The organism is Sphingomonas colocasiae, assembly GCF_019880585.1.
In the GTDB taxonomy this organism is placed as follows: Bacteria; Pseudomonadota; Alphaproteobacteria; order Sphingomonadales; family Sphingomonadaceae; genus Sphingobium_A; species Sphingobium_A colocasiae.
Window position 1 is genome coordinate 1 of record NZ_JAINVV010000010.1, and the last position, 54,722, is coordinate 54,722.

Annotated in this window: 58 protein-coding genes and 1 riboswitch (1 of these 59 running past the window's edge); of the genes, 22 read left to right on the forward strand and 36 right to left on the reverse strand. The window is 65.6% G+C overall.

The window, feature by feature from the left end:
- Positions 1–176: 176 nt before the first annotated feature.
- Positions 177–350: a DUF1328 family protein gene (locus tag K7G82_RS20960; RefSeq protein ID WP_222991904.1), complete on the reverse strand. Its 174-nt coding sequence runs from the start codon at positions 348–350 to the stop codon at positions 177–179.
- A gap of 173 nt (positions 351–523) precedes the next feature.
- On the opposite strand from K7G82_RS20960, the gene K7G82_RS20965 reads away from it, so the two are divergent.
- The gene (locus K7G82_RS20965) at positions 524–1,345 is read left to right on the forward strand and encodes a metallophosphoesterase (protein ID WP_222991905.1); all 822 of its coding nucleotides are present in this window, start codon (positions 524–526) and stop codon (positions 1,343–1,345) included.
- Positions 1,346–1,352: 7 nt separating this feature from the next.
- Here the strand turns inward: K7G82_RS20965 and K7G82_RS20970 are convergent, their stop codons facing one another.
- Entirely contained in the window at positions 1,353–1,919 is a 567-nt protein-coding gene (locus tag K7G82_RS20970) for a TMEM165/GDT1 family protein (protein ID WP_222991906.1), read from the reverse strand.
- 94 nt (positions 1,920–2,013) lie between these two features.
- A riboswitch (yybP-ykoY riboswitch) is annotated at positions 2,014–2,132 on the reverse strand.
- A 68-nt stretch (positions 2,133–2,200) separates the two neighbouring features.
- Complete coding sequence (locus K7G82_RS20975; protein WP_222991907.1) at positions 2,201–2,698, reverse strand: Dps family protein; 498 nt, start codon at positions 2,696–2,698, stop codon at positions 2,201–2,203.
- Between the two features lie 188 nt (positions 2,699–2,886).
- Here K7G82_RS20975 and K7G82_RS20980 point away from each other — a divergent pair, with 188 nt between their 5' ends.
- Positions 2,887–4,146 (forward strand): cysteine desulfurase-like protein, encoded by a 1,260-nt coding sequence (locus K7G82_RS20980; RefSeq protein ID WP_222991908.1) that lies wholly within the window; start codon positions 2,887–2,889, stop codon positions 4,144–4,146.
- On the opposite strand, the gene K7G82_RS20985 is transcribed toward K7G82_RS20980, so the two are convergent.
- The 4 genes from K7G82_RS20985 to K7G82_RS21000 form a co-directional block, all read right to left on the reverse strand.
- The gene (locus K7G82_RS20985; protein ID WP_222991909.1) at positions 4,124–4,693 is read right to left on the reverse strand and encodes a TMEM165/GDT1 family protein; all 570 of its coding nucleotides are present in this window, start codon (positions 4,691–4,693) and stop codon (positions 4,124–4,126) included. The two genes, K7G82_RS20980 and K7G82_RS20985, sit on opposite strands and share 23 nt — an antisense overlap.
- Positions 4,694–4,710: 17 nt before the next feature.
- On the reverse strand, positions 4,711–5,034 hold the full coding sequence (locus K7G82_RS20990; protein WP_222991910.1) for a hypothetical protein: 324 nt from the start codon (positions 5,032–5,034) through the stop codon (positions 4,711–4,713).
- A gap of 77 nt (positions 5,035–5,111) precedes the next feature.
- Positions 5,112–6,521 carry a M20/M25/M40 family metallo-hydrolase gene (locus K7G82_RS20995; protein WP_222991911.1) on the reverse strand — a complete coding sequence of 470 codons (1,410 nt, stop codon included), beginning with the start codon at positions 6,519–6,521 and terminating at the stop codon, positions 5,112–5,114.
- 60 nt (positions 6,522–6,581) lie between these two features.
- Positions 6,582–8,972, reverse strand: a complete 2,391-nt coding sequence (locus tag K7G82_RS21000; protein ID WP_425517301.1) for a ligase-associated DNA damage response DEXH box helicase — start codon at positions 8,970–8,972, stop codon at positions 6,582–6,584.
- A gap of 87 nt (positions 8,973–9,059) precedes the next feature.
- Between K7G82_RS21000 and K7G82_RS21005 the strand changes: the two genes are divergently transcribed.
- Positions 9,060–10,058: a ligase-associated DNA damage response exonuclease gene (locus tag K7G82_RS21005; RefSeq protein WP_222991913.1), complete on the forward strand. Its 999-nt coding sequence runs from the start codon at positions 9,060–9,062 to the stop codon at positions 10,056–10,058.
- A gap of 6 nt (positions 10,059–10,064) precedes the next feature.
- Here K7G82_RS21005 and K7G82_RS21010 read toward each other — a convergent pair whose 3' ends face one another.
- Positions 10,065–12,428 (reverse strand): TonB-dependent receptor, encoded by a 2,364-nt coding sequence (locus K7G82_RS21010; protein ID WP_222991914.1) that lies wholly within the window; start codon positions 12,426–12,428, stop codon positions 10,065–10,067.
- Between the two features lie 205 nt (positions 12,429–12,633).
- On the opposite strand from K7G82_RS21010, the gene K7G82_RS21015 reads away from it, so the two are divergent.
- Complete coding sequence (locus K7G82_RS21015; RefSeq protein ID WP_222991915.1) at positions 12,634–13,536, forward strand: MurR/RpiR family transcriptional regulator; 903 nt, start codon at positions 12,634–12,636, stop codon at positions 13,534–13,536.
- A 37-nt stretch (positions 13,537–13,573) separates the two neighbouring features.
- On the opposite strand, the gene K7G82_RS21020 is transcribed toward K7G82_RS21015, so the two are convergent.
- The gene (locus K7G82_RS21020; RefSeq protein ID WP_222991916.1) at positions 13,574–15,016 is read right to left on the reverse strand and encodes an amino acid permease; all 1,443 of its coding nucleotides are present in this window, start codon (positions 15,014–15,016) and stop codon (positions 13,574–13,576) included.
- A 214-nt stretch (positions 15,017–15,230) separates the two neighbouring features.
- On the opposite strand from K7G82_RS21020, the gene dgcN (K7G82_RS21025) reads away from it, so the two are divergent.
- Genes dgcN (K7G82_RS21025) through K7G82_RS21040 form a run of 4 tightly spaced genes read left to right on the forward strand, consistent with a single transcriptional unit; the run spans position 15,231 to position 20,315 of the window.
- Entirely contained in the window at positions 15,231–16,241 is a 1,011-nt protein-coding gene (dgcN, locus tag K7G82_RS21025; RefSeq protein WP_222991917.1) for an N-acetyltransferase DgcN, read from the forward strand.
- 8 nt (positions 16,242–16,249) lie between these two features.
- Positions 16,250–17,254: a dipeptide epimerase gene (locus tag K7G82_RS21030; protein ID WP_222991918.1), complete on the forward strand. Its 1,005-nt coding sequence runs from the start codon at positions 16,250–16,252 to the stop codon at positions 17,252–17,254.
- A 34-nt stretch (positions 17,255–17,288) separates the two neighbouring features.
- A complete protein-coding gene (locus K7G82_RS21035) occupies positions 17,289–18,698 on the forward strand; it encodes a serine hydrolase domain-containing protein (RefSeq protein WP_222991919.1) in 1,410 nt (469 codons plus the stop codon).
- Between the two features lie 27 nt (positions 18,699–18,725).
- Positions 18,726–20,315 (forward strand): N-acyl-D-amino-acid deacylase family protein, encoded by a 1,590-nt coding sequence (locus K7G82_RS21040; RefSeq protein ID WP_222991920.1) that lies wholly within the window; start codon positions 18,726–18,728, stop codon positions 20,313–20,315.
- A 246-nt stretch (positions 20,316–20,561) separates the two neighbouring features.
- Here the strand turns inward: K7G82_RS21040 and K7G82_RS21045 are convergent, their stop codons facing one another.
- The 5 genes from K7G82_RS21045 to K7G82_RS21065 form a co-directional block, all read right to left on the reverse strand.
- Positions 20,562–21,239, reverse strand: a complete 678-nt coding sequence (locus K7G82_RS21045; protein ID WP_222991921.1) for a prolyl hydroxylase family protein — start codon at positions 21,237–21,239, stop codon at positions 20,562–20,564.
- Positions 21,236–23,734, reverse strand: a complete 2,499-nt coding sequence (gene gyrB, locus K7G82_RS21050; protein WP_222991922.1) for a DNA topoisomerase (ATP-hydrolyzing) subunit B — start codon at positions 23,732–23,734, stop codon at positions 21,236–21,238. The genes K7G82_RS21045 and gyrB overlap by 4 nt, the downstream gene beginning before the upstream one ends.
- Positions 23,735–23,798: 64 nt before the next feature.
- Positions 23,799–24,878 carry a DNA replication/repair protein RecF gene (recF, locus tag K7G82_RS21055; protein ID WP_222991923.1) on the reverse strand — a complete coding sequence of 360 codons (1,080 nt, stop codon included), beginning with the start codon at positions 24,876–24,878 and terminating at the stop codon, positions 23,799–23,801.
- 37 nt (positions 24,879–24,915) lie between these two features.
- Entirely contained in the window at positions 24,916–26,028 is a 1,113-nt protein-coding gene (dnaN, locus tag K7G82_RS21060) for a DNA polymerase III subunit beta (RefSeq protein WP_222991924.1), read from the reverse strand.
- A gap of 135 nt (positions 26,029–26,163) precedes the next feature.
- The gene (locus tag K7G82_RS21065) at positions 26,164–26,733 is read right to left on the reverse strand and encodes an outer membrane protein (RefSeq protein ID WP_222991925.1); all 570 of its coding nucleotides are present in this window, start codon (positions 26,731–26,733) and stop codon (positions 26,164–26,166) included.
- A 134-nt stretch (positions 26,734–26,867) separates the two neighbouring features.
- Between K7G82_RS21065 and K7G82_RS21070 the strand changes: the two genes are divergently transcribed.
- From K7G82_RS21070 to K7G82_RS21100, 7 genes are all read left to right on the forward strand, one after another.
- Complete coding sequence (locus K7G82_RS21070) at positions 26,868–27,509, forward strand: histidine phosphatase family protein (RefSeq protein WP_222991926.1); 642 nt, start codon at positions 26,868–26,870, stop codon at positions 27,507–27,509.
- On the forward strand, positions 27,509–27,994 hold the full coding sequence (locus K7G82_RS21075) for a hypothetical protein (RefSeq protein ID WP_222992030.1): 486 nt from the start codon (positions 27,509–27,511) through the stop codon (positions 27,992–27,994). Before K7G82_RS21070 ends, K7G82_RS21075 begins: the two co-directional genes overlap by 1 nt.
- Before the next feature lie 123 nt (positions 27,995–28,117).
- Positions 28,118–29,326, forward strand: coding sequence for a dual-specificity RNA methyltransferase RlmN (gene rlmN / locus K7G82_RS21080; RefSeq protein ID WP_222991927.1), 1,209 nt, complete (start codon positions 28,118–28,120; stop codon positions 29,324–29,326).
- A complete protein-coding gene (locus K7G82_RS21085; protein WP_246623765.1) occupies positions 29,319–30,080 on the forward strand; it encodes a sulfite exporter TauE/SafE family protein in 762 nt (253 codons plus the stop codon). Before rlmN ends, K7G82_RS21085 begins: the two co-directional genes overlap by 8 nt.
- Before the next feature lie 126 nt (positions 30,081–30,206).
- On the forward strand, positions 30,207–31,037 hold the full coding sequence (locus K7G82_RS21090; protein WP_222991929.1) for a cytochrome b/b6 domain-containing protein: 831 nt from the start codon (positions 30,207–30,209) through the stop codon (positions 31,035–31,037).
- A complete protein-coding gene (locus tag K7G82_RS21095) occupies positions 31,034–31,798 on the forward strand; it encodes a molybdopterin-binding protein (protein ID WP_222991930.1) in 765 nt (254 codons plus the stop codon). Before K7G82_RS21090 ends, K7G82_RS21095 begins: the two co-directional genes overlap by 4 nt.
- Before the next feature lie 91 nt (positions 31,799–31,889).
- Positions 31,890–33,122, forward strand: a complete 1,233-nt coding sequence (locus K7G82_RS21100; RefSeq protein ID WP_222991931.1) for an SAM-dependent methyltransferase — start codon at positions 31,890–31,892, stop codon at positions 33,120–33,122.
- Between the two features lie 57 nt (positions 33,123–33,179).
- Here the strand turns inward: K7G82_RS21100 and bdcA are convergent, their stop codons facing one another.
- Entirely contained in the window at positions 33,180–33,893 is a 714-nt protein-coding gene (gene bdcA, locus K7G82_RS21105; protein WP_222991932.1) for an SDR family oxidoreductase, read from the reverse strand.
- A 164-nt stretch (positions 33,894–34,057) separates the two neighbouring features.
- On the opposite strand from bdcA, the gene K7G82_RS21110 reads away from it, so the two are divergent.
- Positions 34,058–34,585, forward strand: coding sequence for a TetR/AcrR family transcriptional regulator (locus K7G82_RS21110; protein WP_222991933.1), 528 nt, complete (start codon positions 34,058–34,060; stop codon positions 34,583–34,585).
- On the opposite strand, the gene K7G82_RS21115 is transcribed toward K7G82_RS21110, so the two are convergent.
- Positions 34,573–34,998 (reverse strand): DUF1801 domain-containing protein, encoded by a 426-nt coding sequence (locus tag K7G82_RS21115; RefSeq protein WP_222992031.1) that lies wholly within the window; start codon positions 34,996–34,998, stop codon positions 34,573–34,575. The genes K7G82_RS21110 and K7G82_RS21115 overlap by 13 nt on opposite strands.
- A gap of 86 nt (positions 34,999–35,084) precedes the next feature.
- Between K7G82_RS21115 and K7G82_RS21120 the strand changes: the two genes are divergently transcribed.
- Complete coding sequence (locus tag K7G82_RS21120; protein ID WP_222991934.1) at positions 35,085–36,302, forward strand: argininosuccinate synthase; 1,218 nt, start codon at positions 35,085–35,087, stop codon at positions 36,300–36,302.
- Here K7G82_RS21120 and K7G82_RS21125 read toward each other — a convergent pair.
- The 4 genes from K7G82_RS21125 to K7G82_RS21140 form a co-directional block, all read right to left on the reverse strand.
- Positions 36,268–37,230 carry a phosphatase PAP2 family protein gene (locus K7G82_RS21125; protein ID WP_222991935.1) on the reverse strand — a complete coding sequence of 321 codons (963 nt, stop codon included), beginning with the start codon at positions 37,228–37,230 and terminating at the stop codon, positions 36,268–36,270. The genes K7G82_RS21120 and K7G82_RS21125 overlap by 35 nt on opposite strands.
- A gap of 131 nt (positions 37,231–37,361) precedes the next feature.
- Positions 37,362–37,763, reverse strand: a complete 402-nt coding sequence (locus tag K7G82_RS21130) for a GtrA family protein (protein WP_222991936.1) — start codon at positions 37,761–37,763, stop codon at positions 37,362–37,364.
- On the reverse strand, positions 37,760–38,977 hold the full coding sequence (locus tag K7G82_RS21135) for a glycosyltransferase family 87 protein (RefSeq protein ID WP_222991937.1): 1,218 nt from the start codon (positions 38,975–38,977) through the stop codon (positions 37,760–37,762). The genes K7G82_RS21130 and K7G82_RS21135 overlap by 4 nt, the downstream gene beginning before the upstream one ends.
- Positions 38,978–38,980: 3 nt before the next feature.
- On the reverse strand, positions 38,981–39,679 hold the full coding sequence (locus K7G82_RS21140) for a class I SAM-dependent methyltransferase (RefSeq protein WP_222991938.1): 699 nt from the start codon (positions 39,677–39,679) through the stop codon (positions 38,981–38,983).
- 193 nt (positions 39,680–39,872) lie between these two features.
- Between K7G82_RS21140 and K7G82_RS21145 the strand changes: the two genes are divergently transcribed.
- On the forward strand, positions 39,873–41,663 hold the full coding sequence (locus K7G82_RS21145; protein WP_222991939.1) for an AcrB/AcrD/AcrF family protein: 1,791 nt from the start codon (positions 39,873–39,875) through the stop codon (positions 41,661–41,663).
- A gap of 43 nt (positions 41,664–41,706) precedes the next feature.
- Here K7G82_RS21145 and K7G82_RS21150 read toward each other — a convergent pair whose 3' ends face one another.
- The 11 genes from K7G82_RS21150 to yfiR form a co-directional block, all read right to left on the reverse strand.
- Positions 41,707–42,324, reverse strand: a complete 618-nt coding sequence (locus K7G82_RS21150) for a MarC family protein (RefSeq protein ID WP_222991940.1) — start codon at positions 42,322–42,324, stop codon at positions 41,707–41,709.
- Positions 42,321–43,064: a hypothetical protein gene (locus K7G82_RS21155; protein ID WP_222991941.1), complete on the reverse strand. Its 744-nt coding sequence runs from the start codon at positions 43,062–43,064 to the stop codon at positions 42,321–42,323. Before K7G82_RS21155 ends, K7G82_RS21150 begins: the two co-directional genes overlap by 4 nt.
- Positions 43,061–43,936: a bifunctional methylenetetrahydrofolate dehydrogenase/methenyltetrahydrofolate cyclohydrolase FolD gene (gene folD, locus K7G82_RS21160; RefSeq protein WP_222991942.1), complete on the reverse strand. Its 876-nt coding sequence runs from the start codon at positions 43,934–43,936 to the stop codon at positions 43,061–43,063. Before folD ends, K7G82_RS21155 begins: the two co-directional genes overlap by 4 nt.
- Before the next feature lie 10 nt (positions 43,937–43,946).
- Complete coding sequence (locus K7G82_RS21165; RefSeq protein WP_246623767.1) at positions 43,947–44,234, reverse strand: DUF167 domain-containing protein; 288 nt, start codon at positions 44,232–44,234, stop codon at positions 43,947–43,949.
- A complete protein-coding gene (locus K7G82_RS21170; protein WP_222991943.1) occupies positions 44,235–44,525 on the reverse strand; it encodes a YggT family protein in 291 nt (96 codons plus the stop codon).
- Positions 44,526–44,621: 96 nt separating this feature from the next.
- Positions 44,622–45,524, reverse strand: a complete 903-nt coding sequence (gene argB / locus K7G82_RS21175) for an acetylglutamate kinase (protein ID WP_222991944.1) — start codon at positions 45,522–45,524, stop codon at positions 44,622–44,624.
- A complete protein-coding gene (locus tag K7G82_RS21180; protein WP_222991945.1) occupies positions 45,521–46,156 on the reverse strand; it encodes a queuosine precursor transporter in 636 nt (211 codons plus the stop codon). Before K7G82_RS21180 ends, argB begins: the two co-directional genes overlap by 4 nt.
- A 184-nt stretch (positions 46,157–46,340) precedes the next feature.
- The gene (locus tag K7G82_RS21185; RefSeq protein WP_222991946.1) at positions 46,341–47,210 is read right to left on the reverse strand and encodes a 3-hydroxyacyl-CoA dehydrogenase NAD-binding domain-containing protein; all 870 of its coding nucleotides are present in this window, start codon (positions 47,208–47,210) and stop codon (positions 46,341–46,343) included.
- A 157-nt stretch (positions 47,211–47,367) separates the two neighbouring features.
- Positions 47,368–47,871, reverse strand: coding sequence for an outer membrane lipoprotein YfiB (gene yfiB / locus K7G82_RS21190; RefSeq protein WP_222991947.1), 504 nt, complete (start codon positions 47,869–47,871; stop codon positions 47,368–47,370).
- 22 nt (positions 47,872–47,893) lie between these two features.
- Positions 47,894–49,156, reverse strand: coding sequence for a diguanylate cyclase DgcN/YfiN (dgcN, locus tag K7G82_RS21195; protein WP_222991948.1), 1,263 nt, complete (start codon positions 49,154–49,156; stop codon positions 47,894–47,896).
- Positions 49,153–49,722: a regulatory sequestration protein YfiR gene (gene yfiR, locus K7G82_RS21200; RefSeq protein ID WP_222991949.1), complete on the reverse strand. Its 570-nt coding sequence runs from the start codon at positions 49,720–49,722 to the stop codon at positions 49,153–49,155. Before yfiR ends, dgcN (K7G82_RS21195) begins: the two co-directional genes overlap by 4 nt.
- Before the next feature lie 141 nt (positions 49,723–49,863).
- On the opposite strand from yfiR, the gene K7G82_RS21205 reads away from it, so the two are divergent.
- Entirely contained in the window at positions 49,864–50,088 is a 225-nt protein-coding gene (locus tag K7G82_RS21205; protein WP_222991950.1) for a hypothetical protein, read from the forward strand.
- A gap of 7 nt (positions 50,089–50,095) precedes the next feature.
- Here the strand turns inward: K7G82_RS21205 and K7G82_RS21210 are convergent, their stop codons facing one another.
- The 3 genes from K7G82_RS21210 to K7G82_RS21220 are packed head-to-tail and all read right to left on the reverse strand — an operon-like array spanning position 50,096 to position 52,245.
- Entirely contained in the window at positions 50,096–51,079 is a 984-nt protein-coding gene (locus K7G82_RS21210) for a cation diffusion facilitator family transporter (RefSeq protein WP_222991951.1), read from the reverse strand.
- A gap of 48 nt (positions 51,080–51,127) precedes the next feature.
- Positions 51,128–51,703 carry a DUF2585 domain-containing protein gene (locus tag K7G82_RS21215; RefSeq protein WP_222991952.1) on the reverse strand — a complete coding sequence of 192 codons (576 nt, stop codon included), beginning with the start codon at positions 51,701–51,703 and terminating at the stop codon, positions 51,128–51,130.
- Complete coding sequence (locus K7G82_RS21220; protein WP_222991953.1) at positions 51,700–52,245, reverse strand: DUF1697 domain-containing protein; 546 nt, start codon at positions 52,243–52,245, stop codon at positions 51,700–51,702. Before K7G82_RS21220 ends, K7G82_RS21215 begins: the two co-directional genes overlap by 4 nt.
- 63 nt (positions 52,246–52,308) lie before the next feature.
- On the opposite strand from K7G82_RS21220, the gene gmk reads away from it, so the two are divergent.
- The 3 genes from gmk to K7G82_RS21235 all read left to right on the forward strand — a co-directional run bounded on the left by gmk (position 52,309) and on the right by K7G82_RS21235 (position 53,952).
- On the forward strand, positions 52,309–52,959 hold the full coding sequence (gmk, locus tag K7G82_RS21225) for a guanylate kinase (RefSeq protein ID WP_222991954.1): 651 nt from the start codon (positions 52,309–52,311) through the stop codon (positions 52,957–52,959).
- Positions 52,960–53,167: 208 nt separating this feature from the next.
- Positions 53,168–53,731 carry a hypothetical protein gene (locus K7G82_RS21230; RefSeq protein ID WP_222991955.1) on the forward strand — a complete coding sequence of 188 codons (564 nt, stop codon included), beginning with the start codon at positions 53,168–53,170 and terminating at the stop codon, positions 53,729–53,731.
- Complete coding sequence (locus K7G82_RS21235) at positions 53,731–53,952, forward strand: hypothetical protein (protein ID WP_222991956.1); 222 nt, start codon at positions 53,731–53,733, stop codon at positions 53,950–53,952. The genes K7G82_RS21230 and K7G82_RS21235 overlap by 1 nt, the downstream gene beginning before the upstream one ends.
- Position 53,953: 1 nt before the next feature.
- Here K7G82_RS21235 and K7G82_RS21240 read toward each other — a convergent pair whose 3' ends face one another.
- Both K7G82_RS21240 and K7G82_RS21245 read right to left on the reverse strand, forming a co-directional pair.
- Positions 53,954–54,697 carry an extensin-like domain-containing protein gene (locus K7G82_RS21240; RefSeq protein ID WP_222991957.1) on the reverse strand — a complete coding sequence of 248 codons (744 nt, stop codon included), beginning with the start codon at positions 54,695–54,697 and terminating at the stop codon, positions 53,954–53,956.
- Positions 54,697–54,722 carry the end of an NUDIX hydrolase gene (locus tag K7G82_RS21245; RefSeq protein ID WP_222991958.1) on the reverse strand. Its footprint extends 727 nt past the window's final position, so 26 of the gene's 753 nt are visible here — the last part of the coding sequence; its start codon lies off the right edge, out of view; it ends in the stop codon at positions 54,697–54,699. The genes K7G82_RS21240 and K7G82_RS21245 overlap by 1 nt, the downstream gene beginning before the upstream one ends.

Here is a 54,722-nt window from a genome sequence, read left to right on the forward strand (position 1 = left end):
GCGGGGGGTTCGGTTCCCCAACATTTAGTGCGGGTGGGGGTGGCGTTGTCCCCCGCCTCGACTCCGAATGTTCGTTTGTTTGCCATGATTTCCAAGCCGGCAGGTGAGTCCACCTGCCTCGAAATCACTGTGGGCGCGAATGCGCGCTGACGCCATCGCGCCGCGCGCATTCGCATTCAGGTGACTTTCTTCACGGCCGTCAGGCCAAGGACCAGGAAGATCAGGAAGACGGCGATGGCGACGAAGAACAGGATCTTGGCGATGCCGACGAACGCGCCGCCGATCCCGCCAAAGCCGAGCGCGCCGAGAACCAGACCGGCGACGAGGAAGATAAGGGCAGCCTTGAGCATTTTCCGTCTCCTTTCGGTGCAGACATGATCAACAAATTGCCTCGCCCGACGGTTCCGTTAGAGTGATTTCGAGACAGGTGGACTCTCCTGCCGGCTTGGAAATCATGGCAAACAAACGAACATTCGGAGTCGATCCGGTTCAATCCGAACCGGATCTCTAGGAAGCGGCGTTGATGAAACTCCGTCTCGCCCTGATCCTGCTCGTCCTGATCGGAATCGGGCTGATCGCGTCCGGCTATTGGCAGGCGACGCGTGATCCGATCATACGCTCCACCTATGTGTCGCTGCCCGAATGGCCGGCGGGCCAGACGCCGATCCGGGCGGTGCTGATGTCCGATCTCCATGTCGCCGGGCCGGATATGCCGCCCGAGCGGCTCGCGCGGATCATTGGGCAGGTGAACGCGCTTTCCCCCGATATCGTGCTGATCGCGGGCGATCTGGTGAGCGACAAACCCTTCGCCACGCGGCACTATGCCGTCGAGGCTGCGGTGGCGCCGTTTCGCGGGTTGCGTGCGCCGCTGGGCGTGATCGCGGTGCTCGGGAATCACGATCATGCCCGCGACACCGCCGCCTTCCGCCGCGCGATACCCGCGACCGGCGTCACCCTGCTCACCAACCAGGCCGTCCGGCGCGGGCCGTTGACGATCGGCGGGATCGACGACGAGATCACGCGCAACGCCGATGTCGCGAAGACCATCCGCGCGATGGATGCATCGCCCGGGCCGCGACTCGTCCTCAGCCACAGTCCGGACGTGGTTCCGCTGCTGCCCGCGCACATCCCGCTGGTGCTGGCGGGGCACACCCATTGCGGCCAGATCCGCCTGCCGCTGATCGGCCGCATCTCCACGGCATCACGCTATGGCGAACGCTATGCCTGCGGCCGGATCGAGGAAGCGGGACGTACGATCATGGTGACGGCGGGCCTCGGCACCAGCGTCGTGCCGCTGCGCTACGGCGTACCTCCCGATCTCTGGATCGTCACGCTTGGTCCATGAAGGTGAGTCAGCCGAACAGATCGAGCAGCGCCCAGATGCCGAGGATCGCGAAGATCGTGGCGGCGGCGATGCGGATCGCGGCCATCGGCAGGACGCGGGTGATGCGATCGCCCAGGAAGACGGCGGGGACGTTCGCGATCATCATGCCCAATGTCGTGCCCATCGCGACCAGCGCCACCGCCTGATATTGTGCGCCGAGCGCGACGGTCGCGATCTGCGTCTTGTCGCCCATCTCGGCGAAGAAAAAGGCAATGGTGGTGGTCAGGAACGCGCCATAGCCGGATTTGGGCTCGGCTTCTTCCTCATCGATCGAATCGGGCACCAGCGTCCATGCCGCCATCGCGATGAATCCGAGTGCCACCGCCATGCGGAACCAATAGCCGTCGAGCAGGCCGGCGATGGCGGCACCGGCCCATGCCGCCAGCGCATGATTGACGATGGTGGCGGCAAGGATACCGGCGACGATCGGCCATGGCCGGCGGAACCGGCAGGCGAGCACGATGGCGAGCAGCATGGTCTTGTCGCCGATCTCGGCGAAGGCGACCAGCAGCGTCGAGGAAAGCAGGACTTCCATGGGAAACGAGACTCCGGCCGGACGGAAGGCACTACCAACGACGCATGACCACCCCGCCCGGCATGTGCGGAGGTCAGGCGTCATCGGTCTTGCCGATCCCAGCCCGGGCTGGGATTCGCCGCGCCATGGCCTCTCGGCCAAGTATGTTGACGCGGCATCCGTGCCTTTGCCCGATGGGCTGGCGCGGCCGGCTACTCCCCGGATGACCGGGAGGCTCTATAATGAGACGGGCGGACCGTCAACGGCCCGCCCCATCCGGTGCTTCAATCGGAAGTGCGGAATCAGGTCCGGCTGGCTTCGAACAGGAACCAGGCGCGCTGTTCCGCCTGATCGGTCCAGTCGTCGAGAATGCCCGAGGTCGCATTGTCCTTGGCCTCGTCGACGATGTCCTTGGCCTCGCGCAGGCTGGCGACCAGGGCCAGATTGTCCTCGCGCAGTTCGGCCAGCATGTTCGCCGCGGAGACGAATTCGTCGTCATTGTCCTTGATCGACTGGCGACGGGCGATGTCGCCGATCGAGCGCAGCGTGGTGTTGCCGGTCTTGCGCACGCGTTCGGCGATCTCGTCGGTGGTGGCCAGGATCTGCGTCGCCTGCTCGTCGAGCATCAGGTGATAGTCGCGGAAATGCGGGCCCGAGACGTGCCAGTGGAAATTCTTGGTCTTGATGTACAGCGCATAGCTGTCGGCGAGGATGCCGTTCAGCGCATCCGCGACGGTCTTCGCGGCGTTGCTGCCGATATCGGTGGGGGTCTTCAGTTTCGCTTTGCCGCCCTTGGCCATGATGTCCTCCTTGGGTGTTCGATTTCGAGTCGGAAGCATAACGAAAGAGCGGGGAAAAAGTCGCAGCTCTTTTGGTGTAAGGGCCCGGAAAAATTCGCTTTCGGTGATCGATTATATCGATCGACGGGGAATCTTTATGGCAGGTGATCGCTGATGTAGAGGCCGGTCGATCATATCCGGAGAACCTCATGACCGCCTTTCCCATCGACGATGTGCGAGCCCAGTTTCCCGCGCTTGCGGCAAAGGGGGCCGAAGGCGCGCCCATCTATCTCGATGGCCCGGGCGGAACCCAGATCTGCGCGCCCGCGCTCGCGGCGATGGTGCGGCATCTGGAAGCGGGCACGGCCAATAGCGGCGGCGCGTTCCGCACCTCGGTCGAAACCGATGCGATGAGCGAGGCGGCGCATGCCGCGATGGCGGACCTGCTCGGCGGCTCGCCCGACGAGATCGCGTTCGGGCCCAATATGACGACGCTGACCTTCGCGGTCTCGCGGGCCGTGTCGCGCGACTGGCGGGAAGGCGATGAGCTGGTCGTCACCCGGCTCGATCACGACGCCAATGTCACGCCCTGGCTGATGGTGGCGCAGGATCGCGGCATGACGGTGCGCTGGATCGATCTCGATCCGGAAACGGGCCTGCTGCGGATCGATGCGCTGCCGGAGATATTGGGGCCGCGCACGCGGCTGGTCGCGGTCGGCGGCGCGAGCAACGCGATCGGCACGCTTAACGATGTCGAGGCGATCGTGCGGATCGTCCGCGCGCATTGCGATGCGCTGGTGTTCGTCGATGCTGTTCAGTCGGTGCCGCATGTCGTGACCGACGTTCGTGCGCTCGGCTGCGATCTGCTCGTCTGCTCGCCCTATAAATTCTTCGGTCCGCACCAGGGCGTGCTGTGGGGCAGGGATGAACTGCTCGAACGGATCCAGGCCTATAAGGTGCGCCCGGCATCGATCCATCCGTCGGCGCGGCGCTTCGAAACTGGCACGCCCTCGTTCGAGGGGCAGGCCGCGGTGCTGGGGACGATCGACTATCTCGAAACGCTGGGCGCGCGTTTCGCACCCGACGACGCCACGCGGCGCGAGCGGCTGCGCGCCGCGATGCTCGGCTGCCATGCCTATGAGGATGCGCTCGGCGAGCGGCTGTTGGCCGGGCTCGGCACGATCGACGGGCTGAAGCTGTGGGGGCCACCGACCGTCAGGGGGCGCGTGCCGACCTTCGGCGTCACCATCGCCGGCCATGATCCGCATGCCCTGTCCGAAGCCCTGGCCGCGCATGACATCTTCGCATGGGCGGGCAATTTCTATGCGGTGGAAGCGATCGCCCGGCTCGGCCTCGCCGAAAGCGGCGGGCTGCTTCGCCTTGGGCTATGCCATTACAACACGGTGGACGAGGTCGATCGTGTCGTCGACGTGTTGACCCGGATCGTCAGGTCAGCCTCAGCGCGCTGACCGCGGCGATCGCGCCCAGCAGCAGGAACAGCGCGGCGCCGACGCGGCGGAGCACGCCCAGCGGCAGCGCGTCGAGCGCGGCGCGGCCACCCGCCACCGCGAGCGCGCTCATCGCGAACACGCCAGCCGCCGCCCCCGCCGCCGTCAGGATCGGCATGCCCGTGCGCGTCGCGATCGCGAAGGTCAGGAACTGCGTCTTGTCGCCCAGTTCGGCGATGCCGAAGGCGGCGAAGCTGGTCAGGAAGGCGCCGATGCGCCACCCGTCAAGGCCCGGCGCGGGCCTGGCCTTGAGCACCATGGTGATGCCCGCCGAAACCAGCGCGAACGCCAGCATCAATGTTGCCGCCTCGCGGGTGAGCATGGTGCCGATCGCGGCGCCGGCCGCGCTGGCGATCGCGGCGTTGACGAGTCCCGCCAGCGCGATCCCCAAGAGCACGGCACTGCCCTGATCGCGGAACCGGATCGCGAGCGCGAGCGCGAGCCACTGGGTCTTGTCGCCCAGCTCGGCCAGCGCGGCCGCGAGCAAGGCGGACAGCAGGGCTTCCATCGATCAGCCGGTCGGCTTCAGCCGGCCATGCGAACGTTGATCGCGGCGAGGTAGATCGCGCCGGCTTCGGCATCGAGCCGTTCGCAGCCGACGGCGTCGCGCATGGTATCGAGCCAGGGCAGCACCATCGCGCCACGCCCGGCATCGGCCAGCGCCGCTTCCAGCCCGCGCGCGAGCTGTGCCAGCGGATCGAGGCCGTGGTCGAGCGCGGTGCGGCGGATATCGTCCACCCCGTTGCAGAGTTGATCGAGCGTCAGATGCGGAAGCTCGTTCGCGATCCGGTCGATCCGGTCGCACAATCCCCCGCGCACCTGCATCATGGCTTCGACGGCGATGCCCATTTCGGCCCCCTGTTTCCGCTTCGGAGATCAGGATGCGCCGACATGGTTAAATATTGGTTGCAGTCGTTTCTCGCGGGCTATTTGCCGTCTGCATAGGCCATCACCAGATCGTGGAGATAGTCGCGGCCGACCATCACCGATTTTACTTCCATCCGCTCGTTCAGGCCGTGTGCGCCATTGCCGTCCGGGTCGCCCCAGGGGCCGGGCACACCATAGACGGGAATGCCGATCGCGCCCAGGAAGATGCCGTCGGTTCCGCCCGTCGACATCACGGGCACGACGGGCACGCCGGGGAAATATTTGGCGGCGAGCTTCGTCGCCGGCCCCATGATCTTCGGATCGAGCGGCGGCGGCACGGCGGCTGGCCGGATCGGCGGGACCACGGTGACCGTCATCCCGGGATTGCCGATCACGGAAATGAGCGCGGCCCGCGTTTCCTCGATCGAACGGCTTGGGAAGATGCGGCAGTTGATGTTCGCGCCGGCGCGTTGCGGCAGCGCGTTGTTGGCATGGCCGCCATCGACCAATGTCGCGACACAGGTGGTGCGCAGCATCGAATGATAGATACGGTCCTTCGATACGATGGCGTCGGCCGCCTTGTCATCGGGATTGGCGGCGATCGCGATCAGCGCAGCACCTTCCTCGCCACCCTTCGCCTTGCCGACCGCCTGGAAATAGGCGCGGGTGGTGTCGGTCAATTGCGCGGGAAATTCATAGGTGCGGATCTTCGCCAGCGCGTCCGCCAGATCGTAGATCGCATTGTCGCGCACCGGGATCGAGCTGTGCCCGCCGGGATTGGTCGCCTCGATGCGGAAATTCTGCACCGCCTTTTCGCCGACCTGCATCGATTGGCTGACCAGTTTGCCCTTGCCATCGGTATCGCCGCCGCCGCCTTCGTTCAGCGCGAACTCGGCGGCGATCAGCTCGGGCCGGTTCTGCGCCAGCCACTGCGCGCCGTTGAAGGCATAGGTCGTCTCCTCGCCGCAGGTGAGCGCGACCTTGATGGTGCGTTTCGGTTTGTATCCGCTTTCCTTGAAGCGGATCAGGCTGTCGGTCCACATCGCGGCCATCGCCTTGTCGTCGGCGGTACCGCGCGCGTAATAATAGCCATTCTCCTCGACCATCACGAAGGGATCGCGCGTCCAGTCCTCGCGCTTGGCCTCCACCACGTCGATATGCGCGAGCAGCAGCATTGGCTTCAGCCTGGGGTCGCTGCCCTTCAGCACCGCGACCAGCCCGCCTTCCTTGGGGTGTTCGGGCGTCGCGAACAGCGTGATGTCCTGATCGGTGTAACCCGCTGCCTTGAGCCGCGCCGACATCTTCTCCGCTGCGAGCGTGCAGCTTCCGACGGAGAGCGTCGTGTTGGTTTCGACCAGCTCCTTGTAGAGATCGCGGAATTTCACCTGATCGGGGCGAAGCGTGCCCTGGGCGGCGAGCGGCTGGGTGGAAAGGGCAAGACCAAGGCAGGACAGGACAAAAGCGCGCATCGCGGACCCCCGTGAACGGAAGGCGCGACTAGATCGCAGATCTGCAGGGAGCGCAATCGTTCAATCGGGGCGCATCGCCTGCGCCGCCAGCGCTTCTGCCTCGACCAGCAATTCGTCGTCGACAGTGCCCTGCGGCACATGTTCGCGCCCGATCATGACGAGCACGGGCACGGCCAGCGGCGTCACGCGCGGCAGGTCGACATGGACCATCGCGTCTTGGGCGCCGTCCAGCAGATCGGCCAGCCGTCCGACATCGGTGACGCGCGCGCGCGCATCTTCCCAGGCGGCGCGCAGCAGCAGATGATCGGGCTCGTAGCGGCGCAGCACGTCGTAGATCAGGTCGGTGGAAAAGGTGACCTGCTTGCCCGTCTTCTTCTTGCCGGGGTGCTGGCGCTCGACAAGGCCGCCGATCACCGCGACCTCGCGAAAGGCGCGTTTCAACAGGTGCGATCCCTGCACCCATTCGACGAACTCGTCCTCCAATATGTCGGGGGAGAAGAGCGGCGCCGGATCGGTGACGGGCTCGAGTCCGAAGGTGGCGAAGGCATAGTCGTTGGCGACGAAACCGATCGGCTTGAGCCCCAAAGTCTCCATGCGTTTGGTGACGAGCATGCCCAGCGACTGGTGGGCGTTCCAGCCCGCGAAGCTGTAGGCGACCATGTAATGCCGGCCTTCGTGCGGGAAGGTCTCGATCAGCAACTGATCGGGGCCGGGCAGGATCGATCGATAATCCTGCACCTCCAGCCATTCACGGACATCGTTGGGAAAGCGGCTCCATGCGGTGCGATCGTGCAGGAAGCCGCGCACGCGCCGCGCCAGATTGGTTGAAAGCGCCATGCGCGCGCCCATATAGCTCGGCACCCGCGCCGATCTGGTGGTCGCGCGGACGATCAGGTCGGTCGTGTCCATCCGCTCGACCTGCAGGCTGAGGCCGGCGAAGAAGAAGGTGTCGCCGGGCGAGAGGGTGGAGGCGAAATATTCCTCGACCGAACCGAGCTTGCGGCCGTTCCTGAACCGCACATCGAGCGTTTCGGCATCGACGATGATGCCGGCGTTCAGCCGGTGCTGCTTGACGAAATCGGGATGCGAGACGCGCCACAGCCCGTCATGGCCGTGCGTCAGCCGCTTGAAGCGATCATAGGCGCGCAGCGCATAGCCGCCATCCGCGATGAAGCCGAGCACGCGCGCGAAGGTCGCTTCGTCGAGCGCCGAATAGGGAAGCGCGGATCGCACCTCGTCGAGCATTGCGGCCTCGTCGAACGGCGCGGCGCAGGCGCAGGCCATGACATGCTGGGCCAGCACGTCGAGCGCGCCGGGGCGGAAGACATCCGGATCGAGCTCTCCGGCATCGACCGCGTCGAGCGCCGCGCGCGCCTCCAGATATTCGAAACGGTTGCCGGGCACGAGCACCGCTTCGGACGGTTCGTCGAGCCGGTGGTTGGCGCGGCCGATCCGCTGGAGCAGCCGCGAGGAGCCCTTGGGCGCCCCCATCTGGACGACGCAATCGACATCGCCCCAATCGACGCCGAGGTCCAGGCTCGCGGTCGCGACCAGCGCGCGCAACTTGCCGTCGGCCATCGCCGCTTCCACCTTGCGCCGTGCCTCGCGCGCCAGGCTGCCGTGATGGATGCCGATCGGCAGCTTCAGCTCATTGGCCTTCCACAGATCCTGGAAGATCAGTTCTGCCAGGCTGCGCGTGTTGCAGAAGACGAGCGTGGTGTTGTGCGTTTCGATCTCGGCCATCACCTGCGGGGACGCATAGCGCCCCGAATGGCCGGACCAGGGCACGCGGTCCTCGGGCAGCAGGATCGAGATATCGGGTTCGGCGCCGGGTTCGCCGATCACCTTTTGGACCATGTCGATATCGCCATGCGGCGCCAGCCAGGCGCGATAGCCGTCGGGATCCGCGACCGTCGCGGACAGGGCGACGCGGCGGAAACCCGGCGCCAGCCTTTGCAGCCGCGAGAGCGAGAGCGAGAGCAGGTCGCCGCGCTTGGTGGTGGCGAAGGCGTGAACCTCGTCGATCACCACCGTTTTCAGGCCTTCGAACATCAGCATGCTGTCCGGATAGGACAGCAACAGGCTCAGCGATTCAGGCGTGGTGAGCAGGATTTGCGGCGGACGGGCGCGCTGTCGCGCTTTGCGGTCGGACGGCGTGTCGCCCGTCCGCGTCTCGACGCGGATGTCGAGCCCCATCTCCGCGATCGGCGTCAGCAGATTGCGCTGCACGTCCACCGCCAGCGCCTTGAGCGGCGAGATATAGAGCGTATGCAGCCCGTCCATGGGTGCATCGATCAGATCGGCCAATGTTGGCAGGAAGCCCGAGAGCGTCTTGCCCGCGCCGGTCGGCGCGACGAGCAACGCGTGGCGGCCGGCCTGGGCTGCCGCCAGCATGTCGCGCTGATGGCGGCGCGGCGCCCAGCCCCTTTCGTCGAACCATCGTTCGAGGATGGCGGGCAACCGCTTCAATCCGCTTTCCGCCCGGCGGGGATGATGGAGGGACGGGAAGTTTCGGCCATTATGCCCTATATAGGGCCTATGGCCAGACTCGGTAACTGGATCGCGCCGCACCCGCACGGCATTCATATCCCCGCCGCGGACATCTGGGTCGATCCGTCACGTCCGGTCGCGCGTGCGTTGATCACCCATGGCCATGCCGATCATGCACGCGGCGGGCACGGCCAGGTCTGGGCGACGCCGGAGACGCTGGCGATCATGGAATGCCGCTATGGCCCCCAGCATGGCATTCCCGTGCAATATGGCGAAACGCTGGTCCTGGGCGATGTCGAGGTCGGTTTCGTGCCGGCGGGTCATGTGCTGGGATCGGCGCAGATCGTGCTCGATCATGCCGGCGAGCGCATCGTCGTCTCGGGCGACTACAAGCGTCGCCCGGATCCGACCTGCGCCGGCTTCGAACCCGTCGCATGCGACGTCTTCATCACCGAGGCGACATTCGGCCTGCCGGTGTTCCGCCATCCCGAGACGCGTGACGAGATCGACAAGCTGCTCACCGCCCTGCGCGCCAATCCCGATCGATCGGTGCTGGTCGGCGCCTATGCCCTGGGCAAGGCGCAACGCGTCATCGCGGAGCTGCGCGCGATGGGCCATGGCGATCCGATCTATATCCATGGCGCGCTCCAGCGGCTGTGCGACCTTTATGTCGAACATGGCGTGGAGCTGGGCGATCTGCGCCCTGCGAGCGATGCGAGCAAGGAGGAGATGAAGGGCGCGATCATCCTGGCGCCGCCCTCCGCGCTCAACGATCGCTGGTCGCGGCGCCTGCCCGATCCGATCACCGCGATGGCGTCGGGCTGGATGCGCGTGCGCCAGCGCGGGGTGCAGCGCAATGTGGAGCTGCCGATCATCCTGTCCGACCATGCCGATTGGGACGAACTGACCCGCACCCTGACCGAGATTGCGCCTCGGGAAGTCTGGGTGACGCATGGGCGGGAGGATGCGCTGGTCCATTGGTGCGAAACCCGCCAGATCAAGGCGCGGGCGCTCGATCTGGCGGGTTATGAAGACGAGGATGACTGAGGGGGATCAGAAGCGCTTGGTCAGCCCGATGCCGATCGTGCGCGGACGATTGGCGTAATAGGTGACATCCGACGTCGCGAAATTGCTGTTGGCGAAGGTGAAGCTTCGCGACGTCTTGAAACGCGCATCGAACAGATTGTCCGCGAAGATGCGAGCGCTCCAGCTATCCCCTTCCAGGCGCAGCGAAAGGCTGGACAGCCAATAGCCGGCGATCGGCAGATATTGCCGATTGACAGTGGTGGAGGGAATCAGCGAGCCGGCCGTCGTGCCGCGCACCGGCTGGAAGCGGCCGAAATCGGCATAGCTGCCGCTGGTATAGCTGGTCAGCCAGTTCATTCCGGCCTTCAGGCCACCGCTGAGTTCGGTGCTGTAATCCGCCATCAATGACAATGCGTGGCGCGGCACCAGCGGCATCCGCTCGCCCTTGAAGCCGATGCGTTCGATCGACTCGGTCAATTTGGCGTCGGTATAGCTATAGCCCAGGTTGAACGAGAGGCCGCGCGTCAGGATGTCGCGCGCATTGAGTTCGATTTCGATACCCTGCGAGACCGCCTTGCCGGCATTGCCCTGATAGGAAAAGCCGATCGGGGTGCGGACGGTGGTCTGGATGTCCGACCAGTCGATCCGGAACAGCGCCGAACTCACATAGATCCGGTTCTGCGCGAAGGAGAATTTGCCGCCGAGCTCGTAGCTGATCAGGTCGTCCGAATTGAACTGATATCCTTCGGGCGGAACGCCGGTATTGGGGGTCAGGCGGTTGAAGCCGCCCGGCCGGAATCCCTGAGCGATCGTCGCGTAGATAAGGCCGGCGCCGAGCTTGTATGAGGTGTTGAAGCGCCAGACGGTGCCCTTCTCATGGTTGCTGCCGTAGGAGAATTCGTCCGCATAGGGCACGGTGCGCGCCAGTCCGTTCGCGTCGCGCGCATTGCGGCCGAACCATTGGTCGATCGCGTAGAATTCACCATCGCCGCGTACGTCGAAATAGCGTCCGCCGACTGAAGCCTGCCAGGCGTCGGTGAATTGGTATTTGAGTTCCCCGAACACCGCATATTGCCGCGAACGATCGGTATAGGCGTAGTTATATTCCTTGTTGTCGTTGATCTTGGCTCCAATGATGTTCTGTTCGAAAGCGGCCTGCCCCGGGAAGGGGATAGGCACGAATTCCTGGTCGTTCTCGCCGGTGCGTTCCTTGTTGTAATAGCCGCCGATGATCCAGTTGAACGGGCCGTCCGATGCGGAGACCAGCCGGACCTCCTGGGTGAAGGCGTGCGATCGCGCGCGGCGCACCGAATATTCGGTGAATTCCGGAATATCGTCGGGATCGAGGAAGCTGCCGAAGATCGAATCGCGGATGCCGAAAGTGCCGTCATTCGAGGAATCGTGCTTCTCGTCGATATAGGAGGAGCTCGACGTCAGCTTCGCCCAGCCGAAATCATAGGCGAGCGTGAGGTTGGCGAGTTGCGCCCGATAGCGGGTGATGCCCGGGTGGATATAGTCGACGGTCAGCCGGGGCTGGCTTTCGCGCTGCAGGACGGATTCGCCGTACCGCGCGGTCTGGCGATAATAAGTGAGGCTGACTTCCAGATCGTCGACCGGTTTCATCAGCACAGCGATGCGGCCGGACGTCGTCCGGTCGTCATTGACGTTCTTGGCCCCCGTCCGGACATTGTCGATGAAGCCGTCATTGTCGAAGCGGCCCAGATTGGCGCGGATCGCGATCCAGTCGTTGACGGGCACGTTGATCATGCCGGTCAGGTTGTAATTGGCGCCACCGTGGCGCGTCGTCGAAAGTTCGCCGCCCACGCTGCCTTCGAACTTCGTGGTATCGGGCTTTTTCGAAATGTAGCGCAGCGTACCGCCGATCGCGCCGCCGCCGAACAACGTGCCCTGGGGGCCGCGCAGCACCTCGACGCGCTCGATGTCGAGCAGTTTCAGGTCCAGCGGGGTGCCGCGATAGGGCATGTCGACCTGCACTTCGTCGACATAGACTGTCGTCGTCGGCGCCAGACCCGCCTCGCTGCCCGTTCTGAGGCCGCGCAGCACCAGCTTGGCGCCGCCCGAGGGGCCATAGTCGTTCATCGAGAGCCCGGGCACGGTGCGCGCGAAATCGGTGAGGTCTGTCGCGCCGGTCTTCTCCAGCGTGTCCGCCGAGATTGCCTGGATGTTGAACGGCACGTCGCGCACCGTTTCGGCTCTGCGGGTCGCCGTCACGACGATCTCGTCGGCCGCCTGGGGCGCCTCGTTCGCCGCGCCGTTCTGTCCGGGATTCGCGCCGGTCTGCGCGAAGCCCGGGCTCGCCGCCACGACGATCGATGCCGCCGACGCCAGCGCCGCCGCGATCGTCCGTTGAATGTTCCGCCCGTTTCTCATGCTCTCTCCCCTTTTTCGATGCCGGGGCCTGCCCCGGTCTGTTCGAATCCTGTCAGCGCGTGTTATTAGGGTATAAATATACCATTATGTCAATATGTGATAGTTATGTAACATCGGTTTCGCGGGCGCCGGGGGGGCGGGCTTCCTCCCCGGCCGATCAGGCTCTAGGACTTGCGAAGATAAGGAATCCGGGGAGAGACGATCCGTGGCAGATGAAACCGATACGTCCCACGATCTGCTGCAGCGGCTTGAGGACAGTCTTGACGGCTTCACGCCCGCCGAACGGACGATCGCCAATTTCATCCTCACCAATCGCGGCGGCATCGCGTTCGAAACCGCCAATTCGATCGCCGACAAGCTGGAGGTGAGCGCGATCACCGTCGGCCGGTTCTCACGCAAGATGGGCTATCGCCATTTCAAGGATCTGAAGGCGGGGCTGCGCACCACCATGTCGGGCGTGCCCTGGCTGGTCGGCGATCAGGTGACCGAGTTCGTCGGCGCGCGCGGCGAGAGCAACCGCACCAAACGCAGCCTAGAACTTGAGCTGGCCGGTATCATCGAAGTCTATGGCTTGGCTGAAACCGAGACCTGGAAGGACGTGGTGGCGCTTCTGGCGCACAGCCGGCACGTGCATGTCGCGGGCTTCCAGACCGAGCGCGGGGTCGCGATCACGCTGGCGCATCTGCTGCAATATGCGCGTGACGGGGTCAGCATCGTCGACATGACGGCGGGCAATTACCACGAGATCTTCGCGGGCGATCCCGAGGGGCGCTGCCTCGTCCTTGTCGATATGCGACGCTATTCGGAACAGGCTTATGACCTGGCGGCCAGGGCCAATCACGGCGGCATTCCCGTCGTGATGCTCACCGACAAATTCTGCGACTGGATCCGCAAGTTCACCAGCCACATCATCGCGGTGTCGACCGAGGTCGAGCTGTTCTGGAGTTCTCAGGTCTCGCTCGGTTGCGTCGTCAATCTGCTCGTCAACGACGTGATCGGCGAACTGGGCGCCCCGGTGGAAGAGCGGCTGGAGCGCCTGTCCGAACTCTACCAATCCTATACCGGCCATGTCGGCAGCCCGGCGGCGCGCAGGGCCGGCAAATCATGACGTGGATTGGCCGTTCCCTGCTTCGCGCCGGTTTGCTTCAGGCGGGTTTGCCTTTTCGCGCCAGGCCATAGAGCCAATAGACGCCGCCGCCGATCGCCAGCCAGATGACGAGCCGGACCCAGGTGTCCAACGGCAGGCTCCACATCAGATACAGGCAGGCCGCGATGCTGAGCAGCGGCGTCCAGGGGTAGAGCGGAACCTGGAACGGGCGCGACACATCGGGTTCGCGTCGCCGCAGGACGATCACGCTTGCCGCGACCATCACGAACGCGAACAATGTACCCATCGAGATGAGTTCGCTGAGCAGGCTCAGCGGCAGCACGCCCGCCGCGATCGATGCGATCACGCCGGTCACCAGCGTTCCGGCGACGGGAATGTGCGATCGGCCGCGCACGCGCGTGAAGGCCGCCGGCAACAGGCCGTCACGCCCCATCGCATAGAAGATGCGGACCTGACCGAGGATGCTGACGAGCAGCACCGAAACCAGCCCGGCGATCGCGACGAAGCCCACGATCACCTTGGTCCAGGCGAGCCCCGGCCCGGCGGCGTTGAGCGCGACATAGACGGGATCGGGAACGTCGAGCAGGCGATAGCTGACCAGCCCCGTGATCACGAGCCCGACAAGCGCGTAGAGCAAGGTCGTCACGCCGACCGAGGCGAGCAGGGCGCGGGGAACGGTGCGCTGCGGATCGCGGACGTCCTGCGCCAGCGTGGAAACCGCGTCGAAGCCGACATAGGCGAAGAACAGCACGCCCGCGCCCTGCATGACGCCCGACCAGCCGAACTGGCCGAACACGCCCTCATTGGGCGGAACGAAGGGCGACCAGTTGGCCTGGTCCACGAACGCGAAACCGGTCAGCACGACGAGCAGCATCGCGCCGATCTTGGCGACGACGATCAGCGTGTTGATCCGCGCCGAGAATTCGGTGCCGCGCAGCAGCATCGCGGTGCAGAAGATCGTCAGCAGCACCGCGGGCAGGTCGACGATCGACCCCGTCGCCACCAGATTGCGGTCCGCCGAGATGGTGAACGGCGCCTGCGCGAACATGGCCGGAATGCCCAGCCCGATATCGTGCAGCACCGACTGGGTATAAGCCGACCAGCCGATCGCGACGAGCGCGCCGGCAAAGAGATATTCGAGCACCAGGCACCAGCCCACCGACCAGGCGGCCGCCTCCCCCATCGATGCATAGGTGTAGGAATAGGCGCTGCCCGCCACCGGCATCATCGCGGCGAGCTCGGCATAGCATAACCCGGCCAGCAGGCAGACGCCGCTGGCGATCAGAAAGGACAGCGCGACCGCCGGCCCCGAATGCTGCGCGGCGACGGTGCCAGTCAGGATGAAGATGCCGGCGCCGACGGTGCTGCCGACGCCGAAGCAGATCAGCGCGAACAGCCCGATATCGGATGACAGTTTCGTGTCTTTCCTGTCCGCGCTCGCCTGGAGCGCGGCGACGGTCTTGCGTGCGAACGGGGTCATGCGCGCGCCGTTCCGCAATCGCGGGTCCGTGATCGACGGGGCAGGGGTGGGTTGGGCAGGCTTTTCAAGCGTCGTCTCCAGCGCGTCGTCATCGGTCGGCCGATGATGTTAAATTTATGTCAGTTGACTTCTAGAGTGATATTTATAACTATCAAGCCGTTCGCTGCCATGCGGACGACATGTGCCCATTCGCAGCAGGAAAGACCGCGCCGAGATGATCATCCCCGGAAAATATCTGTTGTTCCTGGGCGATGTCGCCGATCGGCTCGATGCGAAGACGGCGTGCGGACTGCTCGACTGGGCGCCGGAGCGGTGCGCCGGCCAGTGGCGGCTGCCCTCCTGCGGCGTCGATCTGGGCCTGGAGGACATGGATTTCGAACAGGCCCTGGCCGCTGGCGCGCGGACGCTGGTGATCGGCGTCACGCCCTTTGGCGGCGCCATCGCCGATAGCTGGATCGCGCCGATCACGGCCGCGCTCGATGCCGGGCTCAATGTCGCGAGCGGCATGCACCGGCGGCTCGGCACCGTTCCCGAAATCGCCGCGGCGGCGGAGCGGTCGGGCGCATCCTTGTTCGACGTCCGCGTGCCGGGCCGGTCCTTTCCGGTCGGCACCGGCCGAAAGCGCACCGGCCGGCGGATGCTGATGGTCGGCACCGATTGCGCGGTGGGCAAGAAATACACGGCGCTCGCTATCGCGCGCGCGCTGACGGAAAGCGGCGGGAAGGCGACCTTCCGCGCCACCGGGCAAACCGGCATATTGATCGCGGGCGAGGGCGTGCCGATCGATGCGATCGTGTCCGATTTCGTCGCGGGCGCGGCGGAGAGCCTGTCGCCCGACAATGATGCCGATCACTGGGACGTGATCGAAGGGCAGGGTTCGCTGTTCCATCCCGCCTATGCGGGCGTCGCGCTTGGCCTGCTCCACGGTTCACAGCCCGACGCGATCATTCTCTGCCACGCGGCGGGCCGCACGCATGTGGACGGATATCCGGATTTCCCGCTGCCCGAATTGGCCGAATGCATCGAAGCCAATCTGGAACTGGCGCGCCGCACCAACCCGGCGGTCCGCTGCGCGGGCATCAGCGTCAATACGTCGGCGCTGCCGGTGGAAGAGCGGGCCGCCTATTTGCAGGCCATCGGCGATCGCTTCGGACTTCCCTGTTTCGATCCCGTGGCGACCGGGGCCGACGCGCTCGTCGCGCATGTCGCCGCCACCTTCGACTAGGCGCTTCCATGGATATCGCGGTTCGCGTCGAAACCTGGCCCCTGATCCATCCGTTCCGCATCACGGGATGGACCTATGACGCGCTCGACCTCGTCGTCGTGACCGTTCGCGATGGGGAGCATGAAGGCCGTGGCGAAGCCGCCGGGGTCGATTATCTGGGCGAAACGCCGGCGGGCATCGCCGACACGATCGCGTCGGTGCGCGACGCTTTTCGCGGCGGCATGGATCGTGCGCGCCTGCAATCGCTGCTGCCGATCGGCGGCGCGCGCAACGCGCTGGATTGCGCGCTCTGGGATCTGGAGGCCGCGCGCTCGGGGCAACCTGCCTGGCGGACTGCGGGCATCGCCACGCCCAGGCCCTGCCTCACAACCTGGACGATCGGGGCGGAAGCGCCCGATGTGGTGGCCGAGCGGGCGGCATCCTATGCGCATGCGCGCGCGCTGAAGCTCAAGCTGACGGGTGACGGCCTGGATGCCGATCGCGTCCGTGCGGCGCGCGCGGCGCGGGGCGATGTCTGGCTGGGCGTCGATGGCAATCAGGGCTTTTCGCTCGACGCGCTCGAGCGGCTGATGCCCGTGCTGGTCGAGGCCGAAGTCGCGCTGATCGAGCAGCCTCTGCCCATCGATCGCGATGTCGATCTCGACGACTTCCATTCGCCGATCCCGATCGCCGCCGACGAAAGCGTCCAGGGGCTTGGCGACATCGCGACGCTCTCGCCCGGATTTTCGGCGATCAACATCAAGCTCGACAAATGCGGCGGGCTGACGGAGGCGCTGGCGATGGTGGAAGCGGCGCGCGCGCGTGGGCTGCAGGTGATGGTCGGCAACATGCTCGGCACTTCGCTCGCCATGGCGCCCGCCTTCATCGTCGGCCAGCTTTGCGACGTCGTCGATCTCGACGGGCCGGTCCTGTTCACCGCCGATCGCGAGCCGCGCGCCGACTATCGCGACGGCATGATCTGGTGCTCCGAAGACATATGGGGCGGTGCCCGCGTCGCGGTGCGGCCGGGGTGACGCGCATCGAGCGCCAAGACGATACGAAGAGATCATGAGGGGAAAAACGATGTTCAGCCTGGCCAAGACCTTCTGCGCGACGGCGGCGCTCTGCGCCGCGGCGCCCGCGCTCGCCGCACCCGATCCCGAGACGTTCCGCAAGCAGCTCGACAGTTTCATCGAGCAGGAGATGCGCCAGGAAAAGGTGCCCGGCGTATCGGTCGCGGTGCTGCGCAAGGGCGAGATCGTCGTCGCCAAGGGCTATGGCCAGGCCGATGTCGAGAACAATGTTCCGGTGACCACCGAAACCATCTTCCAGTCGGGTTCGGTCGGCAAGATGTTCACCGCCGCAGCGGTGCTGACGCAGGTCGAGCAGGGCAGGATGGGCCTTGACGACCGTGTCTCCAAATATCTGCCCGGCGTGCCGGCAAGCTGGGGCGCGATGACCATCCGTCACCTGCTGACCCACACCTCGGGCGTGGCCAATTACGGCCGCGATTTCGATTACCGGCGCGATTATACCGATGACGAACTGGTCAAGCTCGCCGCCGCGATGCCGCTCGATTTCGCGCCCGGCGCGCGCTGGAACTACAGCAATACCGGCTATGCGCTGCTCGGCATCCTCGTGAAGAAGGCGACGGGCAAATCCTATCTGGAGGTGCTCGATTCCGAAGTCTTCAAGCCGCTCGGCATGAAGACGGCGCGGGGGATCAGCGACGGCGATATCGTGATGCATCGCGCCTCCGGCTATCAACTGGATGGCGGCGTGCTGAAGAATCAGGATTTCGTGTCGCCGACGATGAACGCGACGGCGGACGGATCGCTCTACTTCTCGCTCGACGACATGATCGCCTGGGCGCGGGGCGTCGAACAGGGCAAGGTGTTGAGCGACGCGAGCTGGAAGCAGGTCTATACGCCCGCGCGGCTCAACAGCGGCAAGGCGTATCCCTATGGCTTCGCCTGGCGCCTGGATAGCGCCGCCGGCAAGCCGCGCTATCATCATGGCGGCGCATGGCAGGGGTTCCGCACCTATTATTCGCGCTATCTGGGGGACGATCTGTCGATCGTGCTGCTGACCAATTCCGCCGCGACCGACCTCGACGCCTTTGTTGACGGCATCGCGAAGCTCTGGGATCCGGCGCTGGTGGCGCCCGCTCCGCGCCCCAAGGCCGAACCCGACACCGCCCGCCGCGTCACCGCATTGATCGAAACCGCGCGCACGGGCGCGTTGCGCCAGCAGGATGTTCCGCTTGTCGGGGCCGAACGGCTCGCGATGATGAACCCGCACTTCGCCGATCTGATGAAACCGCTCGGGGCGCTGACGAAGCTGGAACTGGTCGAGCGCGAAGAGCTGGGCGACGATATCAGCTACACCTTCGATGCCAGCTTCGGCGATCGCAAGATGAAGGTGCGCTACGCCGTGGCGCCGGGCAATCAGGTCTCGTCCTTCTTCATTTCCCAATAACCCGCGCGACAAAGGGACGGAATGGCCATGGCTTTCGAACTGACTCAGGCGTCGCGATCCTTCCGGGTGAGCGGCTGGCGGAAAATTCTGCGCGGCGCATGCGGCCCGATCCTCGCCGTCGCCGCGATGACGGCATCGACCGTCGCGGTCGCGCAATCGACGCTGATCACCGGTGCGCGGGTGGTCGACGGCACAGGCGCGCCGGCGCGTCCCGCGTCGGTCCGCATCGAAGGCGGCAGGATCGTCGCGGTGGGCGATCTCGCGCCGCGCAAGGGCGAGCAGGTGGTCGATGGCGCCGGGCAGGTGCTGTCGCCGGGCTTCATCGACACCCATAGCCATCATGATCATGGATTGTTCGAACAGCCCGATGCGGTGCCGGTGACGAGCCAGGGGGTCACGACGATCATCGTCGGCCAGGACGGCGGATCGGAACTGCCGCTCACGCCGCTGTTCGCGAAGATGAAGAAGACGCCGGTCGCCGTGAATATCGGCACCTATATCGGCCATAATTCGGTTCGCGCCGCCGTGCTCGGCAAGGATTTCAAGCGCGTCGCCACCGCCGCCGAGATCGAGCGGATGCGCGTACAGGTCCGCCAGGGCATGGAAGCCGGCGCGATCGGCCTGTCGACGGGGCTGGAATATGATCCCGGCATCTATGCCAGCAAGGATGAGGTGCTGACGCTCGCCAAGGAAGCCGCGCGTTTCGGCGGCCGCTATATCAGCCATATGCGCAGCGAGGATCAGTTCATCTGGGCGGCGCTCGACGAGATCATCAATATCGGCCGCGTCACCGGCATGCCCGTGCAGGTCTCGCACATGAAGCTCGCCATGACCGACTGGTGGGGGCAGGCGGACCGTTTTCTGGGCATCATGGATCGTGCGCGCGCCACCGGCGTCGACATCACCGGCGACGTCTATCCTTACGAATATTGGCAATCGACGCTGACGGTGATGTTCCCCAAGCGCGATTTCACCAATCGCGAAAGCGCCGAATTCGCGCTGAAGCATCTCGCGCCGCCGGAAGGGCTGATGCTCTCCGAATTCAGTCCGGACCGGAGCCTGGTGGGCAAGACCGTCGCGCAGATCGCGGCGCAGCGCGGCGTGGATCCTGCTGTCGCGCTGATGCAGCTGATCGCCGAATCGCAGGTGCCGGGCGCGCGCGAGATGGTGATCGGCACCAGCATGCGCGGCGATGATATCGCGAAGCTCATCGCATGGCCGCACGCCAATATCTGCAGCGACGGCATGCTGGGCGATCTCCATCCGCGCGGCATCGGGTCATTTCCCCGCGTGCTGCGGCGCTATGTCCGCGAGGAGAAGATCCTGACGCTGGAACAGGCGATCAACCGGATGACCGGCGCGACGGCCCGGCATATGGGCATCACCGATCGCGGCGTCATCCGCCCCGGCGCGCGTGCTGATCTGGTGCTGTTCGATCCCGCGCAGATCGCGGATCGCGCGACCAGCGAGGATCCGAGCGCGCAGTCGGTCGGCGTATCGCGCGTCTGGGTCAATGGCGGGCTGGTCTTCAAGGACGGCCAGGCGACGGGCACGCGTTCGGGCCAGCCCGTGCTGCGCGGCCCGTCGACCGGGAAAAAGGCTGCCGGCCGCCGGTAGAATGCCTCAAGCTTTGAACATCCGCGATGCCATTCCCGCGTTCGCGGGAATGGCCATGAAGCGGTTCAATCGAGCTCAATCAAACCCCGACAAATTGGGCGCCAGGACCGATCGGTATTCAGTTCAGATCGAGTCGAAAATGGTGGTTTTTCGCGACCCGGAGCGCAGCGTACTTACAGTACGTGAGCACCGGAAGCGCGGGAAACCGCCATTTGCAGGCCGGTATGGGCTGAATAGCGATCGGTCCTAGATCCAGGGGCGTTCGCGGAACCACTTGGTCACGATGTGCTTGACACCTGTCGTTACCGGCAGGCCGGCGTGCAGGCTGTCCAGATTGGGGGCACCGTCCGTGCCCATATTGTTCCAGGCAAGCAGCAGTCCGGTACGCGGCGCCACCTTGGCGCCGGCGGCGGGAAAATAGGTTTCGCCGCCAGCCTCGGGTTGGTTGAGGTAGATCATCGCGGTCCAGCTTCGCTGTCCGCCATGTCTTTCCTGTTCCGGCCAATAAGCCTGGCTGACATGGAAGAAATCGTGATGCTCTTTGAACTGCTGGCCCGGCGCGTAGCGCTGGCCTTGCATCGTTTCGCCGTGATTGACCGGAATCCCGAGCAACGCGCAGATTCTGGTGTCGATCGCGTTCACGCCGGGGTCCCACCGGTCGAGATCGCCGCTCGAGCTGGTGCGAAAGGCCGGATCGCCGCCGTCGTAGAACACCGTCGACGGGCGGCTGCAATCATCGACCAGCCCGATGAGGAAGCGGCAATCCGCTTCGCTCAGGAAATTCTCGCGCACGAACAGGTCCAGGCCGCCCACCGGCACCTTCAGCACGCCCGGCGTCCGCGCCAGCCGGGCACTCACATGGGTGCCGATTTCAGCCAGCGCGGGCGAAGGCGGCCCGCCATATGCGTTGCTTGCCTTGCTCAAACGTCGAGATTCGCCACGTTGAGCGCATTCTCCTGAATGAACTCGCGCCGCGGCTCGACGACGTCGCCCATCAGGCGCGTGAAGATCTCGTCGGCCATGTCGGCCTGCGCGATCTCGACCTTCAGGAGCGAGCGGTTCTGCGGATCGAGCGTCGTTTCCCAGAGCTGTTCCGCGTTCATTTCGCCCAGCCCCTTGTATCGCTGGATCGACAGTCCCTTGCGGCCGGCGGCCAGGATCGCTTCGAGCAGTTCGGACGGCCGCGTGACCGCTACGCCCTTGGTATCCGTGATGGGCGCTTCTTCCTCGCCCTCACCCTCGGCCGCTTCCTGCTGGGCGGCCGCGCCCTTGGGCAGCGTCACCAGCTTGGCGATGCCGGCATAGCTTTCGCGCTGTTCGTCGATCAGTGCATGGAGGCGACGTGCCTCCTGGCTTGAGAGGAACGCGGCCTCGATGATGTGATGATCGGTGACGCCGCGCCACATGCGCTGCAGGTGATAGCCGCCCTCGGCGCTGAGATTGGCCGACCAGCGCGCTTCGGGATCGGCGCGATCCAGCCATTGCGCGACGCGGTTGAGCGCTTCGCTGCGCTGGCCCGGCTCCAGCGCGGGATCGAGTGCGCCGACCAGCGCCAGCGCTTCGATGATGCTCGAATCATAACGGCGCGGCACATAGCGCATCAGGCTGCGCATCCGCCGGGCGTGATCCGCCAGTGATTTCAGATCCTCGCCGAACCGTGTGCCGCCCGAGGTTTCGAGGCGGGTCGAGCCCACGCCGGCCTCGACCAGATAATTGTCGAGCGCGGTATCGTCCTTCACATAGACTTCGCTGCGCCCGCGCGCGACCTTGTAGAGCGGCGGCTGCGCGATGAAGAGGTGCCCCGCTTCGATGATCTCCGGCATCTGGCGGTAGAAGAAGGTGAGCAGGAGCGTGCGGATATGCGCGCCGTCCACGTCTGCGTCGGTCATGATGACGATCTTGTGGTAGCGCAGCTTCTCCAGGTTGAAGTCGTCGCGCCCGATGCCCGTGCCCAGCGCCTGGATCATCGTGCCGATCTCCTTGGAGGAGAGCATGCGATCGAAGCGCGCGCGCTCGACGTTCAGGATCTTGCCCTTCAAGGGCAGGATCGCCTGGACGTTGCGGTCGCGGCCCTGCTTGGCCGATCCGCCTGCCGAATCGCCCTCCACCAGGAACAGTTCGGACTTGGCGGGATCACGCTCCTGGCAGTCGGCAAGCTTCCCGGGCAGCGATGCGATGTCCATCACGCCCTTGCGCCGGGTCAGTTCGCGCGCGCGCTTGGCGGCTTCGCGTGCCGCCGCGGCGTCGATCACCTTCTGGACGATCGAGCGTGCGTTGGCGGGATTCTCCTCCAGCCACTCGGCCATCTTGTCGGCGAGCAGGCTTTCGAGCGGCTGGCGCACTTCGGAGGAGACCAGCTTGTCCTTGGTCTGCGAGCTGAACTTGGGATCGGGCAGCTTGACCGAGACGATCGCGGTCAGCCCCTCGCGCATGTCGTCGCCGGTCAGCGAGACCTTTTCCTTCTTCAGCAGGCCGGACTTCTCCGCATAGCCGTTGAGCGTGCGCGTCAGCGCCGCGCGGAAGGCGGCCAGGTGCGTGCCGCCGTCGCGCTGCGGGATGTTGTTGGTGAAGCAGAGGACGTTTTCGTAATAGCTGTCGTTCCACTCCAGGGCGACGTCGATGCCGATATCGTCGCGCTGGCCGGTGATCGCGATCGGCTCCGGGAACAGCGCGGTCTTGGCGCGGTCGAGATATTTGACGAATGCGGCGATGCCGCCCTCATAATAAAGCTCGTGCTCCACCCGCTCCTCGTGGCGCGCATCGGCCAGGATCAGCCGGACGCCCGAATTGAGGAAAGCGAGCTCGCGATAGCGATGTTCGAGCTTCTCGAAATCGAATTCGGTGATCTTGAAGGTGGCGGGGCTCGGGAAGAAGGTGACCTTGGTGCCCTTCTTCCCGTTCGCCGGGCCGACAACCTTGAGCGGCGCCACGGCATCGCCGAACGCGAAGCGCATGTAATGTTCTTCATTGTCGCGCCAGATGGTGAGATCGAGCCATTCGGAAAGCGCGTTCACCACCGAGACGCCCACGCCGTGCAGGCCGCCGGAGACCTTGTAGGCATTGTCGTCGGACGTGTTCTCGAACTTTCCGCCGGCATGGAGCTGGGTCATGATGACCTCGGCCGCCGACACGCCTTCCTCCGGGTGGATGCCCGTCGGGATGCCCCGGCCATTATCCTCCACCGAAACCGAACCGTCGGCGTTGAGCGTGATGCGGATCAGGTCGCAATGGCCCGCCAGCGCCTCGTCGATCGCATTGTCCGAAACCTCGAACACCATATGGTGCAGGCCCGATCCGTCGTCGGTGTCGCCGATATACATGCCCGGCCGCTTGCGGACCGCATCCAGCCCTTTCAGGACCTTGATGGAGTCGGCGCCATAGGCGTTCTGATTGCTGGTCTGGGAAGGTTCTTCGTTCATGCCGATTCTATAGCGAAGGGTCGGGCGAAGCCCAAGGAAAAGCGACTGGCTGCGATGTCGGGAGTTAGATGGATATAATCATTCCATCGGCGATTTTGAAGGCCGAAGCGGAGTTCGGGAGCCCGGCGAACAAGGCGTCCTCGGTGCCCGTCATCCACACCTGTCCGCCGGCGTCCGCCAGCCTTTCGAACAGCGCGGTGCGGCGGCTCGGGTCGAGATGCGCGGCCACCTCGTCGAGCAGCAGCACCGGGCGCCGGCCCGCGCGTTCCGCGACGAGATCGGCATGGGCCAGCACGATGCCCAGCAGCAGCGCCTTCTGCTCGCCGGTCGAGCAGCGTTCGGCCGGCTGGTTCTTGCCGATATGGGTGACGATCAGGTCCTGGCGGTGTGGGCCGGTGAGCGCGCGTCCGGCCGCGGCGTCGCGTGCGCGCCATGCCGCGAGATCGCCGAGCGCGCCGCCCTCGATGGCGAGGCCGGCGCGCGCGAACGGTCCTTCGGGCGCATCCGCCAGCCGCGCACCGAGCGCGGCCACGGTCTCGATCCGGGCCTCCGCCACCGCCGCGCCATGTTCCATCATCTGCGCTTCGAGCGCGCTGAGCCAGCCGGCATCGGGCCGCGTCTCGCCGGTCAGCAGCTTGGTGCGCGCGCGCATCGCAGCCTCGTAGCGCGTGGTCTGGACGGCATGGCCGGGGTGGAGCGCGAGCACCAGCCGATCGAGGAAGCGGCGGCGGTTGCCCGCTCCATCGACGAACAGCCGGTCCATCATCGGCGTCAGCCAGAGGATCGAGATCCAGTCCGACAGGGCGGTCGCCGCCGCTTGTGCGCCGTTGATGCGGATCTGGCGGCGTTCGGGCGCCGTCGCCAGCGTGCCCGTGCCGATCGAGACCGGATCGCGATCGTCCTGCGGCGATTCGGCGAGTTGCGCCGCGACCGCGAAGCCGCCAGGACCGCCGTCGCGCGCGATTTCGGAGAGCGCCGCGCGTCGCAGCCCCCGGCCGGGGGCCAGCAGCGAAACGGCTTCGAGAATATTGGTCTTGCCCGCGCCATTCTCGCCGGTGAGCACGACGAAGCCCGCCCCGGGCGTGATCAGCGCATCGGCATAGGAGCGGAAATCGCTCAGCGACAATCGGGTCAACAGGCTCATGAGAATCCGATCAAAGCAGCACCTTGATCGGCCCCGACTACACCCGCATCGGCATGAGCACGTAGAGCGCGGGTGACTTGTCGTTTTCGCGGATCAGCGTTGGTGCCGCCGCATCGGCCAGATGGACCTCGACGGTGTCGCCTTCGATCTGGCCCAGGATGTCGAGCAGATAACGGGCGTTGAAGCCGATCTCGAAGCCTTCGGACACATAGTCGCCCGGCACTTCCTCGGCCGCCGTGCCGTTTTCGGGGCTGGTGACCGACAGGGTGATCTTGTCGCGCTCCAGCGCCATCTTGACCGCGCGCGTCTTTTCGGTGGCGATGGTCGCGACGCGATCGACACCCTCCTCGAAGCTGCGCGGATCGATCTTGAGCATCTTGTCGTTGCCCGTCGGAATCACGCGGCTGTAATCGGGGAAGGTGCCGTCGATCAGCTTCGAGGTGAGCACGGCGCTGCCCAGTCCGAAACGGATCTTGGTAGCCGACAGCGAAACCTCGACCGATCCGTCGACCTCGTCGAGCAGCTTGCGGAGCTCGCCGACGCATTTGCGCGGCACGATCACGTCGGGCATGCCTTCGGCGCCATCGGGGCGTGCGACGGTGACCCGCGCCAGACGGTGTCCGTCGGTCGCCGCCGCCTTCAGCACCGGCTGCGCCTCGTCCGAGACGTGCAGGAAGATGCCGTTGAGATAATAGCGCGTCTCTTCGGTCGAGATCGCGAAGCGGGTCTTGTCGATGATCTGGCGCAGCGTCTGCGCGGGCAGCTCGAATTTGGTCGGCAGCTCGCCTTCGGCGATCACCGGGAAATCGTCGCGCGGCAGTGTCGAGAGGTTGAAGCGCGCACGGCCGGCGTTGATCTGCATCTTGCCGTCGGCGGCGGCGAGCTCGACCTGGCTGCCCTCGGGCAGCTTGCGGGCAATGTCGAACAGGGTGTGCGCGGACACCGTCGTCGCACCGGGCTGGTCGATCGCGGCTTCCACCGATTCGACGATCTGCAGGTCGAGGTCGGTCGCCATCAGCCGGATCGTGCCGTCCGCGCTCGCTTCGAGCAAAACGTTCGACAGAATCGGGATGGTATTGCGCCGCTCGACCACCGACTGAACGTGGCTGAGGCTTTTCAGCAGCGTTGCGCGTTCGATCGTCGCCTTCATGTCCGTGTTCCCCCGGGCGTACCACTATGGCTGAAGCCGGAGCGCGGAACCGGCTCGGCCAGTCTCCCTCATTAGCAAGAAAAAGGGCCGGAGCAAGCGCCCCGACCCTCTTTTCTCAGGCATGTCGCCGCCGGTTCAGAACCGGATGCCGACACCTGCGAGCGCCTGGTGGCGCTCGACGCCCTGCTCGTAGTTCGAGTAGCGATACTCGCCCTTCAGATAGACCCGGTTGCCGAGCGACTGCTCGACGCCCGCACCGACGCGGATGCCGTCCAGATGATTCTTGGCCAGCGTGGTTTCGGTGGTGCCGTTGTCCGAGGTGAACTTGGCATCGGCATTGGTGTAGCCCGCCTTCGCATAGAGCAGCGTGCTGCTGCCGACGACGGTGCCGACGCGTGCGCCGGCGTAGAGATCGCGGCCGGCCTTCAGGCACAGGCGCGGATCGGCGACGGTGCGCGCGCCCGTGCAGGCGCGGTTGCTCGAATCGCTATATTCGACTTCGGCGCCGATCACGGCACCACCCATCTGGGCGTCATAGCCGGCATTGATGCCGTACATGACGTCGTCGCTCTTGCTGCCGCCGCCCTGAACGCGGTCCCAGCCGACTACGCCTTCCACGCGCGGGCCGGTGAACGGTGCATCCTGGGCCATGGCGGGGGTGGCGAAGGCGATCGCGACGAGCGAGGCCAGAACAAGTTTACGCATAATTTCACTCCACTCACTTTGCCCCGAAAGGGCGGGGCAGGTGCTCAGTGCACTATTCCGGGAGAGGTTGCATGAACCTCACATAAACAGCGCCAAGCGTTGCATTTTTGCCACGAACGCGCGATGGCCCTGCCATGGATCGAACGACGCGCTTCTTCATCGCACGGCATGGCGAAACCGTTTTCAACGCTGCGGCGCGCATGCAGGGCGACCATGTCCATACACCGCTCACGCGCGCCGGCTTCGCGCAGGCGGACGAGATGGGCGGGGCGTTGAAGGCCTATCTCGATCGGCATCCCGGCCCGCTGCCGACGCTGTGGGCGTCGGACACCGGCCGCGCGTTGCAGACGCTGGCGGTGGTCGCCGAACATATCGGTGCCGACTGGCATCAGACGCGTGTCGATCCACGGTTGCGGGAGATCGATCTCGCCGAATGGGGCGGCCGCAATTATGCCGATGTGATCGCGGAAGGCGGGCCGCTGTTCGATCCGGCCTCGGGCTTGCTGACGCGTACCGCGCCGGGCGGAGAATGGTATGATCATATCGCGGCGCGTCTCTCGGCCTGGCTGGCCGATACCCGCGACGAGCCGGGCGACCGGCTGGTCATCATGCATGGCTTGTCCTCGTGCGTGCTGCGCGGAGTGATGACGGGAATCGCGCATGATCCCATACTCAAGGCCGGCGTTGCGGCCGGGCTGCCCCAGGGGTCGATGGTGATGGTCGCGGATGGAACGGAAACGGTGATCCATCGCGGGCGAGGCTGGGCGCCGGCGTGATCCGGGCGGCCGCCGCGCTCGCCGTGGCTGCCATCGCGGCGCCGGCGACGGCGCGCGATTCGCTTGGCATCTTCGAAGGCTGGGGTGCGTTCAGGGACGATCGTCCCGCCCGCTGCTACGCGATTTCCGAACCTGCGGCGCGCAGCGCCGGCGGGCGCTGGCGGCCGTTCGCCAGCGTGGCGCACTGGCCGGGCCGCAATGTGCGCGGCCAGCTCCATATCCGGATGAGCCGAACCCGCGCCGCCGATGCCGTGGTGACGCTGACGGTCGGCGACCGCCGTTTCCGCCTTGCTTCGGGAGGCGCCGATGCCTGGGCGCCGGATGCGCGCGCCGATGCGGCGATCGTCGCGGCAATGCGCAACGCCACCAGCATGGCGGTTGCCAGCCGCGACGGAAGCGGTCGCGCCTTCACCGATGCCTATCGTCTGCGTGGCGCCGCCACCGCGATCGATGCCGCGGCATTGGGCTGCGCCCGGCGCCGATAGGGATGTATCGGAAAGGCCTGATCGAACCCGTTCGGGATGAACGGAGATGGGGAGGCGCGTGAGCCAAGCCCGCCCACGCGATCATTTCTGGAAAATATCGGCGTTTTTCCCTACATGGCGCCGATGAACGCCCCCCAGACCATCACCATGCCGATCCCCGGCCATATCGATCCCGTGCCCGTGCCGCGCCCGAATGTGCCGCGCGCCGATGGCCGGATCGATCTGGTCGGCCTGTCGCGCGACCAGATCAGGGCCACGCTCGCGGAAGCCGGCATGGAGCCCAAACAGGCGAAGCTGCGCGCGAAACAGCTCTGGCACTGGATCTACAATCGCGGCGCGACCGAGTTTTCGGCGATGACCGATATCGCCAAGGCCCAGCATCCCTGGCTGGCGGAACGATTCGTGATCAGCCGGCCGGAGGTGGTGGAAGCGCAGGTCTCGACCGACGGCACGCGCAAATGGCTGCTGCGTTCGGACGATGGCCAGGATTACGAGATGGTCTTCATCCCCGATGCCGATCGGGGCACCTTGTGCGTGTCGAGCCAGGTGGGCTGCACGCTCAATTGCCGGTTCTGCCATACCGGCACGATGCGGCTGGTGCGCAACCTGATGCCCGGCGAGATCGTCGGGCAGGTGATGCTCGCGCGCGATTCGCTCGGTGAATGGCCGTCCCAGCCCGAAGGGCGGATGCTCACCAATATCGTCATGATGGGCATGGGCGAGCCGCTCTATAATTTCGACGCGGTGCGCGACGCGCTGAAGATCGTGATGGACGGCGACGGGCTGGCGCTGTCGAAGCGGCGGATCACGCTCTCCACCTCGGGCGTGGTACCGATGATGGCGCGCGCCGGCGAGGAGATCGGCGTCAATCTGGCGGTGTCGCTCCATGCGGTCACCAAGGAGATCCGCGACGAGATCGTGCCGCTCAACCGCAAATACGGGATCGAGGAACTGCTCCAGGCGTGCGCCGACTATCCCGGCGCCAACAATGCGCGGCGGATCACCTTCGAATATGTGATGCTCAAGGACAAGAATGACAGCGACGAGGATGCGCGCGAGCTTGTCCGGCTGATCAGGAAATTCAAGCTGCCCGCCAAGGTGAACCTGATTCCGTTCAATCCCTGGCCGGGCGCACCTTACGAATGCTCGACGCCCGAACGGGTGCGGCGCTTTTCCGACATCGTGTTCGAGGCAGGTATTTCCGCGCCGGTGCGCACGCCGCGTGGCCGCGACATCGATGCCGCCTGCGGCCAGCTCAAGACCGCCGCCGAGAAGAAGAGCCGCGCCGAACTGGACCGGCTGGCAGAGGAAAAGCAGGCGGCGCTTGGCTGATCCCGCCGCTGGGGCGGTGCTGGCATTGGCGGCCGGCCTTGCGGGCGGCGCGATGAATGCACTTGCCGGCGGCGGTACGTTCGCGACGATGCCGACCTTGATCGCGCTTGGCCTGCCGTCGCCGATCGCCAATGCGACGAGCAATGTTGCGCTTCAGCCCGGCGCGATCACCAGTGCCTGGGCCTATCGTGACGGACTGGCGCCCTTGGGCGGCATCCAGGTCCGCACGCTCGTCGCGATCACCTTTTTCGGCGGTCTTGTCGGCAGCCTGCTGCTGGTCGCCACGCCGACGCGCACCTTCGACATCGTCATTCCCTGGTTGCTGCTGCTCGCGACACTCGTCATGGCGTTCGGCAAGCGCGCTTCCAATGCGCTGCACAGCCGCGTCACGATCGGCCCGGGCACGATGGTTGCGGTCCAACTCGCGCTCGGCATTTATGGCGGCTATTTCGGTGGTGGCGTCGGGCTGATGATGATGGCGGCCTGGGGGCTGCTTGCCGGCGCCGAGCCGCATCATCTGGCGGCGCCGCGGACATTGATGCTCGCGGTCGCCAATGCCGCCGCGACGATCATCTTTATCGGCGCCACGATGGTGGCGTGGCAGTTTGCGGTGCCGATGCTGATCGGGTCCATCGCCGGCGGCTATCTCGGCGCTCGGGTCGGGCGGATCCTGGCGCCCCATGTGATTCGGGTCGTGACGTTGCTCGTCACCGCCACGATGACCGTCATCTTCTTCTTGCGCGCCTACAGCTGAGAGTCTGTTTGGAAATGCGCCTTTGGCGCATCGCCGCACCAGCCCTGGAAATGTGCTCTTCCGCACATTTCCAGACAGACTCTCAGCCGGGTTTACAGCCGGACCGGCGAATGGGATTGTCCGCATATGGCGGGCCTGGCCGAGAGTGAGCAAGATGCGGCGGAGGCGCCGCCGCCGGTTCCGCATGTGCTCCGCCATCGCCTGTCCACGCGGATCTGGCACTGGAGCAACGCGATCGCCGTCTTCACGCTGCTGATGAGCGGGCTGATGATCTTCAACGCGCATCCCCGCCTCTATTGGGGGCAATATGGCGCCAATTGGGATCGCGCCTGGTTGCTGATCGGCTCGGATGACACGCGCGGTTATCTCCAGATCGGCGATCGTCGCTGGGATACCACAGGCGTGCTGGGGCGCTGGGAAGACGGGCAGGGCCGGATCCAGCGCCGCGCATTTCCGCATTGGGCGACGATTCCCTCCACCTATAATCTCGCGCTGGCGCGCCGCTGGCACCTGAGCTTCGCCTGGCTGTTCGCGTTCGGGCTGCTGGGCTTCATGGCGCGCGCGTTCTGGAACGGCCATGTCCGCCGCGATCTCAGCTTCACGCGCGCGGAGATCGCGCCTTCGGCCATCTGGCGCGACGTGAAGGACCACCTCAAGCTGTGCTTCGATCATGGCGGCGGCTATAATGTGCTGCAAAAGGCGAGCTATGTCGGCGTCATCTTCATGCTGCTGCCGCTGATGATCCTGACGGGGCTCACCATGTCTCCGGGGATGGATGCCGCCTGGCCCTGGCTGCTCGATCTGTTCGGCGGCCGTCAGTCGGCGCGATCGATCCATTTCATCGCGGCGGCGGCTCTCGTCCTGTTCATCGCGGTCCATCTGTTGCTGGTGGTGCTCGCGGGGCCGTTGCGCGGCATCGCCGGCATGATCACCGGGCGTGTGAGGGCGCGCGGATGAGTGGCATCGTCAGCCGGCGGCGATTGCTGACGGGCGCGGCGCTCGGCGCGGGTGGGCTGCTTGGCGGCTGCGACCGGCTCGGCGAGAGCCCGGCGTTCCGCAAGATCCTCTTTTCCGCCGACGCGATGAACCGCCATGCGCAGCGGCTGATCACCGATCGCCATGCGCTGGCGCGCGAGTTCGAGACGGCGGACCTGTCGCCCTTTTTTCGCGGCAACGGCACGCAGAACCCGCAAGGCGCGGACTATCGCGCGCACGCGGCGGAGAATTTCGCGCGCTGGCGGCTGGAGATTCGCGGGCTGGTCGCGCGGCCGCTGAGCCTGACGATGGCGCAGATCCGATCGATGCCCGCGCGCGCGCAGATCACGCGCCACGACTGCGTCGAGGGCTGGAGCGCGATCGGCAAATGGACGGGGGTGCCGCTCCACCGCCTGCTGGATCTGGCGGGATTACGCGAATCGGCGCGCTATCTGGTCTTCCGCTGCGCGGACGAGATGGGCGGCGGCATCGCCTATTATGAATCGATCGACCTGATCGACGCCTTCCATCCCCAGACGATTCTCGCCTGGGCGCTCAACGACCGGATCCTGCCGATCCGCAACGGCGCGCCGCTGCGCCTGCGCGTCGAGCGCCAGCTCGGCTACAAACACGCCAAATATGTCCAGGCGATCGATGCGGTGGCGAGCCTCGACGGGATCGGGCTGGGCAAGGGCGGCTTCTGGGAGGATCGCGCGCAATATGAATGGTATGCGGGTATCTGATCCGCTTTCGGCCGGATCGCCGCATCGGCCTTGACCCTGCGCGCCGCTTTTCGCATTCGGGTGGCAAGGGGGATCGACAGCGGGAGGCCTGATGGCTCTGATCGACGTTTTCCTGTCGCGGCTGGTGACACGCGGCACGCTCACTCTCACCGATCATGCCGGGCGCAGCCGCAGCTTCGGTACACCCGATCCCGATTATGGCGAGGTCGCGATCCGCTTCACCGATGCGGGCGCGGCCGGCTATGTCGCCAGTCATCCGCGGCTGGGTGCGGCGGAAGCCTATATGGACGGCCGGCTGGTCGTCGAGCAGGGCGACATTCTCGATCTCATCACCCTGGTGCGCAAGAACCAGCCCTGGGAACGCGGCGGCCAGCTCAAGATCCGCAATCCGCTGCGCCGCGCGCTCAGCAATGCCGGCAGCCGGCTCTCGCGGCTCAACTGGCAGGCGCGATCGAAGCGCAACGTCGCGCATCACTATGATCTCGGCAATGATTTCTACCGGCTCTTCCTCGATACCGACATGCAATATAGCTGCGCCTATTTCACCGATCCGGCGAACAGCCTGGAGCAGGCGCAGATCGACAAGAAGGCGCATATCGCCGCCAAGCTTCATCTGAAGCCGGGCCAGCGCGTGCTCGATATCGGCTGCGGCTGGGGCGGCATGGCGCTTTATCTTCATCGCACCTGCGGCGTCGACGTGCTTGGCGTCACGCTGTCGGAGGAACAGCTCAAGATCGCGCGCGAACGCGCGGCGGCGGCGGGCGTTTCGGATCATGTGAAGTTCGAACTGATCGACTATCGCAATGTCGGGGGGCAGTTCGACCGGATCGTTTCGGTCGGCATGTTCGAACATGTCGGCCCACCGCATTTCCGAGAATTCTTCCGCAAATGCCGCAATCTGCTGACCGAGGATGGCGTGATGCTGATCCACACCATCGGTCGCTTCGGCGTGCCCGGCACGACCGACGCCTTCACGCGCAAATATATCTTTCCCGGCGGCTATATCCCGGCGCTTTCCGAAACGCTGGCGGCAAGCGAGAAATCCCGCCTGATCGCCGCCGATGTCGAGACGCTCCGGCTGCACTATGGGCTCACCATCCGGCATTGGTACCAACGCACCGTCGACAATCGCGAGGCCATCGTCGCCATGTATGACGAGCGCTTCTACCGGATGTGGCTATTCTACCTCGCCGGCGCGATCTCGACTTTCGAATATGGCGGCATGGGCAATTACCAGATCCTCTACACCCGCCGCCGCGAAGCGCTGCCCATCACCCGCGACTGGATCGCGGCGGAGGAGAAGCGCCTCGCGGCACTGGGGTGAGAACGGGCCGGTGCCGCCTCTGGAAAACGCTCTTTCGCGCTTTCCTCGAACAAGTCCTCAGGCGCCGAAGCCGCCGTCGATGGTCTGCATCGATCCGGTGATCATCCCGGCTTCCGGCCCGGCGAGATAGGCGGCAAGGCCCGCCACCTCGTCGGCATGGATGTGGCGCTTGATCGCCATGAAGCCGTGCATCGTGTCGGCCATCGGCCCGGCGGCCGGGTTCATGTCGGTATCGGTCGGGCCGGGCTGGATGTTGTTGACGGTGATGCCGCGCGCGCCGAAATCGCGTGCCAGCCCGCGCACCATGCCCTGGATCGCCGATTTGGTGAGCGCATAGGCGGCGCCCCCCGCAAAGGGCATGCGGTCGCCATTCGTCGATCCGATCACGATGATGCGGCCGCCTTCGGGCATGGTCCGTGCCGCCTCGACCGCCGCGTGATAGGGCGCGCGGACATTGACGTCGATCATCCGGTCGATCGCATCGGCATCCAGGGTCAGCGGATCGCCCATCACCAGCGCGCCGGCATTGATCACCAGCACGTCCAGCGGACCGCGCCCCGCCACCGTGGCGGTCAGCGCGTCGCGATCGGCGCTGTCGGTACGTACGGCTTCGGCGCCGGTTTCGGCGAACAGGGTTTCGGCGGCGGCCTGCGCGCCGGCATAGGTGAAGGCGACGCGCGCGCCGTCGCGTGAGAAGCGGCGCACGATCGCGGCGCCGATGCCGCGGCTGCCGCCGAGGACGAGGACATTCTTGTCGGTGAAATCGGTCATGGGAAGGTTCCTTGCGGTCTTGTGTAGTGATCGCTACATATTATCGTGGAAGAGTGCCGGCAAGGATTATTTTAGTGACTGCTACACAAAATCGGAAACCCAGCGTTTCGGGCGGCAGGGGCAGGCCTCGCGCGTTCGATGCCGATCGCGCCGTGGAGACGGCGATGACGCTGTTCCATCGCAAGGGGTATGACGGGGTGGGCGTCGCCGAGATCGGCGAGGCGCTGGGCATTCGTCCGCCGAGCTTCTACGCCGCGTTCGGCAGCAAGGCCGGTCTGTTCCGGCGTGCGCTCGCGCTCTATGCGCGCGGCGAAGCCAATGTGTTCGCGACCGCGCTGGCCGAGGGCGGCGATGTCGTCACCGTGATCGCGCGGATGTTCAGGGTCGCGGCGGGGATCTATGCGGTTCCCGGATGCGCGGCGGGTTGCCTCGTGCTCGATGGCACCCGCAACAGTGTCGATGCCGAAGCGCGCGCCATCACGACCGAAGCCAAGGCCGCCAGTCGCGCCGCGATTCGCGATTTCATCGCTGGCGAATATCCCGATCGCGCCGATGAACTCGCTGAGTTCGCGACGATCGTGCTCGCCGGCATGTCGGCCAGCGCCCGCGACGGGGATGACGGCGCGATGCTAGCGCGCTTCGCCGACAAGGCGGCGCGCGCCTTTGCCCGGGAAGCCACTCAATCGGGGTGATGCGCGTCCATATAGGCGAATGATTCGGCGGCCAGCCTTTCGAGCACCGCCATGTCCACATCGGCGAGGCGCTTGATGTAGAGGCAGCCTTTGCCGCTTTCATGTTTCCCGAGCGTGGCGAGCAGGGCTTCGAAGGCCGGTGTCCGCCCGTTGAAATAGAGGACGAGCGCCGCCTTGCGCGGGCTGAAGCCGATCCGGCACATCTCGCCTTCGCGTCCGCTTTCGTAGCGATAATGATAGCGGCCATAGCCGATAATGCTCGGCCCCCACATCGCCGGAGCCATGCCGGTAATCCGGCGTAGCAGCGTGTCGAGCGTGCGGGCATCCTCGCGGCGGGCATCGGGCCCGACCGAGTCGATGAACGCCGCCACGTCGTTTTCGGTGGGCCTGGTCTTGTTTTCAGCCACTGCGATCACGCCTTTCTCACGGGGAATGTTGCACATGCGCGGCTTTGCGCATAGGCGCACTGGCGCGATTCCCGGCATGAGAAGGAACCCTGATGAGCGACAAGATCAACCGTGTGGTGCTGGCCTATTCGGGCGGTCTCGACACCAGCGTGATCCTGAAATGGCTTCAGCAGACTTATCAGTGCGAGGTGGTCACCTTCACCGCCGATCTCGGCCAGGGTGAGGAGCTGGAGCCCGCGCGCCGCAAGGCGGAGATGGCCGGCGTCAAGCCCGAGCATATCTTTATCGACGATCTGCGCGAGGAATTCGTCGGCGATTTCGTCTATCCGATGATGCGCGCCAACGCGCTGTACGAGGGGCTCTATCTGCTCGGCACGTCGATCGCGCGGCCGCTGATCGCCAAGCGCCAGATCGAGATCGCGCGCCAGGTGAATGCCGATGCGGTCAGCCATGGCGCGACCGGCAAGGGCAATGATCAGGTCCGTTTCGAGCTCGGCTATTATGCGCTCGCGCCCGACATCAAGGTGATCGCGCCGTGGCGCGAATGGGATCTGACCAGCCGCACCCGGCTGATCGAGTTCGCCGAGGCGCACCAGATTCCGGTTTCCAAGGACAAGCGCGGCGAGGCGCCGTTCTCGACCGACGCCAATCTCCTCCACACCTCCTCCGAGGGCAAGGTGCTCGAGGATCCGTGGGAAGAAGTGCCCGACTATGTCTTCTCGCGCACCGTCAATCCCGAGGACGCGCCCGACACGCCGGAGATCATCACGATCGATTTCGAGCGTGGCGATGCCGTCGCGATCAATGGCGAAGGCCTGTCGCCGGCCAGCCTGCTGACGAAGCTCAACGAGCTCGGCCGCGTCCATGGCATCGGCCGGCTCGATCTGGTCGAGAACCGCTTCGTCGGCATGAAGTCGCGCGGCATGTACGAAACGCCGGGCGGCACGATCCTGCACCTGGCGCATCGCGGCATCGAGCAGGTGACGCTCGATCGCGGCGCCGCGCACCTCAAGGACGAATTGATGCCGCGCTATGCGGAGCTGATCTACAACGGCTTCTGGTTCAGCCCGGAGCGCGAGATGCTGCAGGCGGCGATCGATCACAGCCAGGAAAAGGTGACGGGCACCGTTCGCCTGAAGCTTTACAAGGGCGCGGCGCACATCATCGGCCGCAAGTCGCCCTATTCGCTCTATTCGGAGAAGGTCGTGACCTTCGAAGACGATCAGGGCGCTTATGACCAGCGCGACGCCGAAGGCTTCATCAAGCTGAACGCGCTCAGGCTGCGGTTGCTGGGGCGCCGCGATCGTTGATGAGGACCGACTGGGCACGCAGGGTGCCTGGAATGGTCAATCGATTGACGAGCATGATGGTTGCCAAGGCGACAAGAGCGCCCGCGAGCAAGTCGACGAAATAATGTGCGCCGTGCGTGATCGCCGACGCGAACATCGCAACATTAAGCGCGAGCATCGGCCAGCGCAGCAATGAACTGGCCAATGCTGCCCAGGCACACAGCACCGCTGCGCCGGCATGCACGGATGGAAACGTGACAATGCCGGATGCGACGCCAAGCGAGAGCCTGAATGTCGGATCGTTGCGGACAGCGTTGAAGCTGTCGGAGAACTCATAGCCGAAACGCGCGTCGATATTGCTCAAATCAGCCTGGGTTAGGCCGTAATAGCCGAATGCCCCCAGCGACGGAAAGCCGATGGCGATAAGCGAGCTGATCGCGCAAAGAACAAAATAACAGCTTGTAAAGCGATAGGCCTGATCGGCCCTGCCGAACAACGCCAGCAACGGCGGCAACAGGAGAAGCTGGAGCCCCAAGCTCATATAGGCCTGGTCCAATATCCACGCCAGGGCTGGAAACCGGTCCACCCACTGTACGATGTCGGGCGTATGGATGCCCAGTTGCGCGTCCATTGCCGCGAGCCAGTCGTCCGCAAGTGGAAAACCGAGCCGCATTGCGCAGTAGGTGAGTACCAGAACGGGCACGGTGAAGAGAAACGACAGGATTCCGGTCTCCATCGCCGCGCGCAGCCGGTACATCTTCCGCCAGTTAAAATAGGGTAGAAGGGCCGCGAACATGCCGGCGAGAAGCAGGAACGGCGCGAAGGATGGCAATTCCACGTCCACACCGGCTGCAAGCGGAACAAGAAGCAAAGAGATCAGCGCAAAGACGGCGGTCATCATCGCCATTCTGCGCGGCTGGAGCATGCAGGTGGATGCGGCAATCATCATGCATCGCCCTGATGGCCGATAATGGGTAATTCTAAGTTAAATTCCGCGCGCGATCGATATCGGATTTTCTTGTGTTTACCGTGATTCAGCGTCGCCGGCCCGCGCATCCGAGCCGGCAGCCGCCACCTGTCTTAGTGTCTGAACGTCCACCATCGATTGAGTGCGAAGCCGAACCAGGGCGTCGCGAGGATCATCGGTGCGATGGAGAGCGTGACGCCCAGCGACAGTTTCTGGACGAACAGCCAGACCCAGAAGCTGTTGAGCAGATAGGTCAGCACAGAGACGACGACGAACCGGCCGGGCGCGCCGAGTCCCTTGGCGGCTGTATTGGTGTGGCCGAAGGTCCATCGGCTGTGCAGCAGATAGCCGGTGATGCCGGCGACGATCGCCGCGATCGTGTTGGCTAGAAAGGCGTTGACGCGGATCGGTTCGGCCAGCAGCCAGTAGACGCCCGAGTGGAGCAATGTGATCGCGCCGCCGCCGATGGCATAGGCCGCGATCTGGCCGAACAACGTCTTGGGTGCGCGGATCATGCGGGATGCGCCGCCCAGTCGCGGCCCGATCGCCAGGCGGCGAATGCGAATGCCGCCAGGATCGCGACCGGCGAAAGCCAGACGCCCTCGCGCGCCAGCGGCACCTGGGCGATGGGCGCCACGAACATCGCTCCATAGGCCAGGCGTTCCGGCGACCACCAGCGCGCCGGTGAGCGCGCGGCCCAGACCAGCGCGATCAGCGAAAGCGCGACAAGATCGTAATTGAACGAATAGGGGAGGATCAGCATGGTCCCGGTGATCGAAAGCAGGCCGATATCGGCGAGCCGCGCTCCGCGCCGGTCCGCCCAGACGAGCATCGCCATCGTGATCAGGCCGAACAGGATCTGACCGAGCAGGATGGGGCCTTCGCGATCGATCGCCATCAGCATCCGGCCGACCGTCGGCATCATGTAATAATATTCGCGCTGGGCGCCGGGGTCGATCAGCCCGACCTGGAAGCTGAGCGTGGAGGTGAGCCAGGTCGTCCAGGCGTCCATGCCGAAGGCCAGCGTCGACGCCAGCACCAGCGCCAGCGTACCGAAGGTTGCCCAGGCGATCGTCGACCATTGATGCTTCGCCGCCAGGATGAAGGGTACCATTATGCCCATATGCGGCTTCACGCTCATCAGCGCGAAGCTCGCGCCCGACAGGCCGGGGCGGCGGCCCGCGTGCCACCAGCCCAGCAAGGCCAATCCGCCGATCAGATAGCCGAAATGGCCCGCCCATAGATTCACCAGCGCACCGGGGAGCAGCAGCACCGACCAGAGCGGCAACCCCGCTTCCTTGAGCCACGGGCGCGCCGCCCAGATGAAAAGCGCGAAGGTGCCGATCAGCCACAATGCCAGCGACCAGAGATAGGGCGGAAAACCGAACGGCACCGACAGCATCAGCATGTGCGGCGGATAGGAAAAGGCATAGATGCCATAGACATCGGCGGCCGCGCGCAGGGTACGGCGATATTCGGTGCGGTCGTAGATACCCTCGGCGCCCTTCAGCGCTTCATGACCGCCATGCCAGATATTGACGAAATCGCGCCCGACGATCGCGGACGGGGTGACGTGCAGGCCGGGAAGCGCCTGGAATCGCGCATATTCGTCGGACACCAGATCATGGCCATACCATCCGGCGGCCGGCCAGATCACCAGTCCGAACAGCCCGAACGCCATGATCAGGCGTTTGAGCTTCGGCCATTGCCGTAGCAACGCTGCCGTCATCGGTCAGGCGATCCGCTCTCGGTAGAAGATGTCGCGCCCGATGCTTTCGATCGCGTGATCCTCGGGGATCGGCGGCAGCCAGCGCAGGAAACTGTGCGGATAGGGAAAGAAATGGAGATGCGGATTGAAGGTGAAGCGATATTCGCGTTCCTGCGGCACCACCAGGATCAGCGTGCCGCGCGTGACGCGGCGGAGCTCGGAGAGCGCCTGGCGGAAATCGAGGATATGTTCGAGCACATGGGTGCAGATCACCGTGTCGAAGCTGCCGTCGGCGAAAGGCAGCGCCTCGATCGGTCCCTCGACGAAGCTGATCTCCGGGTGGCGGGTCCTTGTGCCGTCCTCGATGATGAAATCGGTGCCGGTGATGTCGAGCTCCGGCCGGCGATGCTTGATCCAGTCGACCAGATAGCCGGTGCCGCAGCCGACATCGAGCACCGTGGCGCCGCGAATTTCCGAAAGGATGCGATCGAGGCAGGCGGCACTGTTGTCGGTTTCGTGCTGAACGCGCGGCAGTCGCTCGTAGATTTCCCGATATTCATCCGCCGTCACGAACGGGATGCGTTCGCGGAAGCGCTCGATATCGTCGACCAGTGTTCCCCAATGCCGCCGGAACAGCCAGCGCATGGGGCCGGAATCGCGGATGAAGGGTGGAATCACCTCTTCGAGCACGGTGCGGATGGCATTGGTTGTCTCGCGCTTCATCGCGTGCGGCTCGTCTGATCCCTTGGCGCCGCTGCCGGCGCATCTGCATTTTCGCGGCGACGCAATACGGTTTGTCCTCGCTTCCCGCAATGCTTCTCGCTCGTCGAGGAATCCGGTGATGCAATGGTGTGACGGGCGTTGCGGGAAGCCCGGACGGGCTCTAAGCAGGAAGCGAGCAAACAGGCGGTGAGCAATGACGACGAATGATCCGGTCCGCCCGGGCCGGCGCGACGACCGCTGGCGGCTCGCGACGCTCATCATCTGGCTGGCTTTCGCCATCGGCCTGATCTCCTGGTATTGGGGGCGGATCCACTGGTTCGCGCTCGGTGATACCGACGATAATATGCGGATGATGGAGGTTCGTGCCTGGCTGAACGGCCAGGGCTGGTTCGATCTTCGCCAATATCGGCTGAGCCCACCCGGGGGGTTCAACATCCACTGGTCGCGTCTCGTCGATCTGCCGATCGCCGCGATCATCCTTGCGGTGAAGCCGTTTTTCGGCACCGCGATCGCCGAACGCGCGGCGATCGCGATCGCGCCCGTCCTGCCGCTTTATGTCGTGCTGATCAGCCTGGGGCTGGTGGCACGCCGCCTGATCGCGTCATGGAGCTTCCTGCTCTCCGCATTCGTGCTGCTGGGGGCGGCCTCCACGCTCGGCATGTTCACGCCCGCCCGTATCGATCACCATGGCTGGCAGCTTGCCATGGTGGCGCTGATCGTCGCGGGGCTCGCCGATCCGCAGGCGCGGCGCGGTGGGGCGACGGTGGGTGTGGCGAGCGCGCTGTCGCTCGTCATCGGTTTCGAGATGATGCCGTATCTGGCGCTTGCCGGCGCAGCGATCGTGCTGCGCTGGGTGATCGATGCGGGGCAGGCGCGACGTTTGCAGACCTATGGCATCGCGCTCGCGGGGGGCTGCGCGTTGGGCTTCGCGGTGTTCGCGTCGAATGACAATTGGCGACCGGTCTGCGACGTGCTGTCACCCCCCTGGATGTCGACCATGGTGCTGGCGGGCGGGCTGCTCTTCGTGCTCGGGCGGATCTCGCTGCATGGTCCGGTCACCCGGTTGAGTGCGGCGATCGTCGCGGCGGCACTGCTCGGCGGTTTCATGGCGCTGGCCTGGCCGCAATGCCTGGGCCGCCCTGAAGGCGTGTCGGACGAATTGCAGCGCGACTGGCTCGACAATATCCGCGAGGCGCGCCCGATCACCGTGCAGGAATGGCGGACTGCGGCGATCATGATCACGCTGCCGGCCGTTGGCCTGATCGGCAGCATCCTGGCGCTGCTGAACGCCCGCCATGCGCGAGACGCCGATCGGCTGGCGGCCTGGGGATCGATCGCCTTGCTCTCGACCTGCGGGCTGGCGCTGCTGTTCTTCCAGATCCGCGCGGCGGCGGCGGCGCAACTGCTCGCCGTGCCAGCCGCGACCTATCTCATCTGGACGATCGTGCCGCGCCTGCGGGCCAGCGGCAACATTGTCGTCCGCGTCGTCGGTGTCGCCGCCCTGGTGCTCGCCGGATCGGGGTTGCTTGTGCCGTTCCTCGTCCGGCTGGTGCCCAAGGCGCCGGACAAGCCCGTTTATGCGGCTGTACGCAAGGCGGGCGCGTCATGCTCGACGATCCCGTCGATGGCGCCGTTGAACAAGGTGCCGCGCGCCACTGTGCTGACGATGGTCGATCTCGGTCCGCGGCTGATCACGCTGACGCATCATGACGCGATCGCCGGCCCCTATCATCGCAACGGCACCCAGATCCTCGACGTCCATCGCGCCTTCAACGGCGACGAGGCGAAGGCGCGTCAGATCGCCCGCAAATATGGCGCGACATTGCTGCTGATCTGCCCCAATTTCGCCGAGGCGACGGTCTATCGCGCGAAATCGCCCAAGGGCTTCTATGCGAAGCTGGAGCGTGGAATCGTGCCAGCCTGGCTGGAGCCCGTGGCATTGCCCGCGAAGTCGCCGTTCAAGCTCTGGCGGATCAAGCCCTGACATGTATTCTCTCGGCGAAACTGGCGCCGGGTGAAGCCAGGCGTCAGGTGAAGCTGGCGCGGATCCCGTCGATCACGAATTGCGCGGCGAGCGCCGCCAGGATCACGCCCAGCAGGCGCGTCACCACCGTTTCGACCCGGTGGCCGAGCAGCCGCATCAGCGGCCCGGCCAGCAGCAGCGCGACCAGGGTGAGCAGCAGGATCGCACCCAGCGCGCTCAGCACGACGATGCTTGCTTCGATGCCCTGGCTGCGCGCCATCAGCAGCATGGTGGAGGCGATCGAGCCCGGCCCCGCGATCATCGGGATCGCCATCGGGAAGATCGAAACGTCCTCCACGGGCGCCTCCATCACTTCCTTGGCGCGTTCCTCGCGGCGCTGGGTCCGCTTCTCGAACACCATCTCCAGCGCGATCAGGAACAGCATGATGCCGCCGGCGATGCGGAAACTGTCCAGGCTGATGCCGAGCGCGCCCAGCAATTTCTCGCCGAATAGCGCGAAGACCAGCAGGATCAGCGCCGCCACCACGACCGCGCGGATCGCCATCGACCGGCGATGCGCGGCATCGGCGCCCGTGGTCAGGCTGGCATAGATCGGCGCGCAACCCGGCGGGTCGATCACGACGAAGAATGTGACCAGCGCCGAGACGAAAAGTTCGATCATCGCACACCCACCGTTTCGTAAAGGACGAGCTTCCAGCCTTCGCCGCCGCGCCACTGCCAGACTTGCAGATCGTGCGCGCCGGGCTTGCCGGCGATCGCATGGACGCGCACGGCCATGCTGGCGTCGATCGACTGGAACTCCCGGATCAGTCCGGTCGTCGTGAAGGCCGGCAGGGCGGCGGCGCCGGCCTGCGGCATCACGCATTCAAGCTGGACGACGATGTCCTTCGCGAGATGCGGCTTCAGCGCATCGGACTCCGAACCGGGGCGGGCGGCGTTCGATGGCGGCGCCTTGCGATCGGTGTTGCCGCAGTCGGCCACGATCTCCCGCGCCTTCGCGCCGGCGGGTATGAAGCCGGGCGTGTCGCGGCCATGATCCATCTGCCATCGCCATCGGGGCTGTCCATCGACCATGTCGCGTTGCCAGATGGTGGTGAAGCTGCCGGTCGCGCCCCCGGCGGCACGGATCCACGGGCCGGTATTGACCGCCAATGTTCCATCGCAGGATCGGAAGGACAGGCGCGGCCACCACATCACGGGGACGGGCGGTTCCGCCCGATCCTTGAGCCATGGCCCGGCGGGTACGGGCTCCGGCGTGAACAATATCGCCTTGTCGCCGGCGAAGGTGCGGAAGGCGGCCCATTGGCCTTCGGCCTGGGCGGTCGCGGCAAAGGTGCGCTCCGCCTCCACCGCGGTCTGCGGCGTCCCCGTCGCGAGCAGCGCGAGGACGGCGGCGATCACAGCGTGCCGGCCTCGAAGGCGATGCCGGCATTGCGGTGCGCGGCCACCAGCGTGTTGCGGAGCAGGACGGCGATGGTCATCGGCCCGACGCCGCCGGGCACGGGGGTGATCGCGCCCGCCACCGGTGCAGCCGATGCGAAGTCGACATCGCCGACCAGCTTGCCTTCGACGCGGTTGATGCCGACATCGATCACGGCGGCGCCCGGCTTCAGCCAGTCGCCCTTGACCATTTCGGGCAGTCCGACGGCGGCCACGACGATATCGGCGCGACGCACCAGCGCCGGCAGGTCGCGCGTGCGCGAATGCGCGACGGTGACAGTGCAGCTCTCGCGGATCAGCAGTTGCGCCATCGGCTTGCCGACGATGTTCGAGCGCCCGATCACCACCGCGTCGAGCCCCGACAGATTGCCGAGCCGATCCTTGAGCAGCATCAGGCAGCCGAGCGGCGTGCAGGGCACGAAGCCGTCGAGCCCGGTCGCCAGGCGCCCGGCATTGACCGGATGGAAGCCATCGACATCCTTGTCGGGCGAGATTGCGGCGATGACGGCGTTCTCGTCGATATGCGCGGGCAGCGGCAGCTGGACCAGAATGCCGTCGACGGCATCGTCCGCGTTGAGCGACGCGACCAGCGCGAGCAGTTCGTCCTGCGCCGTCTCGGCGGGCAGGCGATGTTCGAAGCTCGCCATGCCGGCGGCGACCGTCGCCTTGTGCTTGGAGCGGACATAGACCTGGCTGGCGGGATCCTCGCCCACCAGCACCACGGCCAGGCCGGGCACGCGGCCGGCGCGTTCGGAAAACTGGGCGGTGCGTTCGGCGACGCGTTCGCGCAGCCCTTGTGCAAAGGCTTTGCCGTCGATGATCTGAGCGTTCATGCGCGCTCCCCTACAATGTCTCCAGCAGCGAGGCCAGATGCGCCGGATCGCCTGACAGGCGGACGCGCTTCAATCGCGCGTTTTCGCCCGAAAGAATGGAGACGCCACGTCTGGGCAGGTCGAAATGGCGCGCCAGGAATTCGATCAGCGCCGCGTTTGCGGCGCCGTCGACCGGTGGTGCGCGCAGTCGCACCGCCAGTCGATCGGCATCGCCGGGCCCGATCGAATCCTTCGACGCGCGTGGCGTCACCTTCAGCGAAAGGATCGCGCCTTCGTCGTCGATGCGCCAGCCGCTCAATCAGGCCAGCGACGCGGCGATGTTGGGAATGACGATGTTCATCAGGATATAGAGGATCAGGAGCACGACGAGCGGTGACAGGTCGAGCGCGCCGAGATCGGGCATCAGCCGCCGGATCGGGCGATAGAGCGGCTCGGTGAGCCGCTGGAGCGTATAGAGAATCGAGCGGACGAAATCGTTGCTGGTGTTGATGACGTTGAACGCCACCAGCCAGGAGAGAACCGCCTGGATGATGATGATCCACCATACCACATACAGCAGGAAGGCGACGATCGAGAGCAGGGTATACATGCGTGTCCTCTAGTGAACTGAGCCCAGCCTATCGCAAGCCGCGCGGAATGTGAATCGCGCAGCTTGCCCGGTTTTTCGTGATCCTGTCGTTTCGGCTCAGCGATGCACCAGGGTGCCGGCGCCCTGCTTCGTGAAAATCTCGATCAGCATCGCATGCGGTACGCGGCCGTCGAGGATGACGGCCGCGTCGACGCCGCCTTCGACCGCCGTCACGCACGTCTCCAGCTTGGGAATCATCCCGCCGCTGATCGTGCCGTCGGCGCGCAGGCCTTGAATCGCGGCCGGATCGAGATCGGTGAGCAACTGGCCCTGCTTGTCGAGAACGCCGGCGACGTCGGTCAGCAGGAACAGGCGCGCAGCGCCCAGCGCCGCGGCGATCGCGCCGGCCATCGTATCGGCGTTGATGTTGTAGGTATGGCCATCGGCGCCGACGCCGATCGGCGCGATGACCGGGATCATCCCGGCATTGGATATGGTATCGAGCACCGAGCGGTCGATCGCCGCCGGTTCTCCGACAAAGCCGAGATCGACGACATTCTCGATGTTGCTGCCGGGATCGCGCGTGGTGCGCGTCACCTTCTCGGCGCGGACGAAGCCGCCATCCTTGCCGGAGATGCCGACCGCGCGTCCGCCGGCGCCGCCGATCCACGAGACGATCTCCTTGTTGATCGCGCCGGACAGCACCATTTCCGCGACCTTGGCGGTTTCGGCGTCGGTCACGCGCAGTCCGTCGACGAACTGGCTCTCGACGCCCAGCTTCTTCAGCATCGCGCCGATCTGCGGCCCGCCGCCGTGCACGACGACCGGATTGATGCCGACCGCCTTCAGCAGCACGATATCTTCGGCGAAGTCGCGCGCCAGTTCGGGATCGCCCATCGCATGGCCGCCATATTTCACCACGAAGGTCTGGCCGGCGTAACGCTGCATATAGGGCAGCGCCTCGGTCAGCGTCTCCGCCTTGGCGAGCAGCGCGGGATCGGGGGCGTGGTTACGGGTCATTCGGCAGTCTTTCCATCGAGCCGCCGTCCAATGGCGACGAACAGGGTGATGAGCAGGGGCACCAGCAGGATCGACAGCACCACCTTGGTGAGCATCTGCCCCGCCATCAGCCCCAGGATCGGGCGTTCTCCCAGAAAGGAGATCGAAATGAACAGCAAGGTGTCGATCACCTGGGAGACGACGCTCGCGATGATCCCGCGCAGCCAGACCAGCTTGCCTTCGCCGCGCGACAGGCGGGCGAAGATCAGCACGTTCAGCGTCTGCGAAATGCCATAGGCGATCAGCCCGGCGATCATCATCCGCGCGCTCTGGCCCACGACGATCGGGAACGCCTCGATCGCGGGCGGATACATGTCGGCGTCATGCGGCAGGGCCATCACGATCTGGATCAGCGCGGCGGAGACCAGCAGCGGGATGAATCCCAGGCGCACCAGCGACGTGGCGACCTTCTGGCCGTGCAGTTCCGCGATCGTGCTGCTGATCACCACGAGCAGCAGGAAGGCGAAGATGCCGGCCTCGACGGCGAGCGGACCAAGCGCCACCTGCTTGACGCCCAGCACGCCGGCCACAGTGACCATGCCGCCATAGAGCACCGAAAAGACGAACAGCGAACGCGGTATCGAAACGGTCATGTCCTTCCGGCCCCCCGAGAGCGATTGGCCCGCATAGCGCGTGGGGACCGGACGCAAAACGAAAAAAGGGCCTGAAGGCGGAACGGTGACGGGCAATGCCGGGCAGGAGCGAACGCCGGATGCCCCATCCATCGTCATCAATGATCAGGATGACGATGGATGAAGAGTGAACCCCGCGCTTGCCTCAGCGCGTCGGAACCGGCTCGTCGCCGGAATAATCGTAGAAGCCCCGGCCGGTCTTGCGGCCCAGCCAGCCGGCTTCGACATATTTGACGAGCAGCGGTGCGGGGCGGAATTTGGGATCGCCGGTGCCCGAATGGAGGACGCGGCAAATCTCCAGGCAGGTGTCGAGCCCGATGAAGTCGGCCAGCGTCAACGGCCCCATCGGATGATTGAGGCCGAGCTGAACCGCCGTATCGATGTCGCGGATGTTGGCGACGCCCTCGCCCAGCGCGAAACAGGCCTCGTTGAGCATCGGCAGCAGGATGCGATTGACGATGAAGCCCGGCGCGTCATTGGCGTGCACCACCTTCTTGCCGAGCGACTGGGCATAGCGTTCGACGATCCCGACCGTCTCGTCCGACGTGGCGAGGCCACGGATCAGTTCGATCAGCCCCATCAGCGGCACCGGATTGAAGAAATGCACGCCGACGAAGCGCTTCGGATCGGGTGACGCCTGGGCGAGCCGGGTGATCGGGATCGACGAGGTGTTGGACGCGAGCACGGCCTGGTGCCCCAGGATCTTGCCGACCGCTTCGAAGATCGCGCGCTTCACTTCCTCGCGTTCGGTGGCGGCCTCGATCACGAGCCCGGCGGACGCCATCGGCGTGAAATCGGCGACGGGCTCGATCCGCGCAAGGATCTGGTCGCGCGTCTGCGGGTCGATCTTTTCCTTCTCGACCAGCCGGCCGAGCTGCTTCTCGATTCCCGCCTTGCCCTTTTGCGCCAGCTCCAGCTTCGCATCGGCCAGATAGACATGATAGCCGGCCTGCGCCGAAACCTGGGCGATGCCCGCCCCCATCTGCCCCGCGCCGATCACGCCAATCGCTTGCATCGAAAATCTCCCGTTTCGGATTCGGGACGCTCCTAGAGCATCGCACGGAAAAGTGGGAACCGGTTTTCCGTGCCAGCGATGCGACAACGACAAGGTTGCATCGCACGGAAAAGCCTGTCCCCGCGAACGCGGGGATTGGAACCGGTTTGCCTCTTCCTCAGGAGGAGGAGACGATGATCACCACGCGTCGATTCTCGGCGCGTCCGGCGGCGGTGCGATTGCTTTCCAGCGGCTGGCTCTTGCCCAGGCCGATCGCCGCGATCCCATCGCGGGGCAGCCCGCCGGCGGCCAGCGCCCGGGCGACGGCGTCGGCGCGCTGTTGCGACAGGCGCTGATTGTGCGCGACGGTGCCCGTCGCATCGGTATGTCCTTCGACGCGCAGCCGCATGATATCGACCGCGACGAGCGCACGGGCGATGGCGGCAATGCGCTCGGCCTGCGCCGGCACCAGGCGGCTGCGGTCGGTCGCGAAGAGCAGCCGGTCGGCCATGCCGAACTGCCATCCGTCATCGGTTTCGGAAAAACCCTGTTCGCGCAGCACGGCCACCTGCGCCGGGGTCAGCCCGGCCGGCTGGGCCGCGGGGGCGGGGCGCACGGGCGGTTGGCATGCCGCGAGCGGCAGGAGCATCAGGGCGGTCAACGGAGCAAGGGCCTTACGCATACTTTCCCTCGGTTGGTTGGCTTCAGCCGGGTTGGTTCTGGATCGGCCGGATCGGGATCGGCGCGTTGCGGACGGTTTCTGCCTGGCCCGTCTGCTTCTGGCCGTACATGGCGGCATCGGCATGGTGCATCAGTGCTTCGACGGTGCGGCCATTTTCCGGGAATACCGCGATGCCGATGCTCAGCCCGGCGTCTACCGTGCCGCCGCCGGGCAGTGCGACGGGATCGGCCATGGTGATCGCGATCGCCGCGGCCGCGCGCTCCGCCTCGCTGCGGCCGGCGCATGAGGCAAGCAGGATCGCGAACTCGTCGCCGCCAAGCCGCGCGGCCGCATCGCCGGGACGGAGCCGGCGCTTGATCCGCGCCGCCACCTCGACCAGCACGGCGTCGCCGCCGGCATGGCCATGGGTGTCGTTGATCTCCTTGAACCGGTCGAAATCGAGATAGAGGATCGCGAACCAGCCTTCGGCGGCGGTCGCGTCGGCTGCCGCACGGGCGATCTGCGCTTCGAACGAGGCGCGATTTGCAAGCCCGGTCAGCGCATCATGCGTCGCGCGGTGCGCAAGGCTTTCATGCTCCGAACGGATATGCGCCTGCCAGGTTTCGAGTTCTTCGAGCAGCGCATTGAAATCCTGGCCCAAAGAATCGATCTCATCGATCTCGGCGCGGGGCGCGCGCAGGCCGAAGGCGCGGCGCGCGCGCACCGCATGCGCGGTTTCGGCGATCGCGCGCAGTGGATTGACGATCTTCTGCTGGAAGCGGCGCGCCAGGAAATAGGAGAGAGCCGCCGTGACCAGCAGGCAGATGATCATGCCGGCCAGCCCTTGTCCGATGAAGCGGACGAGCCCGCGTGCATCGGCGCGCAGGCGGATCTGCCCGATCACGCCGCCCTGATGACGGACCTCGGCGGTGATCGGTTCGGAAAAGAGCATCGCCGCCACGGCATGCTCGATCAGCCGGGTCGGCCCCTGATCGTTCCGCCGCCATCCGGCCATCAGCCGCCCGTTCGCGTCGTGGACCGTCAGCTCGGCGACATCCTCGTTCGCGGCGAGCGGGGCGATACCCTCGGCGGCGGCGACGGTATCTCCGAACACCAGCGCCGCCTCGACGGTATAGCTCGCCGATTTCGCGACGAGTTCCAGATTGTGCTGCGCATAGCCGCGCACCGCGACGATGCCGGTCAGCAGCACCGTGATTCCGGCCAGGCCGACCGCGATCAGCGTGACGCGGAAATGGACATTGGCCAGAACCTGGCGGATCGTGGGCAGGGTGCGGTCAAGGCTCATGTCCGCTCTCCCCGACGCGAGAGCAGCAATACCTTGGGATCGATCCGCACCGTCGACCGCGAAACCGCGTCGAGATTGAGTTCGAACGCAACGCTGTTCGCCGCGACGTGCAGGCAGAACATCGCGCCGGCCCGGCACGGCGGATCGTCCTCGTCGATGGTGACGACCGCCTGCCCGCGCGCGGAGGCGATCAGGCGGCGGCGCTCATCCGCTTCCAGCCGGCCCAGATAGAGCGCCTTGCATCCTTCGCTGGCGGCGGAGGTGCCGGTGATCCGCAGCACTTCCATCCGGCGCGGCGATCGCGCCGGCAATGTCGAGAGGCCGCCGGCGAAACGCGGCGTGCCGGCGACGCACAGCCTGAGCGGCGCGGGCTCGGTCGGCCAGCGCGCATAGCTCAGGATTCCGCTGACGACACGCGTGACCGCAACCGTCTGCCCGGCAGCACCCTCGGGCACCGGCGTCTGCAGAAAGCCGATCGGCGTGGCATGGACGGACGCCGGCAAAGCCGACGACAATACCATCATCAGGAACAGCAAAGCACGCAAAACCCACCCCTGGCGGAGCATCACCAGCTCCGTGTGGCAACCCTGAACATCGTCCCCACGCATCTTCCATCTAGCCCGATGATGCGTGCAAAGCCATAGCCGAGACGAAAAGGTGGAACCGGACAGTGGTTCGGTGCTTTGGTTCAGGGAAGGGAGACTTGCATGATCGGGAAAGTCATCGGCGCGCTGGTGGGGCGCGAGATCGACCGGCGCAACGGGAACAGTGGTTTGAAGGGCGCCGCGATCGGCGCGATCGCGATGGGCGGGTTGCGCCGGCTGGGGCCGCTGGGCCTGGCGATCGGCGGCGCCTATGTCGCCAAGAAGGCGTTCGATCGTCGCCGTGCGGCGAAGCAGGCGGATGCGCCGTCACCCGATAGCCCGGTATGAGCCACCGTCAGGCGCAGCGCGTTTCCTGACAATCGTTATGCTGCCCCGTCTCGATCTGGATGGTGACGTGGTGGATGCCGAATTTGCTGTTGAGCCGTTGGCGGACCTCGTCGAGGAACGCGTCGCCGGGGTGATCGCGCGGGATCACGATATGCGCGGTCAGCGCCACCTCGGTGGTGCTCATCGGCCAGATGTGGAGATCGTGGACCTTGGTCACGCCGGGTGAGATCAGCAATTCGATCTCCACCTTGTCGCGGTCGATCTCGCCAGGCACGCCGGCCAGCGACATCGTCACCGAATCGCGCAACAGCCCCCAGGTGCCCCAGAAGATCACGAAGCAGATCGCGACGCTGACCAGCGGATCGATCCAGGCCGCGCCGGTCAGCAGGATCGCGGCGCCGGCGATGACCACGCCCGCCGAAACCGCGGCGTCGGCCGCCATGTGGAGATAGGCGCCCCGGATATTGAGGTCGCCGTGGCGGCCGCTCATGAACAGCATGGCGGTGCCGCCGTTCACGACGATGCCGATGCCGGCGATCAGCATCACGGTCGCGCCCGGCACCGGCTGCGGATGCGCGAAGCGCTGCACTGCTTCGAGAGCGATCGCGCCGATCGCGATCAGCAGCAGCAGCGCGTTGATCATCGCGGCCAGGATGGTCGATCCGCGCAGGCCATAAGTGAAGCGCTTGCTCGGCGGCCGCTTGGCGAGCGTGGCGCCGCCCCAGGCGACGAGCAGGCCGATCACGTCCGACAGATTATGTCCCGCGTCCGCGAGCAGCGCCATCGATCCGGTGGTCAGCCCGGCGATCGCCTCCGCCGCGACGAACAGGATGTTGAGCGCGATACCGATCGCGAAGGCGCGCCCGAAGTCGGCTGGGGCGTGGACATGGCCGGGGCCGTGCGAATGGCCGGCATGCGCATGGGCGTGGCCATCATGCGAATGCCCATCATGCGAATGTCCGTCATGCGAATGCGCGTGATCATGGGCCATCGAATCAAGCTTAAACCGGATTTGTCAGGATATGCTAGGACATAGGCCCTAGCCCGCGCCCTGCCATGTCTTGATCGCCTCGATCGGCCAGGCCAGCATCAGCACATTGAGCGTCAGATTGTCGCGGATCACCCAGAGCGTCAGCAGTTCGAAGCCGATGGCGAGCGACACCGTCACCCAGACTGGCGCGCGGCGGGCGAAGGCGAAGCCCAATGCCATCCAGGCCACATCGGCGACCGAATTGATCACGCTGTCTCCCGAATAGCCGAGCGCCATCGTCGCATCGCGATATCGGTTGATGATGATCGGCGAATTTTCCAGCACTTCCCATGCCGCTTCGATCGCGACCGCCAGGATCAGCCGCTCACCCGGCGGACGGCTGCGCATCACCAGCCATCCCAGTCCATAGAACAGGAAGCCGTGGATGATGTGGCTTGGCGTGTACCAGTCCGCGATATGCTGGCTGTTCCCCGCATCGAGCGCGCCGTGCCAGAGTTCGACGGTGCCGCATGCGCAGATCGCCGAGCGGCCGGCCCAGAGCAGCGCGGCGGCGGTGACCGCCAGGATGACGGCGACGACCGCCCAGTGGCGCGCGCCGATGTCGCGGATCGACGGCGCGCTCATGCCCGTGCCTCGATCATGTCCTGCAGCTTCTGCACGGTGTTCCAGTTGCGCGCGGTCACCGTCGATCCCGCCAGCTTGTCGAATATTGCCGGGGTCAGCTTCGATCGCGCGACGCCATTGCCGCCGAAATCGACCCACAGGCCGTCGCCGATCAGTTCGATGCGTTCGCCGTCCCGCGCGCGCTCACGCAGGCCTTCGACCAGTCCGGGCTTCAGCGGTGCGCGTGCCAGGCAAAGATGGACCATCTTGGGGATTGCGTTCGCATCGTCGGCGAAGGGATTGGCGTCGCGATAGGCTTTCCAGTGGCGCGCATCGCGCAGGATCACGTCGGCGAAAAAGCCGAAGCGATCCTTGATCGCCTTTTCGAGGTCCGCCGCGACCGTGTCTGCCGCGCCTTTCGCGCGGAAGATCAGGTTGCCGCTCGCCACATAGGTTTCGGGCGCCTCATAGCCCAGCGTCTCCGCCAGCGCGCGCAGCTCCTTCATCGGCATCTGGCGCTTGCCGACATTGATCGCGCGCATCAGCCCAACGAATATCGGCATCCGGCCCCCTTTTTGTGGCGTCCGCATTGTTGACGCGGCCCGCTCCCCACGTCACTAGCGGCCATGGCCGATCCCATCCAGTCCGACCCGCACGGTTTCAAGCGCCGCGGCGTTCTCTTCGTTCTTTCCTCGCCGTCGGGCGCGGGCAAATCGACGATCGCGCGCAAGCTGCTGGCGGCCGATTCCGGCCTCGCCATGTCGGTTTCGGCGACGACGCGTCCGATGCGCCCCGGCGAGAAGGACGGCGTCGATTATCACTTCGTCGATGTCGCGAAGTTCAAGGACATGGTGGCGAACCACGAATTCCTCGAATGGGCGCATGTCTTCGGCCATCGCTACGGCACGCCGCATGCGCCGGTCGAGGAGATGCTGGCCAATGGCCGCGACGTGCTGTTCGACATCGACTGGCAGGGCGCCCAGCAGCTCCACCAGATCGCCGGGGGGGACGTCGTCCGCGTCTTCATCTTCCCGCCGTCGCTTCAGGAGCTGGAACGGCGGCTGCGCGGCCGCGCGACCGACAGCGAGGAAGTGATCGAGGCGCGAATGTCGCGCGCCGCGGCGGAAATCGCGCACTGGGACGGTTATGATTATGTCCTGGTCAACGACGATGCCGAAAGCTGCTTCCAGTCGGTGAAGACGATCCTTCAGGCCGAGCGGCTGAAGCGCAGCCGCCAGACCGGCCTGATCGGTTTCGTCCGCTCGCTGACGCGCTAGGTTACGGCGCGGGCACAAATTCGGGAACGTCCGGCCACCCTGATCGGTTGAACTAGCCAAGCCGTGCGGGGCAACCTAGTCTCGCCCGACCGAACTACTGCATGCGATCCACTTCTAGCGGATCGCATGCAGTACGCTTTGTTTTAAGGCGATTTTCGAGTCGTTCGATGAGTCCATCGAACTGCAAATCGCTCTAGGGGAGGCCGATATGCCCAGGATGCTGATTGGCTCGTTCGCGGCGGCGATCGCGATGTTCGTCACCGGCTTCATCTTCTTCGCGACGCCGCTTTCCTATCTCGCTTATGGCTCGGCGGATGTTCAACAACAGGCGACGGTGCAGCAGGTGCTTGCCGCCAACCTGAAGCAGACCGGCACCTACACCATCCCGTCGGCCGCGACGGCGGCCGGCGCGGTCATGTATGGAAAGGGGCCGATCGCGACGATCCATTATAATTCGGGCGGTTTCGGCGTGGCCGATCCCGCCGTGCTGATCAGCGGTTTCGTCCATGAACTGATCGTCGCGCTGCTGATGGGGTTCGCGCTGCTGACCGTTGCGGCGCGTGTTCCCGATTTCGTGTCGCGCGCGAAGCTGGTCGTGCTGTTTTCGGTGGCCGGCGGGGTGCTCGCGCATCTCGGCGAACCGATCTGGTATCACCACGACTGGGGGCATTTCATCTATCTCTTCGTCGGCGACACCGCGATGCTGGTCGTCGGCGGCCTTATCATCGCGCGCTGGTTCCTGCCGCGCGCAGAACCGGGAGTTTCCGCCTGATGCTCAATATCGTTTCGCTGGTTATCGGCGTCATCGCCCTGATCCTGGCGGTGTTCGCATTCATTCCGCTGCTCGGCTGGGCGAACTGGTTCATCATTCCGGTCGCGGTGATCGGCGCCGGGATCGGCGTGCTCTCGCGCAGCACGGCCGGTCGCAACCTCAATCTGGTCGTCATCGGGATCGGTGTGATCCGCTTGATGCTGGGCGGTGGGCTCTTCTGAATCAACGGCAGGGACGGCGGCTCATCGCCCCGCGCCGCGCCTGATCGATATGCAGGTGATCGGCGTGCGCGGCGTTATAATCGGGTGAGAGGACCGTCGAGAACAGCGCACATGCCCCGTCGCGGACGGTGCGCAGGAATTCGGCCTTCTTCGCATCGCCCTTCCAGTCGCGCAGCACGTTGATCACGGTGCCGTCGGCCAGCCGGAATCCGGCGACGTCGATCGCATCGGCGGTGGCGTGCTGGCTCCAGCTGGTGCTGCCCGCGATATGGCGGCAATTCCAGGTGCCGAGATGGTCGATGGCCTCGACCCGCTGGTTGAAGATGCGCCGGGCGGCGGGCTGCACGATGTTCCATTCCCACATCGCCAGCCCCGCCGCCACCGGGCACGCCATGCGCGGATTTTCGGGCAGCAGCGTGATTCGCCGGGCCCCCCCGGCAAGCTTCAGCCCGTCCTCGACCAGGCATTGATCGGCGCCGAATGGCGGGATCGCATCGAAATGCGCGCCGGCCCGGTCGAGCAGCGCGCGGCAGAGCGCCGGTTGCTCGGTCAGCGCGGCGATCTTCCGGCCGGTGAACAGGCCGATGGGCTGGCCCAGGTCGAGCGGCGTCCATGGCACATCCTGCGGCCGCGCGCGCGAAAAGGCGTAGAGCGCAAGCAGCATCGCCGCGGCGATGGCGAGCAGGATGAGCATCTGCGCCGTCCGCCGGGTCTTGCGCGTCGTCCGGCGGCGAGATTTGGGCATCAGGCCCGCGAGACTTCGCTGAGCG

What these genes read in the sequence shown, in the direction of transcription:
- K7G82_RS20960 (WP_222991904.1), bottom strand. Translation starts at nt 350, where the DNA reads ATGCTCAAGGCTGCCCTTATCTTCCTCGTCGCCGGTCTGGTTCTCGGC.
- K7G82_RS20965 (WP_222991905.1), top strand. Translation starts at nt 524, where the DNA reads ATGAAACTCCGTCTCGCCCTGATCCTGCTCGTCCTGATCGGAATCGGG.
- K7G82_RS20970 (WP_222991906.1), bottom strand. Translation starts at nt 1,919, where the DNA reads ATGGAAGTCCTGCTTTCCTCGACGCTGCTGGTCGCCTTCGCCGAGATC.
- K7G82_RS20975 (WP_222991907.1), bottom strand. Translation starts at nt 2,698, where the DNA reads ATGGCCAAGGGCGGCAAAGCGAAACTGAAGACCCCCACCGATATCGGC.
- K7G82_RS20980 (WP_222991908.1), top strand. Translation starts at nt 2,887, where the DNA reads ATGACCGCCTTTCCCATCGACGATGTGCGAGCCCAGTTTCCCGCGCTT.
- K7G82_RS20985 (WP_222991909.1), bottom strand. Translation starts at nt 4,693, where the DNA reads ATGGAAGCCCTGCTGTCCGCCTTGCTCGCGGCCGCGCTGGCCGAGCTG.
- K7G82_RS20990 (WP_222991910.1), bottom strand. Translation starts at nt 5,034, where the DNA reads ATGGGCATCGCCGTCGAAGCCATGATGCAGGTGCGCGGGGGATTGTGC.
- K7G82_RS20995 (WP_222991911.1), bottom strand. Translation starts at nt 6,521, where the DNA reads ATGCGCGCTTTTGTCCTGTCCTGCCTTGGTCTTGCCCTTTCCACCCAG.
- K7G82_RS21005 (WP_222991913.1), top strand. Translation starts at nt 9,060, where the DNA reads ATGGCCAGACTCGGTAACTGGATCGCGCCGCACCCGCACGGCATTCAT.
- K7G82_RS21010 (WP_222991914.1), bottom strand. Translation starts at nt 12,428, where the DNA reads ATGAGAAACGGGCGGAACATTCAACGGACGATCGCGGCGGCGCTGGCG.
- K7G82_RS21020 (WP_222991916.1), bottom strand. Translation starts at nt 15,016, where the DNA reads ATGACCCCGTTCGCACGCAAGACCGTCGCCGCGCTCCAGGCGAGCGCG.
- dgcN (WP_222991917.1), top strand. Translation starts at nt 15,231, where the DNA reads ATGATCATCCCCGGAAAATATCTGTTGTTCCTGGGCGATGTCGCCGAT.
- K7G82_RS21030 (WP_222991918.1), top strand. Translation starts at nt 16,250, where the DNA reads ATGGATATCGCGGTTCGCGTCGAAACCTGGCCCCTGATCCATCCGTTC.
- K7G82_RS21035 (WP_222991919.1), top strand. Translation starts at nt 17,289, where the DNA reads ATGAGGGGAAAAACGATGTTCAGCCTGGCCAAGACCTTCTGCGCGACG.
- K7G82_RS21040 (WP_222991920.1), top strand. Translation starts at nt 18,726, where the DNA reads ATGGCTTTCGAACTGACTCAGGCGTCGCGATCCTTCCGGGTGAGCGGC.
- gyrB (WP_222991922.1), bottom strand. Translation starts at nt 23,734, where the DNA reads ATGAACGAAGAACCTTCCCAGACCAGCAATCAGAACGCCTATGGCGCC.
- recF (WP_222991923.1), bottom strand. Translation starts at nt 24,878, where the DNA reads ATGAGCCTGTTGACCCGATTGTCGCTGAGCGATTTCCGCTCCTATGCC.
- dnaN (WP_222991924.1), bottom strand. Translation starts at nt 26,028, where the DNA reads ATGAAGGCGACGATCGAACGCGCAACGCTGCTGAAAAGCCTCAGCCAC.
- K7G82_RS21065 (WP_222991925.1), bottom strand. Translation starts at nt 26,733, where the DNA reads ATGCGTAAACTTGTTCTGGCCTCGCTCGTCGCGATCGCCTTCGCCACC.
- K7G82_RS21070 (WP_222991926.1), top strand. Translation starts at nt 26,868, where the DNA reads ATGGATCGAACGACGCGCTTCTTCATCGCACGGCATGGCGAAACCGTT.
- rlmN (WP_222991927.1), top strand. Translation starts at nt 28,118, where the DNA reads ATGAACGCCCCCCAGACCATCACCATGCCGATCCCCGGCCATATCGAT.
- K7G82_RS21090 (WP_222991929.1), top strand. Translation starts at nt 30,207, where the DNA reads ATGGCGGGCCTGGCCGAGAGTGAGCAAGATGCGGCGGAGGCGCCGCCG.
- K7G82_RS21095 (WP_222991930.1), top strand. Translation starts at nt 31,034, where the DNA reads ATGAGTGGCATCGTCAGCCGGCGGCGATTGCTGACGGGCGCGGCGCTC.
- K7G82_RS21100 (WP_222991931.1), top strand. Translation starts at nt 31,890, where the DNA reads ATGGCTCTGATCGACGTTTTCCTGTCGCGGCTGGTGACACGCGGCACG.
- bdcA (WP_222991932.1), bottom strand. Translation starts at nt 33,893, where the DNA reads ATGACCGATTTCACCGACAAGAATGTCCTCGTCCTCGGCGGCAGCCGC.
- K7G82_RS21110 (WP_222991933.1), top strand. Translation starts at nt 34,058, where the DNA reads ATGACGCTGTTCCATCGCAAGGGGTATGACGGGGTGGGCGTCGCCGAG.
- K7G82_RS21120 (WP_222991934.1), top strand. Translation starts at nt 35,085, where the DNA reads ATGAGCGACAAGATCAACCGTGTGGTGCTGGCCTATTCGGGCGGTCTC.
- K7G82_RS21125 (WP_222991935.1), bottom strand. Translation starts at nt 37,230, where the DNA reads ATGATGATTGCCGCATCCACCTGCATGCTCCAGCCGCGCAGAATGGCG.
- K7G82_RS21130 (WP_222991936.1), bottom strand. Translation starts at nt 37,763, where the DNA reads ATGATCCGCGCACCCAAGACGTTGTTCGGCCAGATCGCGGCCTATGCC.
- K7G82_RS21135 (WP_222991937.1), bottom strand. Translation starts at nt 38,977, where the DNA reads ATGACGGCAGCGTTGCTACGGCAATGGCCGAAGCTCAAACGCCTGATC.
- K7G82_RS21140 (WP_222991938.1), bottom strand. Translation starts at nt 39,679, where the DNA reads ATGAAGCGCGAGACAACCAATGCCATCCGCACCGTGCTCGAAGAGGTG.
- K7G82_RS21145 (WP_222991939.1), top strand. Translation starts at nt 39,873, where the DNA reads ATGACGACGAATGATCCGGTCCGCCCGGGCCGGCGCGACGACCGCTGG.
- K7G82_RS21150 (WP_222991940.1), bottom strand. Translation starts at nt 42,324, where the DNA reads ATGATCGAACTTTTCGTCTCGGCGCTGGTCACATTCTTCGTCGTGATC.
- folD (WP_222991942.1), bottom strand. Translation starts at nt 43,936, where the DNA reads ATGAACGCTCAGATCATCGACGGCAAAGCCTTTGCACAAGGGCTGCGC.
- K7G82_RS21170 (WP_222991943.1), bottom strand. Translation starts at nt 44,525, where the DNA reads ATGTATACCCTGCTCTCGATCGTCGCCTTCCTGCTGTATGTGGTATGG.
- argB (WP_222991944.1), bottom strand. Translation starts at nt 45,524, where the DNA reads ATGACCCGTAACCACGCCCCCGATCCCGCGCTGCTCGCCAAGGCGGAG.
- K7G82_RS21180 (WP_222991945.1), bottom strand. Translation starts at nt 46,156, where the DNA reads ATGACCGTTTCGATACCGCGTTCGCTGTTCGTCTTTTCGGTGCTCTAT.
- K7G82_RS21185 (WP_222991946.1), bottom strand. Translation starts at nt 47,210, where the DNA reads ATGCAAGCGATTGGCGTGATCGGCGCGGGGCAGATGGGGGCGGGCATC.
- yfiB (WP_222991947.1), bottom strand. Translation starts at nt 47,871, where the DNA reads ATGCGTAAGGCCCTTGCTCCGTTGACCGCCCTGATGCTCCTGCCGCTC.
- dgcN (WP_222991948.1), bottom strand. Translation starts at nt 49,156, where the DNA reads ATGAGCCTTGACCGCACCCTGCCCACGATCCGCCAGGTTCTGGCCAAT.
- yfiR (WP_222991949.1), bottom strand. Translation starts at nt 49,722, where the DNA reads ATGCTCCGCCAGGGGTGGGTTTTGCGTGCTTTGCTGTTCCTGATGATG.
- K7G82_RS21205 (WP_222991950.1), top strand. Translation starts at nt 49,864, where the DNA reads ATGATCGGGAAAGTCATCGGCGCGCTGGTGGGGCGCGAGATCGACCGG.
- K7G82_RS21210 (WP_222991951.1), bottom strand. Translation starts at nt 51,079, where the DNA reads ATGGCCCATGATCACGCGCATTCGCATGACGGACATTCGCATGATGGG.
- K7G82_RS21215 (WP_222991952.1), bottom strand. Translation starts at nt 51,703, where the DNA reads ATGAGCGCGCCGTCGATCCGCGACATCGGCGCGCGCCACTGGGCGGTC.
- K7G82_RS21220 (WP_222991953.1), bottom strand. Translation starts at nt 52,245, where the DNA reads ATGCCGATATTCGTTGGGCTGATGCGCGCGATCAATGTCGGCAAGCGC.
- gmk (WP_222991954.1), top strand. Translation starts at nt 52,309, where the DNA reads ATGGCCGATCCCATCCAGTCCGACCCGCACGGTTTCAAGCGCCGCGGC.
- K7G82_RS21230 (WP_222991955.1), top strand. Translation starts at nt 53,168, where the DNA reads ATGCCCAGGATGCTGATTGGCTCGTTCGCGGCGGCGATCGCGATGTTC.
- K7G82_RS21235 (WP_222991956.1), top strand. Translation starts at nt 53,731, where the DNA reads ATGCTCAATATCGTTTCGCTGGTTATCGGCGTCATCGCCCTGATCCTG.
- K7G82_RS21240 (WP_222991957.1), bottom strand. Translation starts at nt 54,697, where the DNA reads ATGCCCAAATCTCGCCGCCGGACGACGCGCAAGACCCGGCGGACGGCG.